The sequence below is a fragment of the Enhygromyxa salina genome (genome assembly GCF_002994615.1).
Lineage (GTDB): Bacteria > Myxococcota_A > Polyangia > Nannocystales > Nannocystaceae > Plesiocystis > Plesiocystis salina_A.
Map to the genome: position 1 here is coordinate 1 of NZ_PVNK01000186.1, position 41,917 is coordinate 41,917.

The 41,917-nt window shown below is 69.6% G+C and carries 43 protein-coding genes and 1 tRNA gene; 28 read left to right on the forward strand and 16 right to left on the reverse strand.

The genetic code is table 11. The features are described 5' to 3' along the window. Positions 1 to 7: 7 nt before the first annotated feature. A complete protein-coding gene (locus ENSA5_RS21465) occupies positions 8 to 1,651 on the reverse strand; it encodes a hypothetical protein (RefSeq protein ID WP_146155956.1) in 1,644 nt (547 codons plus the stop codon). Positions 1,652 to 1,833: 182 nt separating this feature from the next. Between ENSA5_RS21465 and ENSA5_RS21470 the strand changes: the two genes are divergently transcribed. Beyond that, on the forward strand, positions 1,834 to 2,490 hold the full coding sequence (locus tag ENSA5_RS21470) for an AgmX/PglI C-terminal domain-containing protein (RefSeq protein ID WP_258182958.1): 657 nt from the start codon (positions 1,834 to 1,836) through the stop codon (positions 2,488 to 2,490). Positions 2,491 to 2,558: 68 nt separating this feature from the next. Here ENSA5_RS21470 and ENSA5_RS21475 read toward each other — a convergent pair whose 3' ends face one another. Beyond that, a complete protein-coding gene (locus ENSA5_RS21475) occupies positions 2,559 to 2,861 on the reverse strand; it encodes a hypothetical protein (protein ID WP_146155958.1) in 303 nt (100 codons plus the stop codon). Positions 2,862 to 2,930: 69 nt separating this feature from the next. Here ENSA5_RS21475 and nth point away from each other — a divergent pair, with 69 nt between their 5' ends. From nth to ENSA5_RS21495, 4 genes are all read left to right on the forward strand, one after another. Next, entirely contained in the window at positions 2,931 to 3,794 is an 864-nt protein-coding gene (gene nth, locus ENSA5_RS21480; RefSeq protein ID WP_106393552.1) for an endonuclease III, read from the forward strand. Between the two features lie 142 nt (positions 3,795 to 3,936). After that, positions 3,937 to 4,857 carry a hypothetical protein gene (locus ENSA5_RS21485; RefSeq protein WP_106393553.1) on the forward strand — a complete coding sequence of 307 codons (921 nt, stop codon included), beginning with the start codon at positions 3,937 to 3,939 and terminating at the stop codon, positions 4,855 to 4,857. A gap of 428 nt (positions 4,858 to 5,285) precedes the next feature. Beyond that, a tRNA-Ala gene (locus ENSA5_RS21490) sits at positions 5,286 to 5,358 on the forward strand. A 257-nt stretch (positions 5,359 to 5,615) separates the two neighbouring features. Beyond that, complete coding sequence (locus tag ENSA5_RS21495) at positions 5,616 to 6,824, forward strand: transposase (protein ID WP_146155959.1); 1,209 nt, start codon at positions 5,616 to 5,618, stop codon at positions 6,822 to 6,824. Positions 6,825 to 6,882: 58 nt separating this feature from the next. Here the strand turns inward: ENSA5_RS21495 and ENSA5_RS21500 are convergent, their stop codons facing one another. The 5 genes from ENSA5_RS21500 to ENSA5_RS21525 all read right to left on the reverse strand — a co-directional run bounded on the left by ENSA5_RS21500 (position 6,883) and on the right by ENSA5_RS21525 (position 8,825). After that, positions 6,883 to 7,089 (reverse strand): hypothetical protein, encoded by a 207-nt coding sequence (locus ENSA5_RS21500; protein WP_106393555.1) that lies wholly within the window; start codon positions 7,087 to 7,089, stop codon positions 6,883 to 6,885. A gap of 92 nt (positions 7,090 to 7,181) precedes the next feature. Continuing rightward, on the reverse strand, positions 7,182 to 7,382 hold the full coding sequence (locus ENSA5_RS21505) for a hypothetical protein (protein ID WP_106393556.1): 201 nt from the start codon (positions 7,380 to 7,382) through the stop codon (positions 7,182 to 7,184). Between the two features lie 45 nt (positions 7,383 to 7,427). Beyond that, complete coding sequence (locus ENSA5_RS21510; RefSeq protein WP_146155960.1) at positions 7,428 to 7,691, reverse strand: hypothetical protein; 264 nt, start codon at positions 7,689 to 7,691, stop codon at positions 7,428 to 7,430. 296 nt (positions 7,692 to 7,987) lie between these two features. After that, the gene (locus tag ENSA5_RS21520; protein ID WP_181198014.1) at positions 7,988 to 8,467 is read right to left on the reverse strand and encodes a hypothetical protein; all 480 of its coding nucleotides are present in this window, start codon (positions 8,465 to 8,467) and stop codon (positions 7,988 to 7,990) included. Then, the gene (locus tag ENSA5_RS21525) at positions 8,454 to 8,825 is read right to left on the reverse strand and encodes a helix-turn-helix domain-containing protein (RefSeq protein ID WP_106393560.1); all 372 of its coding nucleotides are present in this window, start codon (positions 8,823 to 8,825) and stop codon (positions 8,454 to 8,456) included. Before ENSA5_RS21525 ends, ENSA5_RS21520 begins: the two co-directional genes overlap by 14 nt. 233 nt (positions 8,826 to 9,058) lie before the next feature. Here ENSA5_RS21525 and ENSA5_RS21530 point away from each other — a divergent pair, with 233 nt between their 5' ends. The 3 genes from ENSA5_RS21530 (at position 9,059) to ENSA5_RS21540 (ending at position 11,642) form a co-directional block, all read left to right on the forward strand. Beyond that, positions 9,059 to 9,631 carry an RNA polymerase sigma factor gene (locus tag ENSA5_RS21530; RefSeq protein WP_106393561.1) on the forward strand — a complete coding sequence of 191 codons (573 nt, stop codon included), beginning with the start codon at positions 9,059 to 9,061 and terminating at the stop codon, positions 9,629 to 9,631. Beyond that, positions 9,628 to 10,488: a hypothetical protein gene (locus tag ENSA5_RS21535; protein WP_106393562.1), complete on the forward strand. Its 861-nt coding sequence runs from the start codon at positions 9,628 to 9,630 to the stop codon at positions 10,486 to 10,488. The genes ENSA5_RS21530 and ENSA5_RS21535 overlap by 4 nt, the downstream gene beginning before the upstream one ends. A gap of 131 nt (positions 10,489 to 10,619) precedes the next feature. After that, positions 10,620 to 11,642, forward strand: coding sequence for a choice-of-anchor L domain-containing protein (locus ENSA5_RS21540; protein WP_106393563.1), 1,023 nt, complete (start codon positions 10,620 to 10,622; stop codon positions 11,640 to 11,642). A gap of 93 nt (positions 11,643 to 11,735) precedes the next feature. Here ENSA5_RS21540 and ENSA5_RS21545 read toward each other — a convergent pair whose 3' ends face one another. Further along, entirely contained in the window at positions 11,736 to 12,035 is a 300-nt protein-coding gene (locus tag ENSA5_RS21545; protein ID WP_106393564.1) for a hypothetical protein, read from the reverse strand. A 254-nt stretch (positions 12,036 to 12,289) separates the two neighbouring features. Between ENSA5_RS21545 and dusA the strand changes: the two genes are divergently transcribed. Further along, positions 12,290 to 13,369, forward strand: coding sequence for a tRNA dihydrouridine(20/20a) synthase DusA (gene dusA, locus ENSA5_RS21550; RefSeq protein WP_106393592.1), 1,080 nt, complete (start codon positions 12,290 to 12,292; stop codon positions 13,367 to 13,369). Here the strand turns inward: dusA and ENSA5_RS21555 are convergent. Beyond that, the gene (locus tag ENSA5_RS21555; protein ID WP_106393565.1) at positions 13,340 to 13,918 is read right to left on the reverse strand and encodes a hypothetical protein; all 579 of its coding nucleotides are present in this window, start codon (positions 13,916 to 13,918) and stop codon (positions 13,340 to 13,342) included. The two genes, dusA and ENSA5_RS21555, sit on opposite strands and share 30 nt — an antisense overlap. A 191-nt stretch (positions 13,919 to 14,109) precedes the next feature. On the opposite strand from ENSA5_RS21555, the gene ENSA5_RS21560 reads away from it, so the two are divergent. Together ENSA5_RS21560 and ENSA5_RS21565 are read left to right on the forward strand one after the other, a co-directional pair. Beyond that, positions 14,110 to 15,300, forward strand: a complete 1,191-nt coding sequence (locus ENSA5_RS21560; protein ID WP_106393566.1) for a thiolase family protein — start codon at positions 14,110 to 14,112, stop codon at positions 15,298 to 15,300. A 576-nt stretch (positions 15,301 to 15,876) separates the two neighbouring features. Next, the gene (locus ENSA5_RS21565) at positions 15,877 to 17,010 is read left to right on the forward strand and encodes an STAS domain-containing protein (RefSeq protein ID WP_106393567.1); all 1,134 of its coding nucleotides are present in this window, start codon (positions 15,877 to 15,879) and stop codon (positions 17,008 to 17,010) included. A 114-nt stretch (positions 17,011 to 17,124) separates the two neighbouring features. Here ENSA5_RS21565 and ENSA5_RS21570 read toward each other — a convergent pair whose 3' ends face one another. Then, complete coding sequence (locus ENSA5_RS21570) at positions 17,125 to 17,469, reverse strand: hypothetical protein (RefSeq protein WP_106393568.1); 345 nt, start codon at positions 17,467 to 17,469, stop codon at positions 17,125 to 17,127. A 196-nt stretch (positions 17,470 to 17,665) separates the two neighbouring features. Between ENSA5_RS21570 and ENSA5_RS21575 the strand changes: the two genes are divergently transcribed. The 7 genes from ENSA5_RS21575 to ENSA5_RS21605 are packed head-to-tail and all read left to right on the forward strand — an operon-like array spanning position 17,666 to position 26,359. Next, entirely contained in the window at positions 17,666 to 19,906 is a 2,241-nt protein-coding gene (locus ENSA5_RS21575; protein ID WP_258182956.1) for an aldehyde dehydrogenase family protein, read from the forward strand. Beyond that, entirely contained in the window at positions 19,903 to 20,649 is a 747-nt protein-coding gene (locus ENSA5_RS21580; protein ID WP_106393570.1) for an SDR family NAD(P)-dependent oxidoreductase, read from the forward strand. The genes ENSA5_RS21575 and ENSA5_RS21580 overlap by 4 nt, the downstream gene beginning before the upstream one ends. Before the next feature lie 9 nt (positions 20,650 to 20,658). Then, complete coding sequence (locus ENSA5_RS21585) at positions 20,659 to 22,194, forward strand: amino acid adenylation domain-containing protein (protein WP_106393571.1); 1,536 nt, start codon at positions 20,659 to 20,661, stop codon at positions 22,192 to 22,194. Then, on the forward strand, positions 22,181 to 22,450 hold the full coding sequence (locus ENSA5_RS21590; RefSeq protein ID WP_181198015.1) for an acyl carrier protein: 270 nt from the start codon (positions 22,181 to 22,183) through the stop codon (positions 22,448 to 22,450). The genes ENSA5_RS21585 and ENSA5_RS21590 overlap by 14 nt, the downstream gene beginning before the upstream one ends. Beyond that, positions 22,443 to 23,987: an NAD(P)/FAD-dependent oxidoreductase gene (locus tag ENSA5_RS21595; RefSeq protein ID WP_106393573.1), complete on the forward strand. Its 1,545-nt coding sequence runs from the start codon at positions 22,443 to 22,445 to the stop codon at positions 23,985 to 23,987. The genes ENSA5_RS21590 and ENSA5_RS21595 overlap by 8 nt, the downstream gene beginning before the upstream one ends. Continuing rightward, positions 23,984 to 25,048, forward strand: a complete 1,065-nt coding sequence (locus ENSA5_RS21600; protein ID WP_106393574.1) for a hypothetical protein — start codon at positions 23,984 to 23,986, stop codon at positions 25,046 to 25,048. The genes ENSA5_RS21595 and ENSA5_RS21600 overlap by 4 nt, the downstream gene beginning before the upstream one ends. Positions 25,049 to 25,051: 3 nt before the next feature. After that, positions 25,052 to 26,359 (forward strand): NAD(P)/FAD-dependent oxidoreductase, encoded by a 1,308-nt coding sequence (locus ENSA5_RS21605; protein ID WP_106393575.1) that lies wholly within the window; start codon positions 25,052 to 25,054, stop codon positions 26,357 to 26,359. A 25-nt stretch (positions 26,360 to 26,384) separates the two neighbouring features. Here the strand turns inward: ENSA5_RS21605 and ENSA5_RS21610 are convergent, their stop codons facing one another. Beyond that, complete coding sequence (locus ENSA5_RS21610; protein WP_146155961.1) at positions 26,385 to 27,011, reverse strand: hypothetical protein; 627 nt, start codon at positions 27,009 to 27,011, stop codon at positions 26,385 to 26,387. A 99-nt stretch (positions 27,012 to 27,110) separates the two neighbouring features. Here ENSA5_RS21610 and ENSA5_RS21615 point away from each other — a divergent pair, with 99 nt between their 5' ends. Genes ENSA5_RS21615 through ENSA5_RS21635 form a run of 5 tightly spaced genes read left to right on the forward strand, consistent with a single transcriptional unit; the run spans position 27,111 to position 31,067 of the window. Then, positions 27,111 to 27,656, forward strand: a complete 546-nt coding sequence (locus ENSA5_RS21615) for a FixH family protein (protein ID WP_146155962.1) — start codon at positions 27,111 to 27,113, stop codon at positions 27,654 to 27,656. Then, positions 27,646 to 28,140, forward strand: coding sequence for a c-type cytochrome domain-containing protein (locus tag ENSA5_RS21620; RefSeq protein WP_106393578.1), 495 nt, complete (start codon positions 27,646 to 27,648; stop codon positions 28,138 to 28,140). The genes ENSA5_RS21615 and ENSA5_RS21620 overlap by 11 nt, the downstream gene beginning before the upstream one ends. Beyond that, a complete protein-coding gene (locus tag ENSA5_RS21625; protein WP_146155963.1) occupies positions 28,110 to 29,528 on the forward strand; it encodes an ATP-binding protein in 1,419 nt (472 codons plus the stop codon). The genes ENSA5_RS21620 and ENSA5_RS21625 overlap by 31 nt, the downstream gene beginning before the upstream one ends. Before the next feature lie 36 nt (positions 29,529 to 29,564). Beyond that, positions 29,565 to 30,131: a response regulator transcription factor gene (locus tag ENSA5_RS21630; protein WP_106393580.1), complete on the forward strand. Its 567-nt coding sequence runs from the start codon at positions 29,565 to 29,567 to the stop codon at positions 30,129 to 30,131. A gap of 18 nt (positions 30,132 to 30,149) precedes the next feature. Then, entirely contained in the window at positions 30,150 to 31,067 is a 918-nt protein-coding gene (locus tag ENSA5_RS21635) for a M90 family metallopeptidase (protein ID WP_106393581.1), read from the forward strand. Positions 31,068 to 31,162: 95 nt separating this feature from the next. On the opposite strand, the gene ENSA5_RS21640 is transcribed toward ENSA5_RS21635, so the two are convergent. After that, the gene (locus ENSA5_RS21640) at positions 31,163 to 32,365 is read right to left on the reverse strand and encodes a glycosyltransferase family protein (RefSeq protein ID WP_106393582.1); all 1,203 of its coding nucleotides are present in this window, start codon (positions 32,363 to 32,365) and stop codon (positions 31,163 to 31,165) included. Then, complete coding sequence (locus ENSA5_RS21645; RefSeq protein ID WP_106393583.1) at positions 32,362 to 34,146, reverse strand: WD40/YVTN/BNR-like repeat-containing protein; 1,785 nt, start codon at positions 34,144 to 34,146, stop codon at positions 32,362 to 32,364. The genes ENSA5_RS21640 and ENSA5_RS21645 overlap by 4 nt, the downstream gene beginning before the upstream one ends. Before the next feature lie 380 nt (positions 34,147 to 34,526). Here ENSA5_RS21645 and ENSA5_RS21650 point away from each other — a divergent pair, with 380 nt between their 5' ends. Together ENSA5_RS21650 and ENSA5_RS21655 are read left to right on the forward strand one after the other, a co-directional pair. Further along, positions 34,527 to 35,219, forward strand: coding sequence for a hypothetical protein (locus ENSA5_RS21650; RefSeq protein ID WP_146155964.1), 693 nt, complete (start codon positions 34,527 to 34,529; stop codon positions 35,217 to 35,219). A 19-nt stretch (positions 35,220 to 35,238) separates the two neighbouring features. After that, a complete protein-coding gene (locus ENSA5_RS21655) occupies positions 35,239 to 35,877 on the forward strand; it encodes a hypothetical protein (RefSeq protein WP_106393585.1) in 639 nt (212 codons plus the stop codon). A 5-nt stretch (positions 35,878 to 35,882) separates the two neighbouring features. On the opposite strand, the gene ENSA5_RS21660 is transcribed toward ENSA5_RS21655, so the two are convergent. The 3 genes from ENSA5_RS21660 to ENSA5_RS21670 form a co-directional block, all read right to left on the reverse strand. Next, complete coding sequence (locus ENSA5_RS21660) at positions 35,883 to 37,325, reverse strand: SPFH domain-containing protein (protein WP_106393586.1); 1,443 nt, start codon at positions 37,323 to 37,325, stop codon at positions 35,883 to 35,885. A gap of 10 nt (positions 37,326 to 37,335) precedes the next feature. Then, positions 37,336 to 38,415, reverse strand: a complete 1,080-nt coding sequence (locus ENSA5_RS21665; protein ID WP_106393587.1) for an SPFH domain-containing protein — start codon at positions 38,413 to 38,415, stop codon at positions 37,336 to 37,338. A 183-nt stretch (positions 38,416 to 38,598) separates the two neighbouring features. Beyond that, a complete protein-coding gene (locus ENSA5_RS21670) occupies positions 38,599 to 39,555 on the reverse strand; it encodes a prepilin peptidase (protein ID WP_146155965.1) in 957 nt (318 codons plus the stop codon). Positions 39,556 to 39,724: 169 nt separating this feature from the next. Between ENSA5_RS21670 and ENSA5_RS21675 the strand changes: the two genes are divergently transcribed. From ENSA5_RS21675 to ENSA5_RS21685, 3 genes are read left to right on the forward strand one after another with little or no spacing between them, the layout of a single operon-like run. Then, positions 39,725 to 40,696, forward strand: coding sequence for a hypothetical protein (locus ENSA5_RS21675; RefSeq protein ID WP_106393589.1), 972 nt, complete (start codon positions 39,725 to 39,727; stop codon positions 40,694 to 40,696). A 22-nt stretch (positions 40,697 to 40,718) separates the two neighbouring features. Continuing rightward, positions 40,719 to 41,339, forward strand: a complete 621-nt coding sequence (locus ENSA5_RS21680; protein WP_106393590.1) for an RsfS/YbeB/iojap family protein — start codon at positions 40,719 to 40,721, stop codon at positions 41,337 to 41,339. Between the two features lie 14 nt (positions 41,340 to 41,353). Beyond that, positions 41,354 to 41,785 (forward strand): 23S rRNA (pseudouridine(1915)-N(3))-methyltransferase RlmH, encoded by a 432-nt coding sequence (locus ENSA5_RS21685; protein ID WP_106393591.1) that lies wholly within the window; start codon positions 41,354 to 41,356, stop codon positions 41,783 to 41,785. Positions 41,786 to 41,917 lie beyond the last annotated feature (132 nt).

Below are 41,917 nucleotides of genomic sequence, written 5' to 3' on the forward strand. Positions count from 1 at the left end.
CGGGCTGCTAGAGCACCTCGACAAAGCCCGCGGCCGATGGCGACTCATCGTCTCCGATGTTGTCGACGTTCCCGTAGCCGAGGCGCCCGGCAGCGCCGTTGCCCCAGCACACAACCGAGTAGTCAGCGAGGACCGCACAGGTGTGGTCGCCCCCGGCCGAGATCGAGATCGCCAGCCCCCCGAGGTCGACGGCCTCGGCGTCGGCCGGGGCCTCATCGTCTCCGATGTTGTCGAGATGACCGAGCCCGAGCTGGCCGAAGTCGTTCTTGCCCCAGCAGCGCACGGAGCCGTCGTCGAGCAGGGCGCAGGTGTGCTCCTCGCCCGCGCTGATCGCCGTGGCCACGCCGCCGAGATCGATGAGCGGCAAGGCCGAGGGCAGCTCGTCGTTGTCGTCGCCCCAGTCGTCGGTGTGGCCCTGGCCGAGCTCGCCGTCTTCGTTGCCCCCCCAGCACAGCACCTCGCCGGTCGAGAACAGCACGCAGCTGTGCCCGCCGCCGAGCGCGACCGCGCTGATCGACGCGTCGTTCGGCAGCGCGCCCGGGCGCACGTCGACCGGGCCGGCGTCGGACGGCGGCTCATCGTCGCCGAGGCTCTGGCTGTTGCCGTAGCCGAGCTGGCCGCTGATGTTCCTGCCCCAACAGATCAGCTCGTCGCTGACCGTGAGCGCGCAGTTGTGCCACACGCCCGCGGCGACGCGCTCGATGCCGTCGGTCCCGTCGAAGACCAGCTCGCCCGCGCTGGGGGGCTCGTTGTCGCCGATCGTCGTGGTGTCTCCGACGCCGAGCTGGCCGACGGCATTGGCGCCCCAGCAGCGCGCGTCGCCAGTAACGAGGCGCGCGCAGTTGTGGAAGCTCCCGCTCTCGAATTGGCTGACGGCCTCGACGATCGCAATACCCGGCAACATCTCCAGGGTCTCGTCGTCACCGAGGTCGCTGTCCGCGGCGTTGCCGAGCTGGCCGTAGATATTGGATCCCCAGCACCGCAACCAGTCGTCGTCAAACTGAGCGCAATTGTGAACCCCCCCAGCCGCGAGCGAGACCACGCTGCCCGGCAGCGCGACGTCGCCCGCGCTGGCCGGGGTCTCATCGTCGCCGATGTCTTCGGTGTTGCCGTGGCCGAGGGTCCCGAACATGCCCTCGCCCCAGCATCGCACGCGACCGCCCTCGATCAGCGCGCAGGTGTGCAGGCCCCCGCCGAACACCTCCAAGGTGGTGAAGGTGCAGTCGGTGTCGCAGCCGTCGCCGTCGACCTCGTTGCCGTCGTCGCAGGCCTCGCCGTCGTCGGCGACCGCGTTGCCGCACAGGTTGGGCGAGCAGATCCCCTCGTCGCACACGAGCTCGGGGTCGCAGCTCCCCGGCGAGCCGTCGCACATGCAGCCGTTTTCGGTGCAGGCCGGGTCGCCGTCGCCCGTGTCCCCGTCGCTCTCGCCCGTGTCGTCATCAGCCTCGCCCCCCTCGGGCACGCACATCTCGGCCTCGCAGACGAGCCCAGGATCGCAGCCGCCCCCCGGCGTGCACGCGCAGTCGGCTTGGCCAACGCACTCTCCCTCATCGGACTCGGTACCCTCGTCACCACCGGCACCGCCGGTCGCAGGTGCGCACGCGAGCAGGAGGAACAAACCTGGAACGCTGAGACAACTAACGCGGCTCATGCCATTGTCTACCACCATTTTCGACCTCCGGCGCTCAATCGCGAAGTCGGGCTACCCTCGGTCCTGTGTCCAACGCCTCTCGCCGTCTGGGAGCTCCGAGCCACGCTGCGCTGGCGCTCGCGCTCGCGCTCGCCGCTTGCCGGACCAACGATCAGGTCCGGCCCCCGGGACCGCACGAGCAGGTGGCCGCAAAGAGTACGCACATCGAGTCCGATCACGAGCCCGACTCCGGGGCTGAATCGGGTGCCGCCCCCTTGACTCGCGAAGAGATTCGCGTGGTGGTACGCGCAAAAATGGCCGTAGTTCGCGCCTGCTACGAAACCGGGCTCGCGCGCTCCCCAGGCCTCGGAGGCCGCGTGCTGCTGCGCTTCACGATCGGCGACGACGGTCACGCGGACGACGTGACGGTGGTCGAGGACGCGCTCACCGACCCCTCGGTCGCCGCGTGCCTGAGCGAGGCGATCCCCCGCTGGCAGTTTCCCCGGCCCCGCGGCGGCGCCCTCGTGACCCTCACCTACCCCTTCGTGTTCTCGTCCGAGGCCGAGCTGCGCGCGGCCGGGCTGCCCCGGGTCGAGGGCACGGTCAAGCCCGCGGCCGTCGGCGCGGTGTTCGAGGCCCGCCGTCACGAGCTCGACGGGTGCGTGCCCGAGGCGAGCGCAGGCACGGTCGGCCTCGCGTTCACGATCGGCGACGCCGGGGCGGTCACGCGGATCTCGACCTACGCGAACACCCTCGGCGATCACGCCCGCGCTTGCATCGTTCAGGCCGTGTCGAGCTGGGTGTTCCCTCCCGCGGCCAGCGGTGACGAGGCCCGGGTCAACCATGATCTGAGCTGGTGAGCTGCTGAGCTGCTGAGCTGCTGAGCTGCTGAGCGGGTGGGCGGGTCGAGGACGCCACCCGCCCCCGATCACAGGGTCTCGAGATACTCGAGCACCGCCGCGCGCTCGCCTGCGCTCAGGTCGTCGCCAAACACGTGCCCGGTGTTGTAGTGTCCGAGCTTGGTCGTGTCGTAGATGTCCCCGGGGAGCGGCTCCTGCTTGGGGAGGGCGTAGCCGGCGTCCCAGGGCCCCGGCAGCTCGGAGCAAGCAGCTGGCGCGCCGGTCTCGTCGCCGGTCTCGCCGTCCGCGGCGCCCGGCGGCCCATCGCCACACCGAGGCTGGGGACCGCGACAGCTGCCGTGAAGATCAACGAACGACCACGCATACGACAAGATCAACCTTCGCCTGGAACAACGCAAGGGATCGCGCTGAGACCGGCGTATCGGCGTATAACTGTGGCCATGCCCCTCCACCCCGATCCCGCGGCCCTGCTCGCCGAGGTCGACGATCGCCTGGCTGTCGCGCTGCCAGAGGCCGTCTGCGAGCTCGACCACGATGATCCCTGGCAGCTGCTGATCGTCACGATCTTGAGCGCGCAGGCCAGGGACTCGGTCATCAACGAGATCCGCCCGGCCCTGTTCGAGCGCTGGCCGACCCCCGCCGAGCTCGCGGCCGCGAGCCAGGAAGAGGTCGAGCTCGTCGTCAAGCGCAGCGGCTACTATCGCAACAAGGCCAAGGCGATCCGCACCTGCGCCCAGGCGATCGTCGAGCGCCACGGCGGCGAGGTCCCGCGGACCCACGAGGAGCTCGTCGCCCTGCCCGGGGCCTCGCACAAGACCGCCAACCTGGTCCTGGGCATCGCGTTTGGGGTCGCCAGCGGGATCGTCGTCGACACCCACGTCGCGCGGGTCTCGGCCCGCCTCGGCGTGGTCAAGGCCGGCAAGAAACCCGACAAGGTCGAGGCTGTGCTGACCAAGCTCGTGCCTCGTGAGCGCTGGATCGACATCAGCCACCGGCTGATCCTCCACGGCCGCCACCTGTGCAAGTCCAAGGGGCCCGACTGCGAGAACTGTGCGATCAACGAGCTGTGCGACGCGCGAGAGCGCGAGCCGAGCGGGAGCTGGCGCGAGCGAGCCGAGCGCGAGGGGCAGCTGTTCGCGGTCCGCGGCGATCGTTCGGCGATCGCCTGGCCCTCGAGCGGCGCGCCCTCGTCGGCCAAGGCCCGGCCGAAGCCCGCAGCCGCCGAGGTCGTCGGCTTTGCGAGTGAGCCCTCGATCAGCTTCAGCGCGGCCCCCACCCCCAAGGAGGAAGAAGACGACTTTTGAGCCCGAGCTCGGTCCCCGCGCGGGCCGTCATTGCCAGGCGCTCGGCCAGCTGGCGATCGCTGCGCTCGCGTGGCTGCTCGCGTTCGCGAGCGCGAGCGCCCGGGCATCGCCGCCCGAGCCCGGTGACACGCGCGCGCCAAAGATGTCCGCCGTCCGGACCCTCGACGACGCGCTGGCCGTCGAGCCCGGCCTGACCTGCCTCGACCGCGCCACGCTGCTCGCCAATCTGCTCAGCTGGCGCGACGCCGCCGAGGTCGATCCGCGCGTGTCGATCCGGGTCCGCGGCTCCTCGGACAGCCCCCGCGCGCTGAGCTTCGTGGTCCGGGTCCGCGACGAGGTCGCCGTCGAGCGCCGCTTCGAGCCGGCCCCAGACAGCTGCGCAGATCTCCACGCGGTCGTCGCGCTCGCGATTGCGATCGCCCTCGACGACACCCTCGCGACCGAGCTCGGCCTCGTCGACGAGGCTGCGCGAGTCGAGCAGGCGCGGCCGGGCGAGGGAGACCTCCCGAGCCAGGCGCGACGGACCCCGCCCCCGCCTCGTCGCCGCGGCCCCGCGCTCGCGCTGACGGCCGCCGCCGGAGCCTTCGCCGGCCTGACCCCGGGCCTCAGCGGCGGCGGCGAGCTGTCGCTGGACCTTCGCCCCCTCGATCACTTCGACCTGCGCTTCGGGGCCCTCGCCACCCACCTGCCCGGCTTCAAGCTCGACGAGGGCCGGGTCGGCGTCACCCTCGCGGCCGGACGCCTGGATCTGTGCTGGGGGACCGCGCCTCGGGTTGTACGACTGCGCACCTGTGGGGGGGTGGCCGCGGGCGCGAGCGTGTCGGTCGGGCGCGGGTACACCGACAATTTTCGACGCGCGATCCCGTGGCTGGGCGGGATCGCGGCGGTCGACCTCGCCGTCCACCTCGTCGGCCCGCTCGCCCTCGAGCTGCGCGTCGAGGGCGTGTTCCCCTTCCATCGCACCCGTATCGACGTCCGCAGCACCGGAGGGCAGCTCCTGGCGAGCGAGCGCTTCCCCGTCGCCGGCCTCGTCGTCGCCGTCGGCCCGCGCTTCGAGTTCTGAGGCTTTGCTCAGCAACTCCCCTCCGCTCAGAAAAGCCGACGCCTGATCGCGGCTGCTCAGAAAATCGAGAGTCCGACCCATGAGGCAGACAGCCACCGCGGCAGGACGCCGAAGCGAGACGCGGGTGCGCAGGTGGCGAACTGCGAGATGACAGCATGAGACCGAGGTGACTCAAAACAGGTTTAACGTGTCCGCTCGAAATCGATCTGCCCGTAGATCGCACCCTAGAGCGCGTCAGCAGCGTCCTAGGGCGGTTGTGCTGGTTCGACGAAAGCACCAGCGACTCGGCTGGGTAGCGGTGGTTGTGACCGATACAGCAGCCCCGCTCCGACGCGGCCGACCTCGCGGCCGTTCTCCTCCCACCAAAACCAAAGGTGACCGCCGCGGCCAATCCACTTGCAGGTGACGATCGAACGCGGCGGTCTGTTGTGCCCGTAGCTCAGAGGATAGAGCTGCTCTTTTGCGTAGGGCCGGTCAGGGGTTCGAGTCCCCTCGGGCACGCTCCCGTTCTAGCATGAACGGTCGTGACGGACGTTGCCTTCGCTCGCGCGGCGGCTCCGTTGCGGTCGAAGCATCCACACCGACGAGCGGTGTGGATGCTTCCGGCGATCTGGATTTTTCTTTCCGGTCGCGCATGCGGAGACGTGCCAAGTACACGCCCGCTCGTTGTCTATCCCAGATAATGATTCTCAGTAAATGCGAAGCATTGTAGAAGGGTAGTGGAGACGACGTCGCATAGCCCCCGGTTCCTCCGCGGTGTGGCCATCGCCCGACTCGGGCGGGTTCGCCAACTTCGAGATGGCGTGTGGTCGGTCCCGTCGCAGACGCACAAGGGTGCGTACCTGGTCGACACCGCCGGCGATCGCCCCGCGTGCGTGTGCCCCGACTTCGAGGACAACGGCAACGCCGAGGGCTTCGACTGCAAGCACATCACCGCCGTGCGGATCACGGCCGGTGAGATCGAGGCCCCCGCTCAAGTGAAGGATGAGAAGCCCGGCAAGCGCCCCACCTACAAGCAGGACTGGGGCGCCTACTACCTCGCGCAGACGCGCGAGCGCGAGCACGTCGAGACGATGCTGCGCGACCTGTGCCGTGGCATCCAGCAGCCCGTGAGCAAGCGGGGCCATCCCCGCAAGCCGCTCGCCGACGTGGTCTTCGCCGCGGTCATGCGGGCCTACTCGGGGCTCTCGTCGCGGCGCTGTGCCTCGGACGTGCGCGCGGCCAAGGAGGCGGGGCACACCTCGTCGATGATCGCGCCCTCGACCCTGGTCACCTACCTGGACGATCCCAAGCTCACCGATCTGCTCCGCGTGCTGATCCGCGAGAGCGCGGCCCCACTCGCGGAGGTCGAGACCACCGTGGCGATCGACTCGTCGGGTTTCTCGACGAACACCTACAGCCGCTGGTTCGATCACAAGTGGGGCAAGGAACGGAAGCGCCAGAAGTGGGTCACCTGCCACATCATGTGCGGGACCACGACCCACGTGATCACCGACGCGCTCGTGACCACGGGCAACGCTGGGGACGCGCCGCAACTCCCCGAGCTGCTCACGAACACCGCTGAGCGCTTCGACGTCGCCAACGTCTGCGCGGACAAGGCGTACCTGAGCCATCGCAACTTCGACGAGATCGAGGCCGTGGGCGCGGTGCCTTACATCCCCTTCAAGGTCGGCTCGATCGGCGAGGGGTCGGAGATGTGGCGCAAGATGTACGGGCTGTTCGTCTACAAGAACGACGAATTCCGTAAGGTCTACCACGCGCGTAGCAACGTCGAGACCGCGTTCTCGATGATCAAACGCAAGTTCGGCGCGAGCGTCCGCGCCAAGAAGTTCACCGCCCAGCGCAACGAGGTGCTCTGCAAGGTGCTCGCGCACAACCTGTGCGTGCTGACCATGGCCACCTACGAGCTGGGGATCGCGGTCGAGTTCTGGGGCTCGACCCACGAGGAGAGCCAGCATGTCCATTGACCAACACGACGACGAGCGTACACTCGACCCCGAGCATGGGGGTCAAGCGCGAGCGGGTCTACGTGACCGTGTACACGTGCGAGCGGTGCGGCCATCGCTGGACCCCGCGCAAGCCGCTGGAGACGAGCGAGGCGCCGCTGCCCTCGTCCTGCGCGAGCTGCCGGTCGAAGTACTGGAACATCCCGCCGGGCACGGTGAAGCCGGGTCCGAAACCGGCCGAGGAGTAGCCCGCCGCGACGATCACCGCCGGGTGACCTGTCGCCACTGCGGACGCCGGACCCTCACCCGCAGGTCTGGCGCGATGTGGGGGCACCGCTTGCCCGACGGCTCCGACTGCCCGGGGTCCAAGACCTGGGACTACTGACCGATCTGCTCTCGGCGGAAGATCTTCGGATCGCCGCCGCCCTCGGGCGCAGCGATGACGCCCGCGCGTCGGTTGGTGAAGTCGGGAGGCGACTGCGGCGACTGTATTCCGCCATAGTGACCGACAACGGTCCACGTCTCGCCGTCCACTGTGATCTTCGTGCCATTCGGGTAGTCCTGTCGGATGTCTGCCATGGCCGCGATGCTAGATCCCCGCTGGCGTAGTTGTCGAGCGGTTGGTCAGGACTTGCCGTCGTCTAGCGGCAGGAGCCCCGGATGCTTGGCTCGAAGGCCCTCGGCGCGGCTAAACGCAACCTGAGCCCGGCCCGTCTCCAGGCGACCGCCGGGATACGACGGCATGCGCGTGGCGTGGGTCAGGGCGCGATCGCACTCGCTGATCAGATCGTCCAGGTCCGCGCGCTGGTCGTCGGTCGCCTCACGGCGTGCGTCCATCGCCCGCTTACGCAGACGCTCGACAGTATCCTTCATGATGCAGAGGGCCATGGCGCCGAGTGTATCCGACGCGCCGGGGGTGACGCTGAGCTTGATCGAGGGTACGCGCGCTGGATACCCTACTCTCATGGAAGCGGACGAAGCGGGGAGGCGTCGGGAGAGCTGGGCGGCGGCGGGCAACAAGCCGTGTGCTCATGAGAGCGTCACTAGCGAGCGATTCGGCGGGATGAGCTCCGGCGACTACGTGTGCCTGCGATGCGGCAAGGAGTTCACCTCTCGGGCGGAGCTCCCGCGTGGGTGCTCGATCCTGTAGGAGCACCCGTCCCTGTAGGAGCACCCCTCGGGGTCTAGTCACCATCGGGCCACGTGCCCCGCTCACAGTGACGGTTGACACGGGCGCCGAGCGTCGAGCGAGGTAGGTCGATGGCGATCGCGGCGCGGCGGATGCTGCCCGCGTCCTCGATGATCTGCGCGAGCAACTGCGCCTCCATGTGATCCCAGGTGTCGAGCCGGATCACGTACTCGTCTTGGACCCCGGGCGCGTCGACCCACGCCCGCGTGCGCCACACCTCGCGCAGCCGCCGTTGCTTGAGCTGCCGCTGGTAGCGCTCGTCCACGGTGAGCGCCATGCGGTAGACGACCCAGGCCCCGCGACACGCCTGCTCGCGCGAGCTGTAGCCGGGCCGGATGAACCGCCGGGGACCGATGGCGCCGCGGTAGAGCCAGTGCGTGGCGCGGCCCTGCTCGGGGTCGAGGTCGGCCTCGCGCATGACGGCGAAGCCCTCCGGGGGCTCCTTGCCGCGCTGGTCCGTCTCACTGGCCATCATCGGCCTCGACCGCGGCCTCGAAGAGCGCGGCGATGGTCCGTAGGACGCGAGGCGCCAGCGCGCGCTCGGCTGGCGTGAGCGGGCGAGCGGCTCGGACGATCTCTCGCTCGACATCCAGCTCGGCGAGGTCGAGCGCCTCGAACATGGTGGAGATCGGCAGGCCCAGACCGCGCGCGATCATGGCCAGCGTGGCGAGGCGCGGCGAGACGTCGTGGATCTCGATCCGGCGGATCGTGTCCGAGGCCAGGCCGCTCGCCTCGCCTAGATCTTCCTGGGTCATCCGGCGAGCGCGGCGCAGCCGTTTGAGCGTGCGGCCGAACATCAGCGTGGTCGGGTCAGTGGTTTTGGTCTTACCCATAACCTCGGTCTGGACTGCTCAAAACGCTGTCGCGACCTGGAATTTCGCGCGTTGTCTGGGGTGGACTATCTGCTCGCGCTGCTCAGCAAAGTAGCCCACTGCTCAGTAAAGACGCGATGTGAACGGGTTTCTGAGCAAAGCCGAGTTCTGAGCTAAGCTGGACCGACCCGTCGCGTTCCGCGCCCGCCAAATCAACCTGAAGGATCCGCGCGCGCCGTCCATGGAGACCCTGGATGTCTATCCGCGCCCCCAGGCATCACGACGCAGCCTCGCTCTTCCGCGAGCACGCCGGCTTCGTGGCCAGCTTCCTCCACCGCCTAGGGGCCGGACCCGCCGAGGTCGACGACCTCGTCCAGGAGGTGTTCCTCGTCGCCCACCGGCGCGGGGGCTTCATCGAAGACGGCCGCGCCCGGCCGACGACCTGGCTGGCCGAAATAGCGATCCGCGTGGCCTCGGTCTCACGCCGCAGCCGTCGGCGCTCCCGCGAACAGCCCGACCACGACACCGTCGCAGACGCCCACAGCCACGAGGTCGACCCGGCCCGCGCGGCCGAGACCCAGGAGGCCCTCGACCGCGTCCAGGCCGCGCTCGACAGCCTCGACCCCGAGCGGCGGGCGATCTTCATCCTGTTCGAGCTCGAGGGCGAGCCCTGCCAGTCGATCGCCGGCGCCTTCGACATCCCGGTCGGGACCGTCTACTCGCGCCTCCACAAGGCCCGCAAACAATTCAAAGAAGCGCACGCCCGCATGATCGAGCGCGAGCGCCGGCCAGTTCGACCCTCCAACCGCGTCCCGGTGATGTCATGAGCGATGCCAACTCCCCCCCCACCCGGCTCCTCGACGACCCTCAGCTCGCCTCGTCGCTGCGCGGCGACCTCGAGCTCGCGAGCAGCCACGCGCCCGTCGTCTACGACACGAGCGCGGGTCTGGCCCGCTTCGAGCGAGCCATCCTCTCCCCGGCAGCGGCCGCGGGCTCGGCCGAGGGCTCGGGCGCGGCGCTGCGCGTGCTCGGGTGGTGCGTCGGCGCGGCCGTGCTGATCGGCGGCAGCGTCGGCGCGACCTGGATGCTCGGCGCCGACGAGGTCGAGCCCGAGACCCACGGGCTCGTCGCCGACGCCAGCCCGGACCAAGCTCGAGCCGAGGGCGAGCCCGTCGCCGGACCCGAGACCTCAGACCCAGCCGAGCTCCCCGCGGCGTCTCGGACCCGCGAGCCCCTCGCAGAGGCGCCCGCGGAAGCGCCCGCGGAAGCGCCCTCGGAAGCACCCTCGGAAGCCGGGGCCGATGACCTCGGCGCTGACGGGGACCCCGGGTCCGCACAGCAGGCCGCGGGGGGCAGCCCCGCCCCGCACGCGACCGCGCCTGTGCGACCGGCCTCGGCGCCCCCAGCCCAGCCCGACGCGCCCTCGCTCGCCGACGAGGCCGCCCAGATCAACGCCGCCCGCAAGGCCCTGACCAAGGATCCGGCCAAGACCCTGGCCCTGATGGAGGCCGCCGAGCAGCAGTTCCCCGACGGCGCGATGATCCAGGAGCGCCGCGGCTACGCGATCCTGGCCCTGGTCGCCCTCGATCGCGTCGCCGAGGCCGAGCAGCGCGCCAACACGTACCTCCAGCGCTGGCCGAAGGGGCCGCTGTCTCACCGAATCCGCGACGCCCTCGGCCGCTAGCAGCCCGGAGTGCAATGCATCGTGTCGCCTCGCGCCGGAATCTTCGCCGAGGGTTTTGGCGACAAAGCCCTCGGCGAAAAGGCCAAGCGAGGCGGCGCGAGGCATTGCTAGCTGGCGCTGAGCTCTGGCCTGTGGCTCGTCGACTCAGCCTGGTCGGTCTCGCGCTGCTCACGGGCTGCGAGCTCTCGACCGTCGTCGGTGTACGCGACCTCGCGACCGAAGGCGGTGGCGCGAGCGAGGTCGGCGACAGCGACGACCAACCGGTCCTCGATCTGCCCCCGGACGACTGCGCGCCGCCGGCCCCGGTCAGCTGCGACGCGTCGAGCGACGACCCCCTGCAGGTCGTCGGCCTCGACTGCGTCGGCGGCATCCCGGCCGCCGGTGGCGTGAGCGCGCCCGCGGGCGCCGTCGCGCCGCACCTCGGCCCCCTCGGCCCCTACGAGGTCCGCGAGGGCGAGAAATTCCTGATCTTGTCGACGGGCCTCGCCGGACACCTCGGCCTGAGCCTGGCCGAGCTCGCCGCCGTCTGCGATCCCGACGACTGGCCGGAGTTTTGCCCCAACACCCAGCACGGCGCGGGCCCGACCACCTTGCCCGCGCCGATGACCGTCGAGCCCGTCGACGACACCCTGACCTGCGCCGACGATCCCAGCCTGATCGGCGCGGGCGACTGCTCGAACAGCCTCTACGACCAGTGGGCCGCGTGCGAGGGCGGCTGCGAGGTCTGGGACTACGCCGAGCTCCGGGTCGGGCTCACGGTCCCGGACCACGCCCAGGGGCTCGCCTTCGACTTCGCGTTCATGTCGGTCGAGTGGCCCTCGTTCGCGGGCGGCGGGTTCAACGACATGTTCGTGGCCTGGCTCGAGTCCGAGAGCTGGACCGGCAACGTGTCCTTTGACACTGCTGGCAACCCGATCACCGTCAACGCCGGGTTCACCGACTACACCGGCGACGAGCTCGACGGCTTTGCGATGGAGGGTCACGCCGGCACCCGCTGGCTGACGACCGGCTTCGGCCTCGAGCCCGGCGAGAGCGTCGAGCTGGTCCTCGCCGTGTTCGACCTGACCGACGACGACCACGACTCGGTCGTGCTGCTCGACGCCTTCCGCTGGACCTGCGACGGGGCCCGGCCGCTGACCGAGCCCGTGCCCTGAGCCCGTGCCCTGAGACCATCGGAGGCTCCAACGACGAGAGGGCCCGACTCGGACCCTCTGCGGTGGCGTGACCGCCAAAGAGCAGACCAGAGCCTACTTCTTTTCGTCTTCCTCGCAGGTCTTGAGGTCATCGAGGGACTCGGCCGCCATCACGCACTTCGCCTGCTTCTTGTACTCGAGGGCGCCCTTCATCTCCTTCTCCTTCTCGGCCTCCTTGACGCAGTTGTCCTTGATCTTGGTGATCTCGTCCTCGGGCATCGCGTCAACTTGCTCGCCGAGCTCCTTCTTCATGAGGTCGACGACGTGCTGGCAGACGTCCTCCGGAGCGGGCGCGCACGCGGCGAGCATGGGGGCGAGGGCAGCGAGAGCGATGAGGGTGCGGAACTTTTTCATTGTCGGGAACCTCGGGTCTGTGGTCGGTCGGGTTCAAATCGTACCGAACCGAACGCGAGTCTATCGACCACGGATGTCGGATCCAAGCCCCAAGACGAGACCTCCAGCGCGCCCGCCCCCGGCGCCATAACCTTTTGATTTCATTTATTTATGTATGCGGGCTCCGGCAGCAGGATGGATCTGGCGACGAGCGGGGGTCCAAGAGATCGGTGCTGGCCGTGCCCCCGGTCCTGCCCTACCCTGCCTGGCCGTCGATGTCCGTACGTACACAGCGAGCGCGCGAGCCCGCGCGCGGCGTGACCCCGCCGCTGAGCGTGGCCCCGATGATGGACCGCAGCGACCGGCACTTTCGCCGGCTGATGCGGCTGATCAGCCGCCACACGCTGCTCTACACCGAGATGATCACCTGCCCGGCGATCGAAAACGGCGACCGCGATTACCTGCTCGGCTACGACGACGACGAGCACCCCCTCGCCCTCCAGCTCGGCGGCGACGATCCGAGCGCCCTCGCCCGCTGCGCCGCGATCGCCGTCGAGCGCGGCTACGACGAGATCAACCTCAACGTCGGCTGCCCGTCGAGTCGGGTCCAGACCGGCAATTTCGGGGCCTGCCTGATGCGCGAGCCCGAGCGGGTCGCCGCCTGCGTCGCGGCCATGCGCGCGGCGGTCCCGGTCCCGGTCACCGTCAAACATCGGATCGGCGTCGACGAGCTCGATCGCTACGAAGACATGGTGAAGTTCGTCGAGCTCGTGGCGGCCGCGGGCTGTGACCGGTTCACCGTCCACGCGCGCAAGGCCTGGCTGCAGGGGCTCTCACCCAAGCAAAACCGCAACGTCCCGCCGCTGCGCTACGCCGACGTCCATCGCCTCGCGCGCGAGCTCCCGGACCTCGCGATCGAGATCAACGGTGGGATCCGGAGCGTGGCCGAGATCCGTGAGCAGCTCGTTCACGTCGACGCCGTGATGATCGGACGCGCGGCCTGGGACGACCCGTGGATGTTCGCGACGGTCGACCGCGCGGTGTTTGGCTCGACCGCCCCGGCGCCGACTCGGGTCGCGGTCGTCCACGCGTACCTCGAGTCCATCGGGCCGTGGCTGGCCGCCCGGGCCGAGCCCCGGCGCTTTCGCGGGCCGAGTCCGACGGTCCTCCTGCGACCGCTGATGAACCTGTTCGCGGGCTGGCCCGGGGCCCGCCGCTGGAAGCGGGCGCTCAACGCCAAATGCCAGGCGCCGACGCAGCTCGGGGAGCTGGTCGAGCTCGCCGCCGAGCTCGAGCGCCGGGGCGGGGCTCCCCGACAACCGAGCTCAGAGCCCGCAGGCCTCGACGTCTTTTAGGGTCTGGGCCGCGAGGATGCAGTCGGCGTCACGTTGGAACTTCTCGACGCCCTTGACCTCGATCTGGGCCTCGGCCTCGGACACGCACTTGTCGCGGAGCTGCTGCATCTCCTCGGCCGACATCGAGCTGGCCATCTCGCCGAGCTCGGTCTTGACCAGGCCGAGCATGTGGTCACACAGGAGCTCGAGCTTGGCCGTGGGCGAGGCCGCGGCGATCAGCGAGCGCGGCTTGGCCAGGGGCTCTTCACACTGGGCCACGGCCGCCGCGTTGCCGGCCAGGTCGAGGCAGGTCGTGAAGGTCTGGTAGCGCGTCCGCATCTTGCCGAGGGTCTCGACGCACTCGCGCTGGACCTGGTCGAGGATCTGGGCGTCGTCGGTGTCCTTGGCCGCGATGTCGCGCACGTGCTTGCACACGACCTCGGGCTTGGCCTCGGTCTCCTCCTCCGTCTGCGCAGCTTGGGCGCCGGGCGCGGGGGTGCACGCGGCGAGGGTCCAGCCCAGCAGCGAGAGCGAGCAGAACGCGAAAGAGGCGCGACCTTCAGTGACCATCGCGCGAGTATATATGCCGCCGACAGCGGCATATCCGCAGCAGATGTCGAGCCCCGCTCAGGGGACCACGCAGACCGGCGCGAAGCTCATGCCAGCCCACCGAGCGACGAACGGGGGACCCGACGCGCAGCGGCCGTGCGTGGCAAAGTCCAAGGTGGCTGCGGGGGTCGAGAATCCTCCATACTCGCGGCATGCGTTTCGACAAGGCGTTCTTGCCCGCGGGCGGCTACTGGTCCACTCCCTTCTCCAAGTGGGGCGGCAGCTTCGCCAACCTCCATCCCCTGAAGTTCGCGGCCGAGATCGCCCGCAAGGCGCTCGCCGAGCGAGCGGTCGACGCCAAGGAGCTCGCCGAGCTCGTCGTCGGCTGGACGGTGCCCTCGCCGAACTGCTTCTACGCCGCCCCGTGGGTCGCGGGCATGATCGGCGCCGACTCCGTGACCGGCGCGATCGTCTCGCAAGCCTGCGCGACCTCGGCCGCCGCCTTGGCCCACGCGGCCGCCAAGATCGAGTCCGACGACAACGAGGCCACCTTGGTGGTCCTGGCCGACAAGACCTCCAACGGACCCCACATGGTCTACCCCAACCCGCTCGGCCCCGGCGGCAAGCCCGACGCCGAAGACTGGGTCTGGGACTCGTTCTCCCGCGACCCCTGGGCCAAGAACTCGATGCTCGAGACCGCCGAGAACGTCGCCCGCGAGGCCGGCGTCACCCGCGAGCAGCAAGACGCCCTGACCCTCCATCGCCACCAGCAGTACGAGCAGGCCAGGTCCGAGGGCTTCTACAAGCGCTACATGGTCACGCCGGTCGAGGTCAACCCGAGCGGGCGCCGGGTCGTCGGGACCGTCGACTACGACGAGGGCGTGTTTGCGACCACCGCCGAGGGCCTCGCCAAGCTCCGCCCGGTCATGCGCGAGGGCGGGACCGTGACCTTCGGCAGCCAGACGCACCCGGCCGACGGCAACGCGGGCTTGCTCGTGTGCAGCCGCGAGCGGGCCACGGCCTGGAGCCGGGACGGCGCGCCGGTCCGGCTGCTCAGCTACGGCCAGGCCCGAGTCGAGAAGGGCTACATGGCCAAGGCCGTGGTCCCGGCCGCGCGCAAGGCCCTCGCCGACGCCGGCCTCGGCATCGGCGACATGAAGGTCATCAAGACCCACAACCCCTTCGCGGTCAACGACCTGTTCTTCGCCCGCCAGATGGAGATCGAGGCCGAGTCGTTCAACAACTACGGCAGCTCGCTGATCTTCGGCCACCCCCAGGGGCCGACCGGGGCCCGGTTGATCGCCGAGGGCATCGAAGAGGCGCGCCTGCTCGGGGGCGGCCACGTGCTGTTCGCGGGCTGTGCCGCGGGCGACACCGCGGCCGCGGTCGTGCTCGAGGTTTAGGTTTAGGTTTAGCGAGGGACGAATCGCCCGTTGGACCCTGGTAGCAGGGTCCAACGGGCCCATGGCTGATTCTCACCTCGCGACCGAGCACCGCGTGGCGCCCGCTCCTCACCCAGGTCGCGCGCATGGGTCCCGAGGGCGGCGAATGAGCTCCGCACCCATCTGCGTGCCCCCCCAAAGGGCGCTCCTAAACCCAAACCAAAGCGCTAAATTGAACAAGCTGAATGTTTGGGGTGAGCGTATGCGGTTTCGCCGCAGCGAGAGGCTTTTTCGAAAGTCCCCTTGAAGACTAGCAGCCCGGGGTGCAATGCCTCGCGCCGCCTCGCTTGGCCTCTTCGCCGAGGGCTTTGTCGCCAAAACTTGCAGTACGCCCGGTACAGCGGCGTTTTGGCTTCGCGCCCTCGGCGAAAATTCCGGCGCGAGGCGACACGATGCATTGCACCCCGGGCTGCTAGAGCGCGGTCGAAATCGCTTAGCAGACCGCGCGTTCACCACCATTTGGATAAGGTGGTATTGCATGCGCGATATCGCCAGCCTCAACCAGCTCATTCGGATACCATTGGCGCTCGACCAGCCATGAGTGCCGACGCATCGAATGATTTCTTTGAATTCTGTCCCTCGCTGTTGTTCGTCGCCGACGAGCGCGGGACTCTGCTTCACTGGAGCAAGGCTCTCACGGAGCGCTTCCGATCCCGACTCACGCACAACCCCACGCTCGCCTCGCTAGCGGCACCCGATGACAGCGAGGCCGTGACCGGGTTCTTGCGCACGCTGGCCGAGAGCGAGCTCCCGGTCAGCTGTAGGTTTCGCGTGCCCGACGAGGGCGAGGGTCACACCCAGGTACGCTGCGAGGCACGCCGGGCGCCGAACGGCTCGATCCACGGCGTCATCGAGGTCGTCCCGCCCGCTGACGCCGACGACGACGCCGACGACGACGGCGATCTCCTCGCGGCCCGGGTCGAACGCAAGCTCTTGCGGACGATCATGGACACGCTCGACATCGTGCTGTGGGCCATCGACACCACCGGCAAGTTCATCTACCACGACGGCAAGGCGGTCACGACCGCCGGCGTGACCCCCGGTCAGTATCTCGGCAAGAAGGTCTTCGATCTCTACCCGCTCGATCTCCACGCGCCGATCGCCGACGCCCTCGCGGGGAAGCCGTCCCACGACACGTCCAAGGCCCACGACATCTGTTGGGAGACCTGGTTCATCCCGCTGGCCAACACCGCCGGCGAGACCGAGTACTGCGTGGGCTTGTCCCTCGACGTCACCAACGTGGTCCGCACCGAGCTCGAGCTCAAGCGCCAGCTCGCCACCATTCAAGACCAGCAACGCGCGATCCTCGAGCTGTCCGCGCCGCTGATCGAAGTCTGGGACAAAGTCCTGACCGTGCCCCTCGTCGGCACCATCGACAACGAGCGCGCCAACGATCTCATCGAGCGCCTGCTCGTCGAGGTCGGCCGCGCGAACGTTCGCTTCGCAATCGTCGACCTGACCGGCGTCGACGCCCTCGACACCGCGACCGCGAGTCACATCTTGCGCCTGCTCGACAGCCTCCGGCTGCTCGGCGTCGAGGGCCTGATCACGGGCATCAGCCCCAGGGTTGCCCAGACCATGGCCGGGCTCGGCATCGACCTCGGTGTCGTCACGACCCGCCGCACCCTCCGCAACGGCCTTCGCTACTGCATGGAGGCGCTGCGCGCCTGAGCCCGCCAACCTCGCTCACGCCCGGAGGCAGTCGAGGGCAGCGCGCAGCGGATCCCGGGGCCTCGCCCCCGACGAGTCATCCACATATCTGGCCCGCTGGCCGGTTCTCGGGGTTCAGGCCGCCAGCTGCCCGGCGCGCAGAGCGGCGAGACGCTCGAGCGACGCAAAGGTCATTCGCTGCCACGACACCGACCGGTCGTAGCGAACATCGATGCCCCGCCCGAGCGCGGCGAGGCGCTTCACGAACTTCATCACGACGACCATCGTCGAGCTGGAGATGTGCTCGAGGCGCGAAAGATCGAAAACGATGTTTCGATCGAGTTCGATGAGCTTCTCGAACACCGGGTTGAGCGCCGCGGCGGGCCTGCGCTCGGCGGCACGGCCGCTCCACCTCACGTGAACGAGGTCGCCAGAGATAATCTCGAGGCCGAGTTCGATGCGAGCGCTCATGGCGATCATGTACCAGAAGAATTCCGCTCTGCATAGAATATTTTTCACAAATACTGGATTTGATGGCCGATATACACATTAATACTGGAAAACCTAGGCGGTCACACAGTTCCAAATTCTACAAATACTGGATTTCAAGATCGGGCCCTTCCTCGACGATGTCCCAAAACGCCACAGAACAAGCTCCTCGGCCGGTTTTTCGAGTTTGACCCAAAACAGCGCATTCCACGCGTACACTCCAGGTGTATGGTCTGCACATGTCCAACGTGGGCCCGAGGCCCCCAAAGACGCGCCTGAACTGGCGCAGCTACCGCAGTCTATGGAGGGCGAGATGCTCGAAGATGTGGCGCGGAGTGTCGAAGCAGCCGCTGGCTGCTGGCGGGCGGTCCCGATTCGGGACCGGCTAAAGGTGCTGCGCAGGGCGGGCGCGACTCTGCGCAAAAACCGCGAAGCCTTGCTCGACTGCCTCCGCGCCGACGGCTTATCCACAGCTCTGGCCGAGTACTACGGCGCCTGGATCTTGCGCCAGGGCGAGGCCGATCTGCTCGAGCACACCGCGACCGAGCTGCTTCGCTCCACGCCCTCGAGCTCGGAGGTCCTGGTCCGCAGGCCCGATGGCGTCGTCGCGCTGATCACGCCGGGCAACTCACCGACGATCAACTCCGCGCCGCTGTTCTCCATGCTCCTCGCTGGCAACGGCGTGATCATGCGGGCGCCCGGGCACGACGGTGGCGTCCGCCTGATCGCCTCCGAGTGCATCGGGACCGCGCTCGAGGATGCGGGCTACTCGGCCAAGCTCGTCCAGGTCGTGACCGGCCGATCGAGGCCGCTGCTCGAAGCCATCTACAGCAGCGACGTGGTCGACACCATCGTGTTCTTCGGCAACGCGATCGCGGGCCAGTCGGTCGCCGAGCGGGGCCACGCGGTTGGCAAGAAAGTGGTGCTCGAGCTCGAGGGCAGCGACTGCATGGTGGTCTGGTCCGACGCCGACCTCGAGGGCGCGCTCGACAGCGCGATCCGAGGCTTCGACTTCTCCACCCAGCCCTGCCCGATCCCCAAGCACTTCCTCGTCCACCCGGCGATCGCCTCGGACTTCGTTCGTGGCCTGTGCCAGCGCGCCAGCGCGCTGCAGACGGTGGAGGCCGACCCCGAGCGCGGCTCACTCGTGCCCTTGTTTCGGCCGGAGAAGTTCGACCTGCTCCTCGCCGAGGCCAGGCGTCGGGGCGAGATCGCTACCGGTGGGCATCGCGTCGACGCGAGCGGTCAGCCGTCCGAGACCGGCAGCTACGGCGCGCCGACCGTGGTCATGCTCGACCATCATCTCGCCGGGCACGACACCGGGCACGATGACCTGCTCGAGAGCCCGCTGTTCTGCGAAGAGATCAACGTGCCGATCCTCCCCGTCGTCAGCTACGCCGGGGACGACGCCGCGATCCTCGACGCGATGCTGCGGACGATCAACGGCATCCCCTTCGGCCTTCGGACCTCGCTGTGGACCCGCGACGACGCGGTCGCAACCACCTTCGTGCGCGCGGCCAAGGACGTCGGCCTGATCATGATCAACCGCGATCACGCCCACCACCCGAGCTACCTGTCGCCGTGGGGGGGGCCCAAGCGCTCCGGGGGGCCCCACGGCGAGAGCCACCTGTTTTGGCAAAAGACCTCGCACCTCCAGGGCGTGGTCGCGTCGCCAGCGATCGTCCGCGCGGCGCTGCTCGGCGCCGGCGACAAGGTCGAGCTCGAGATCGTCGATGAGGTCGCGTGGCTGACCCTCAACCGACCCGAGCGCCACAACGCGGTCGATCGGGGCCTCGCCGAGGAGCTCTCGGAGGCCGTCGATCAGCTCGTCGTCGACGCCGCTCAGATCCGCGCGCTCGTGCTCCGGGGCGCCGGGCCATCCTTTTGTAGCGGCGCCGATCTAAAGATGCTGCGCCACCTCGACGCCAAGGCGGCGCGACGCTTCATGCAGGACGTGACCTGGACCCTCCGCCAGCTCGAGCGGCTCCCGGTCCCGAGCCTGGCCCTGGTCCGGGGCTTTTGCGTCGGCGGTGGGTTCGAGTTCGCGCTCCACTGCGACGCGATCCTCGCCAGCGAGAGCGCCGAGTTTGGCCTGCCCGAGGTCCGCCACGGGCTGACCACGACCGCGGGCGCCGTCGGCCGCCTCGCCCGCGCCGTCGGCAAACACCGCGCGACCGAGTGGCTGCTCTCGGGCGAGCGCTTCGACGCGGCCACGGCCCACGCGGCCGGGCTGCTCACGGCGGTCGTCCCTGATGACGAGCTCGACGCCGCGGCGACGCGCTGGTCCGCCCGCGCCCGGGCCCTGCCGCGCGCGGGCGTGACCGCGACCAAGCGCCTGCTCGCCGGGCTCGGCCACCCCGACACCTGGCTGCCCGAGCTCGAGGCCTTCGCCGCGCTCAAGACCGACCTCGATGGAGAAAGCACATGATTGATCTCGATGGACAGGTGGCGCTCGTGTCTGGCGGCTCGCGCGGGATCGGAGCGGCGATCTGCCGCGCGCTCGCGGGCGCCGGGGCCAAGGTCGCCGTCAACTACCGCACCAGCGAGGCCGCGGCCCGCGAGCTGTGCGAGGCGATCGAAGCTCGCGGGGGCCAGGCGCGCGCGTTCGCGGCCGACGTCAGCGAGGCCGCGCAGGTCGAGGCCCTCGTCGAGTCGGTCACCGAAGCCTGGGGCCCCGTCAACGTGTTGGTCCACAACGCCGGCCTCCAGCACTCGGCCATGGCGCACCGCATGCGCGACGAGCAGTGGCACGCCGCCCTCGGCGTCAACCTTCACGCGGCCTTCTACCTGGCCCGCGCGGTCCTGCCCGCGATGCGCACGGCCGAGTCGGGCTCGATCGTGTTCATCGCCTCGGCTTCGGGCTCGATCGCCCAGGCCGGCGCGGCCGGCTACGTCGCGGCCAAGCACGGGCTGATCGGCCTGACCAAGGCCCTGGCCCTCGAGTCGGCCCGCAAGGGGATCCGCGTCAACGCCGTGTCGCCCGGTCTGACCGACACCGACCTCGTCGCCGAGCTCAGCCCCGAGCAGCGCGCCGGGTTGCTCGGGATGGTCCCGCTCGGGCGCATGGCCACGCCCGACGAGGTCGCCGCGACCGTCGAGTGGGTGGTCCGCGGCGCGAGCTACTCGACCGGCAACGTGTTTCATGTCGGCGGCGGCGTAGCGATGGGCTGAGCGAGGCACATGAGCAGCAACGCACGAGACTCAAACCTCGCCAATTTGGTCATTCGCGCGGCACGCGAGACGCCCCACGCGATCGCGGTCGACGCTCCCGATGGCCAACTCAGCTACGCCGAGCTCGATGACCAGGCCGCGCGACTCGCCGGCGCGCTGTCGGCAGCCGGCGTCGAGGTTGGCGATCGCGTGGCGCTGTGGCTGGCCAAGTCGACTCGGGCCGTCGTCGCGATGCAGGCCGCGCTGCGCCTCGGCGCGGTCTACGTGCCGATCGATCCCGACAGCCCGGGGGCGCGCGCGCGCAAGATCATCGTCGACTGTGACGCCCGCTGCCTGGTCACGGACCCGGGCCGATCGAGCCCCCTGAGGGCTGAGGACCCTGCGATCACCTCGATCGGCTCCGACGATCCCGGGGCGATCGCCTACGAAGACGCGCTGGCCACAGACCCGCTGAACGAGCCGCGCGCGCTCGATCCCGAGCGCCTCGCCTACATCCTCTACACCTCGGGCTCGACCGGCACGCCCAAGGGCGTCTCGCTCAGCCATCGCGCGGCGCTGGCCTTCGTTCATTGGGCCCACGAGACCCTCGCCGCGAGCCCCGACGATCACTTCTCCTCGCACGCGCCCTTTCACTTCGATCTGTCGATCCTCGATCTCTACGTCGCGTTCTCGGCTCGCGCGCGGGTCTGCCTGATCCCCGAGGGCCTCGCCTACGCGCCCAGGCAGCTGGTCGAGTTCATCCGCAAGCACGGCATCACTGTCTGGTACTCCGTGCCCTCGGCGCTGATCATGATGATGGAGCACGGTGGCCTGCTCGAGCTCGACGAGCCGCCCTCGCGCGTGGTCTTCGCCGGCGAGCCCTTCCCGATCAAGCATCTGCGCAGGCTCCGAGCTCGGTTCTCGTCCGTGCGCCTGCTCAACTTCTACGGCCCGACCGAGACCAACGTGTGCACCTTTCACGAGGTGCTCGATATCGACCCGAGCCGCGTGAGCCCGGTCCCGATCGGGCGGGCGTGCTGCGGCGACGAGGCGTGGGCCGTGACCGCCGAAGGCGCGCGGGCGCGGGTCGGCGAGTCGGGCGAGCTGATGGTCCGCGGCCCGACGACGATGACGGGCTACTGGGGCCACCCTCCCCTGGGCGACCGAGCCCACGCGACGGGAGACATCGTGCGCGTGGTCGAGGACGGCGTCTACGAGTACCTCGGCCGCCGTGACCATATGGTCAAGGTGCGGGGCATGCGGATCGAGATCGGTGAGATCGAGTCCGCGCTGCTCGAGCACCCTGCGCTGCGCCACGTCGCGGTCGTCGTCGTCGGGACCGGGCTCGCGGCCCGGCTGGTCGCCTTCGTCTGCGCGGACACGCGCGTGTCTCTGATCGGCGTCAAAGGCCATTGCGCACAGCGCCTCCCTCGGTACATGGTCATCGACGAGGTCAGGACGGTCGATGCGCTGCCGCGAACCGGCAACGGCAAGATCGATCGGCGGCTCCTGACGCAGCTGGCAACCAAACATGAAGACGAGCACGACACGGATGAACGCGACTGAAGTCAACCAGGCACTCGAAGGTTTCATCACCGAGAAGCTGCTCCATGGCGACGGCGCCGACTTGACCCTCCAGACCCCGCTGCTCGAGTACGGCATCGTCGACTCGCTGGCGATGGTCTCGCTTTTGACCTTCGTCCAAAACAGCTTCGGCGTGACGATCCCCGACGGCGAGGTCTCGCCGCGCAACTTCAAGACCATCGAGGCGCTCTCGGCTCTGATCATGCGCGTCCACGGAGAAGCCTCGAACGGTGCGTGATCGCTACGACGTGATCGTGATCGGCGGGGGCCCAGCGGGCTCGTCGTCAGCGATGTTGTTGGCCCAGCGCGGGCTCTCGGTCCTCGTGGTCGAGAAGGACCCCTTCCCCCGCTACCACGTCGGCGAGAGCCTGACCGGAACCGGCGGTGACTTCATCGCCCGGGTCGGCCTCGCCGACCAGATGGCCGCGTTCGACTTCCCGGCCAAGCCCGGGGTCAAGGTCGTCGGCCGCGAGGGGGCCAAGTACTTCGTCCCGGTCCTGCGGCCGACGTGGCAGGTCCGCCGGGCCGAGTTCGACAATTTGCTGCTCGAGCACGCGATGGCCAAGGGCGCCGAGCACGTCCTCGGCACCGTCACCGACGTGATCCTCGACGGCGAGCGGGTCGTCGGCCTGACCCTGAGCACGGCCGCGGGCGACGAGCAGTCCCTGCGCTGCTCGATGGTGATCGACGCCTCGGGTCAGGGCGTGTTCATGTCGCGCAAGGAGATCGCGGGTCCCCGTCGGGTCGCGGCCTTCAGCCGCCAGATCGCGCTCTACTCCCAGTTCAAGGGGGTCGAGCCCGACGTCGGCGAGCAGTTCAACTCGACGGTCATCTTCTACCGCGACACCTACCACTGGGCGTGGTTGATCCCGATCAGCTCCGACACCGTCTCGATCGGGATCGTCCTGCCCACGACCAGCTACAAGCTCCGCGGCGGCACGGCCAAGGCGGCGATGGCCTGGGGCCTCGGCCACCTCAACGCCGAGCTGACCGAGCGCACACGCGAGGCCGAGCAGGTCGAGGACATGCACGTCTCGCGCAACTACTCCTACCGCGTCGATCCCTTCGTCGGCCCCGGGTGGCTGTGCGTCGGCGACTCGCACTGCTTCACCGATCCGATCTTCTCGTTCGGCGCGTCCCTGGCCATGACCGAGGCCGAGGCCGCGGCCGACACGGTCGCCGCCGCGATCGCCGACCCCAGCGCCGAGCCCGAGCTGCTCGCGTCCTACGCCCACTACTGCAACACGGGCCAGGGGCGGGCGAGCGAGCTGATCCGCTACTTCTGGAAATTCCCGGCCTTCTTCAAGTTCCTGACCCAGGGCCAGTACCGCGACGACCTCATCCGCCTCCTGGCCGGCGACTGCTTCACGCCCGAGCCGCTCCCCGCGACCCTCGAGATGCGCGCCAACCTCGACGACTCGCCGGTCCTCCAGCGGATCCCCGCGGGCCGGGCCCGGGACATCGCCGCGCGGATCTATCGCCGCTTCGACTTCTTCCAGGGCGTCGACGCGGCCTTCCTCGAGCTGTGCGAGGACGCCGTCATGATCTCGTTCATCCTCAGCGAGGATGACATCGACCTCTACGACTCGCTGCGCGACTTCGAAGAGCAGCTCGTCGCCGACTTTGGCCGCGACGACCTCGCGATCTTCAGCTTCACGCCCGACATCATCGACGCGATGCCCTCGGTCGCCAACGCCTTCCCGATCGTCGATCGCCGGCCCGCGGCGCAGCGGGCCATGCCCCAGGCCGAGGGCGACGGCGGGGGTATGCTGTGAGCGGCCGTCGCCACCTCGAGCTGCCGGTCGTCGAGCCCGGTCGTCACACCTACACCCAGTCCGAGCTCGCCGACCGGTTTCGCCGACGCCTCGCCCGGATCGAGGGCGCCGACGCGATGCGCCAGATGGTGACCTTCGTCTACGAGCGCTCGAGCATCGACGCGCGCCACCTCGAAGAAGACATCGAGACCGTCGAGGCCCAGACCGGCTGGTACCGACTGGTCAACGCCGCGACCCTCTCGCTGGCCCAACGGACCCTCGAGCGCCTGCTTCGTCCGGATCTGCCGGCCGACAGCTTCGACGCGCTGGTCGTGGTCAGCGCCAGCTACGCGGGCTTCCCCTCGCTCAGCCGCCGACTCCAGAGCGCGCTCGGGATGCGGCTCGACGCGCAGTGCTACGACCTCACGGGTCTCGGCTGCGCCGGGCCAACCCACGGTCTGCACCTCGCCGACATGCTGATCACCAGCGGCGCGTGCCAGCGCGTGTGCGTGGTCTGTGCCGACGTGATGGGCACCCACGGCGAGAGCCGGGTCCACAACGAGCCCCCGGACATGTCGCAGCTCGTCGCCCACTGCCTCGCGTCGGACGGCGCGGCCGCGCTCGTGGTCAGCGCCGAGCCGACCCGCGACGACTGCATCTCCTGGGAGGGCTGCCGCCTCGACTCGCGCCTGTGGCCCAACAGCCTGGCCGAGAACGACTTCACCGCGTCCGAGGACAACCAGCCGCTGATCTCCGTCGGCAAGGAGATCCGCACCCGCCTGCTCGACGAGCTCCGACCGGCGGTCGAGCAGGCCAACCCGGACACGACCTACTTTCACCCGGGCGGCGCCTCGCTGATGCGCCAGCTCGGGGCGGCCTTCCCGGCCCTCGTGCCCTCGCTCGACATCTCGAGCGAGGTCTTGCGCGCCCACGGGAACATCGGCTCGGCCTCGGTCCTGTGGGTGCTCCACGACGCGTGGAAGGCCGGCCGCGCGTTCGGGCCCGACCTGCGCCTGGTCGCGCTCGGGCCGGGGATCGTCTCGACCCAGCTTCACTTCACAGGCGTGCGCCACTCGAACTAGCCCATGCAAGACGTCCTCATCATCGGTGGCGGCCCCGGCGGCTCGGCGCTCGGCAGCTACCTGGCCAAGGCCGGGATCTCGAACACGATCTTCGAGTCCGCGATCCACCCCCGAGCCCACGTCGGCGAGTCCCTCGTGACCTCGACAACCCGGATCTTCCAGGACATCGGCTTCCTCGACACGATGGAGCGCGAGGGCTTCGTGCGCAAGTACGGCGCGTCGTGGCACCCGATCAAGCGCAACGCCGAGCTGACGATCGAGTTCGCCGAATTCCCCCAAGCTGGGATCGAGCAGGACTACACCTACCACGTCGACCGCGCTCGCTTTGACGCCTTGATGCTCAAGCACGCCAGCGAGCTCGGCTCGAAGGTCTACCAGGGCACCGAGGTCAACGAGGTCCTGTTCGACGGCGATCGGGCCCGGGGCGTGCGCGTGACCGTGGCCGGCCAGACCCTCGACGTCGAGGCCAGGTACGTCGTCGACGCGAGCGGCCGCCGGGCGCTGCTCGGCCGCCAGCTCAAGCTGCTCGAGAAGGACTCACAGTTCGATCAATTCGCGACCCACGCGTGGTTCGAAGACGTGACCCGCAGCGCCACCGGGCGGACCCACGACATCCACATCTACTTCCTCCCGGTCGAGCGCGGCTGGGTCTGGCAGATCCCGATCACCGAGACCATCACCTCGGTCGGCGTGGTCGTCGAGAAGCGCGACTTCCTCAAGCAGAGGGGCTCGGACGAGATCGAGGCCTGGTTCAACGAGATGGTCGCCTCGACCCCCGACGGCGCCATCGCGATGCAGCACGCCCGCCGCGTCAACGAGTTCAAGCGCGAGGGCGACTACAGCTACAGCATGTCGCGCTTCACCGGCCCCGGCTACATGATGATCGGCGACGCGGCCCGCTTCGTCGATCCGATCTTCTCGTCGGGGGTCAGCGTCGCAACCTACTCGGCCAAGTACGCCGCCGAGGCGATCCGCCGCGTGCTCCAAGGCGGGGCCGACGAGCGCGAGGCCTTCGATCACTACGAGACCACCCTGCGCGCGGGCTGCAACATCTGGTACGAGTTCATCTGCCTGTACTACCGCTTGCTGCCCCTGTTCACCCTGTTCATCCAAAACGACGACTATCGGATGCAGATCCTGCGACTGCTCCAAGGTGAGGTGTTCGACCGCGGCGAGGTCACGGTCCTCGACGCGATGCGCAAGTTCATCAACGCCGTCGAGAGCAACGATGAGCACCTCATGCGGCCCTACCTCGGCGACGTCGACCTGAGCGTCGTCGACGAGCTCCGGGCGCCCCAGCGCGCGCGCTGAGGGCCGAGCCCCCTCGCGGCCAGGATCAAAACTCCGGGCAGGGGATCGGCATCCGGGCGTCGGCCATCGCCGGGAACGCGCCGTCTTCAATGGTCGAGAGGGCCTCGGGCAGCCACCACCCGGCGATGTCCGCCAGCGGGTTGCCGGCCACGTCCACGACTCGCGGGTGCGCAGCCTGGGCGTAGTGCAGATGGATGCCCCCGGGGATGTCGAGGGCCGCGGCCTCGGCGAGGGTCTCGCAGGTGTAGGGGTTGAGCGGATAGGACAAGCTCAGCCGCAGCTCGGCCGGATCCTCGCCGGGCTCGATCGTGGCCACGATCGTGAGCCCGTGGCGCTCCCACACGTCCGCGGCGTCGCCCTGGCCCGGCACGCTGTAGAGGTGCCGGGACAGATCGTAGTAGACGGTGTACCCGAACTCGTCGAGCGCGAACGCGACGCCGAGGCGGAAGTGTGAGGAAGGATCGACCTCGTCGACCGGGGCGAGGGGCTCGGAGAAGCGCAGCACGACGGTGCTCGCGTCCTCGAAGCGCGCGCTCTCGAGCTCGGGCGGCGTCTCGTCGCCGGCCCCGCAGCTCGCCAGGACCGGCGCGAGCGCGCACACCCCCAGGCCGACCCCGCGGACTGCCGGACCTCGTTCGAGACGGTCGCCCATGGCCACACGATACCGCGTCGACTTGTCCCTGCGGCAGGATGTCTCACCCCGGGCGCAGATTGTTTTGCCAGCACCACGGGCTGCTAGGGTGCCAGAATCATGACCCTGTCTGCTCGCATGCGCACCCTCCTCGCCGCATCTCCCCTCGTTGTCTGCCTCGGCGTCCTCGGCTGCGACGGCGACGGCGACGGTGACGACCACGACGACCACGCTCACGACACCGGCGAGAGCCACGGGGACACCCACGGCGAGACCCACGGCGAGACCCACGGCGAGTCCGACTGCGCCAGCGAGGATCGCGACGACGAGTTCATGGTCGGCCTGAGCAAGTCCGGCGAGAAGGCGAGCGTGACCTTCGTCTCCGCCGACCCGGCCCCGCCTGCCCTCGACGACAACACCTGGGTCGTCTCGGTCACCGATCTCGGCGGCGCCCCGCTGAATGTCGGCATCACCGCGACCCCGATGATGCCCGACCACGGCCACGGAACGCCGGTCGAGGCCGTCGTGACCCCGAGCGCGACGACCCCCGGCGAGTACGAGATCAGCCCGGTCAACCTGTTCATGGCCGGCCTGTGGGAGGTCACTCTCGACCTCGACCTCGGCGGCGAGACCGATTCGGTGGTATTCGCCTTTTGTGTCGAGTGAGGCCGAAGCTCCTCCGATCCGCTTTACGCTCGCGTTTACGCTCGCGCGGGCGCTGATCGCCTGCGTCTCCTGTCTCGGCGCGCTCGCGTGCGCCGACGACAACGACGGCGGCGGCGAAGGCGACGACGAGCAGGAGCTCAGCTGCGTCGAGATCGACTACGCCGGCTGCTCGCAGCTCTACCCTCCGACCTGGGACCAGGTCTGGCAGCAGACCCTCGAGCCGAGCTGCGGCGGCGGCGGCTCGTCCTGTCACCCGAGCGGCGGCCCGGCCGGCAGCCTCACCTTCATGGCCCCGACCACCACCTACATGGAGCTGATCAGCGGCGCCCACGTCATCGCCGGCGATCCTGGGTGCAGCCCGCTGATCATCCGACTCGAGAGCGATGACCCGGGCGTGCGCATGCCGCCGGGCCAGACGCCGATCCCCGCGGGGGCGCGCTGCAGCATCGCAACTTGGATCGCCGACGGGGCCGTCGAAAATTGACCCACCCCGCGACCAGCAGCAGCCACCCGACGAGCGCCCACATCACGCTGCGCAACCTCGTCGCGGCGCGCTGGGTGTTGCTCTCGCTGGTCGCCGCGGCCTCGATCCTCGAGCTGACCGGCGGCGCGGCCGACTCCCTCGCAACCTGGCTCCCGGCGACCGAGCACCCCTGGGCCACCTTCACGATCATCGCCGTGTGGGCCGGACACAACGGCCTGAGCGCGTGGCTGCTCGCGCGCGACCGAGCCCGCGAGAGCATCGCGGGTGTCCAGCTGCTGATCGACGCCAGCGCCTTGACCGTGCTGCTCGGGCTCGCGGGCGGGTCGGCCAACCCCTTCACGATCCTCTATTTCTTGCCGATCACCCTCGCCACCCAGGTCTCACCGCGCTGGACCTGGGCCCTGGCCGCGTGGAGCCTGGCCTGCTTTGCGAGCCTGTTCGTGCTGGTGCCTGCGGTCGGCGAGGGCCCGATGCCCGAGATGGGCGCGATGCCCGAGATGAGCGCGATGCCCGACATGGGCGCCGCGGGCATGGGCCACGGACACTTCGAGGGTCACCTGCGCGGGATGTGGATCGCGTTTGGGCTGACCGGGGTGCTCATGACCTTCTTCGTCCACCGCATCGCCCTCGCGATCGCGCGCCAGCGGGCCGAGCTCGTCCAGCTGCGCCAGGACGCCCTCGAAGACCGCCACCTCGCCGCGATCGGGACCCTCGCAGCCGGCGCGGCCCACGAGCTCGGGACGCCGCTCGGGACGATGAAGCTCCTCGCTGACGAGTTCCCGCTGATGGACGCCGACGAGCGCAAAGACGCGCTGGCGACGATCCGCGAGCAGCTCGCGCGCTGCAAGCTCATCGTCTCGCGGATGGCCAGCCCGGAGCTGCGTGTCGAGAGCCTCGGCGTCGATCCGCGGGCGTGGCGGCTGCGCGAGCTCGCGCAGGCCCTCCGCGCCCTCGAGCCTGGCGTGCCCCTCGAGATCCAGCTCGACCCCGGGGTCGCCGAGCTCGCCACCCGCCAGCCCTTCGAGGTCCTCGCGCAGCTCTTGCGCGAGCTCGTGGCCAACGCCGCCGAGGCCTGCCGCCGCGCAGACGACCCCGAAGCCGGTATCGAGGTCCGGCTCATGGCCAACCTCGACGCCCGCGATCTCCTGCGCGTCGAGGTCCGCGATCGCGGCGTCGGGATGAGCCCGGAGCTGCTCGCGTCGGCCTTCGATCCCTTCTTCTCGACCCGGCCCGAGGGCTCGGGGATGGGCCTGGGCCTGTACCTCGCCCGCGCCCACCTGCGGCAGCTCGGGGGCTCGATCGCCCTCGACTCGACCGAGGGCGTCGGGACGACCGTGCGCGTCCAGCTGCCGCTGACTGCGACATACGAGCGCAGGTCAGGCGCTTAGGCGCCTGGATCAGACAGGCTATTCTCCCCCGCGCCCATGAGCGGTGAAACCAGCGGCCAGACGATCATGATCGTCGACGACGATCGGGCCTTTTGCGCGGCGCTCGCCGGCGCCCTGCGTCGTCGCGGCCACGCCTGCATCGTCGCTCACGACTACGACGAGGCCCTCGCCGAGGCCCTCGCGTGGCGTCCGGATCGCGCCGTCATCGATCTGCGCATGCCCGGTCGCGGCGGGCTCGAGCTCGTCGCGAGCTTGCGCGACCAGCTCCCGCAGCTGCGCATGGTCGTGTTGACCGGCTACGGCTCGATCGCTAGCGCGGTCGAGGCGATCAAGCTCGGCGCCGTCCACTACCTGACCAAGCCGGCCGAGATCGAAGAGGTCCTCGCGGCCTTCGAGCGGACCGAGCCGGTCCTGATCGACGCCCCGCCCCCGACCAAGGCCACGCCCCTCGACGAGCTCGAGTGGGAGCACCTCCAGCGGGTCCTGACCGACTGCGAGGGCAACGTGTCCGAGGCCGCCCGGCGGCTCGGGATGCATCGCCGCAGCCTCCAGCGCAAGCTCGCCCGCGGCCGCAAGGCCCACGGCGAAGACGAACCGGAGTAGCCCCGCTATCCTGTTCGGGTGCAGGTCTGGCCGAGCGCGAAGATCCGCGCCCACCTTGGCGTCGCCCTCGGCCTCGCCCTCGCGGGGCTCGCGGGCGCGGCCTTCGGCGCGTGGCCGTGGACGGCGGCCGCGCTCGGCCTCGGCCTCGGGGCGGGGTGGTACCTGTGGATGGCCGGCCGCTACCATCGCCGCCGCTCGCTCGTCGCCGAGCCCTTTCCCGAGCCGTGGCGCAAGATCCTCAACCGCCGGGTCGACTTTTACCGCTCGCTCGACAGCGACGACGCCCGGCGCCGCTTCGAAGACGACGTCCGCATCTTCCTGGCCGAGCAGCAGGTCTACGGCGCGGGCGAGGGCGACGCTCGGCTCGAGATCGACGACGAGACCCGCCTGCTGATCGCCGCGTCGGCGGCGATCCTCGGCCACGGCATGCCCGACCTCGAGTGGCCGCGGATGCGCGACATCGTCGTCCACCCCCGCGCCTTCGACGAGAACTACTCGGGCGAGGGCGACGCCCACATCTCTGGCATGGTCCACTACCAGGGGCCGATCCTCTACTCGGAGCGCGACCTCAAGCTCGGCTTTCGCCGCCACGACGGCCACAACGTCGGGCTCCACGAGCTCGCCCACGTCCTCGACCTCGCCGACGGCGCGGCCGACGGCGTGCCCGCCGGGGCCGCCTGGGTCAGCAGCGCGCCGTGGCTCGAGATCGTCAGCGATCGCCTCCGCAAGCTTCGCCAGCACCGCTACCCCCACGTGCTGCGCGACTACGCCGGGACCAACGAGGCCGAGTTCTTCGCGGTCGCGGTCGAGAGCTTCTTCGAGCGGCCCCGGAAGCTGCGCGACAAGGATCCGGAGCTCTACACGATGCTGAGCGAGTACTTTGGTCAGGATCCGGCCAAGACCCCGCAGCGTCGCAGCCCCCGCAAATTTCGCTGAGCCGAGCTCCGCGCGAGCGGGTCGGTCACGCGCGGTCCGGGGTCAGACGCCCCGACGCGGGTCACCCGCGCCCGCCGACCCCAGACGAGAGCCGCTCAGGCGGTGCTCGCGGCGGTGCGCTCGTTGATGCGCCCGAGCACCCGCTCGATGCACGCGACCGCGTCGTCGTTGCCGCAGCTGAGCATCTCGGGCCTGCGGCCGCCGTGACGCTCGACCCGGCGCAGGAAGCCGCGCAGATCCTCGGGCCCGGGGATCCGATGCATGATCGCCTCGCCGAGGTTCTCGCGCCGCAGATAGAGCGCGTTGAGGGTCTGCTCGAAGATGCCGCCGTTGGGCATGACCAGCAGCGGCTTGCCGAGGTACAGGGCCTCGGAGATCAGCGTGAAGCCAGCGGTCGAGACCACGGCCTTGGCGCTGGCCAGATCGACCAGGAAGCCGTCGATGTTCGGATCTTTGAACTCGATGTTGGGCATCGTGTTCGCGGCGTCGGGCGGCCGCTCGAAATTGTAGGCGATGAAGCGCTGCTCGGGCATCGCCTGCATGGCCTCGATCAGCCCGACGATCCCGGTTGGATCGTTGTGATAGACGAGCACGTGCTCGCCGGCGCTCGGCTCGATCTCGCGGACGGCCGCGCGGAGGATCGGCGGGACCAGGGTCGCCTGGCCGGGGTAGCGCAGCGGCGGATAGAAGAACGAGCTGACCACGACGTGCTCGGGCTGCCGGGGCATGACCGTGTTGATGACCAGGCGCGCGACCCAGGCGTCCCAGGCGTAGCGGCGCGGGACCTCGTAGCGGGTGTGGGTCAGGATCTGCTGATGGTTGAAGCACATCAGCGGCAGGCCCATGCGCTGGGCCGCGCGGACCGAGTAGCTCTCGAAGTCGGTGATCAGGAGATCGGGCTGGAAGGTCTCGAAGCGCTCGATCAGCCCGTCGACGACCCCGCGGGTCTCGATCGCCTTCTTGCCGACCTGCAGGAGGCTGGTCCACAGGCGGATGTGGTTGTTGTGCATCAGGTGACGCAGGACCGGGACCTCGATCACCTCGCGGCCCTGATCGGCCAGCAGGCGTCCCGCGCCACCGCCGGCGCAAAACAGCAGCTCGTGGCCTCGAGCCTCGAGCGCCTCGGCCATGGCCGTGACCCGCGAGCTGTGGCCGCGACCTTGTGAGGTCAGCGCGTAGACGATGCGCGCGCTCGGGACGCGGCGGTCGCTGACCGTCGCAGGGCGCTCCGCACTCTCCTCGTGCGACTCGAAGTGGGGAAGTAGTGCAGCGGAGGTCACGGCGATTGGCAATTTCACGCGAGCGCGCGCTCGCTGGTGCTCACCAACATACGGTGAGCGAGGGGCGCGACCATCTCTGCGAACACCCGGCGCTGGATGGCGGCGCGTTCGTAGCTGGACAGACGACCGTAGTCACTGCCCGGCGAAGGTCCTGGCACAGGTCCCAGATCTTGGCCCGAGGAATTGAAGGTGACGCGAGAAGCGTGGGTCGCCAGCCTTCGGCGCAACGCGGGCGCGACCTCCGGAGCGTGGCGTTCGAGCAGCCAGCGCAGCGTCCGCCAGGCCAGCGCAGCGTGGCGCGCCTCGTCGGCGGCGATCTGGTTGAGGACAGACGCGTGCATGGCCTCCGAGTCGCGGCACGCCTGGGCCGCGACCGCAGCCTCGGCCGCGGCCATGCTCTCGTTGATGCAGCCCTCCTCGAACACGGCGATCGCTATCGCTGCGGGATCTCCGACCCGCGAGTCCGACACAGTACCGGAGATATCGCCGAGTGGAAGTGGAAGCGGAAGTGGAAGCGGACCGGCCCGCAGCGGCACTCCCGCGTGGCGCGAGGCCAGCTCGAAGCAGGCCCGAGCGTGCTCGAGCTCGTCGCTGCTGGCCTCCAAAGCCGCGCGGATCAGCCCTGCGGGCGCACCTATCGACATCAGGTCCCGGGCCGCGCGCGCGAACGAGGCGACCGAAGCGTGCTCGTAGAGGGCGTCCTGGGCCCAGGCGGCCGCGAGCTCCGGACTCCCAGGTGCGCCGCCGCCTTGCGGGATCTCTCCGACCAGCGCGGCCGTCGTGAGCTCACCGTCGACGACCCACGGGCGCCCGCCGACGCACTCCTGGACGTAGGCCCGGGCCGCGTTGCCGCCCTCCCCTGCGACGACGAAGCCGTCCCAGTTGCCCGTGATCGCCAGCGGGACCAGGCCGACCGTGGTCACGCGGGAGACGCTGCCAGACTCGTCGATGTCGTAGATCGTGCCGTTGGTCGTGACCGCGAAGCCACCGTTGTAGGCGGCGATGTCGCCGTCGAGATCGGCGTCGAGCACGGTCCAGGTGCTGGCGTCGGCGTCGCGGAACAGCAGCTGGTCGACGCTCGCCAGCGCGAGTGAGGACGCGTAGGAGCTGCCGCTGTCCCCCGACACCCGACCGCCGGCGATCAGATCTGCGCTGGTGCCCAGCTCCTGGCGCAGCCACACGCCGCTTGGATCGGTGGCCGCCCACGCGCTGCCGCCGTCTCCGATCACCCAGATCTCGTCGTGGGTCGCAAACACCGCTCGCAGCCCGCCCCAACCCTCGGCTGGCGCGACGACCTCGGTCCAGCTCACCCCGTCGTCGGTCGAGACCAGCACCCGCTCGGCCGCGATCGCAACGAGAAAAGTCCCGGCCTCGAAGCTTCCCCGGGCGACACCGAGGAGGTCGTCGGTCACGGTGGACTCGTGTGCCTGCCAGGTTAGACCGGAGTCCGGCGAGCTCAGGATCGTACCGCCGTCGCCGACGACCAGGGTCGTGCCAAACGAGACAACACCGCGCAGCGCCACGTTCACGGGGGTGCTGAGCGAGGCTGAGTCACCGTTGACGCTGGTACCCTGATGGACCACCGCGCCCCCGGCCCCGACAGCGACGAGGGTGTCGTAGTCTCCTCCGCGGGTCAGCGCGAAGATGTCGGCGCTCGTTCCCAACTCGACGGCCTGGACCTCGGACCAGGGTTCAGGGCACGAGAAAAAGAACGGGCAGCCCGTCATCGTCCCGAGCGCGGCCGCGGCACAAGCCGTGGTCAGCAGGCGGACCGCGAGAGTCAGGGCGCGAGAGTTCATCGGCGGGGCTCTGCCGACATGGTCGACCGTGTCCGCGATCGTGGCAAGCGTAGGACCCGGATTTGCGCCTGGCGCGGCTTCAAAACGGCCTCAGATCCCCAGATCTCGACTCCGACGTTCTAGAGCATGCTTGCACGGACTGGGTCCAGCCCGGAGCCTGGGCCCGTTTTGGTCCAGGGGGCAGCGGGGCTAGCAGCCCGGGCTGCTAGCAGCCCGGGCTGCAATGCATCGTGTCGCCTCGCGCCGGAATTTTCGCTGAGGGCGCGAAGCCAAAACGCCGCTGTACCGGGCGTACTGCAAGTTTGGGCGACAAAGCCCTCGGCGAAAAGGCCAAGCGAGGTGGCGCGAGGCATTGCACCCCGGGCTGCTAGACTCCGCCGGTGAAACCCGGCCACGCCCTCGCCGCTTCGAGCCTGATGCTCGTCCTCGGCTGTCACCGCGTCGAGAGCGGGGTCGAGCCCGAGCCCCTCGGGTACGGCGCCGGGCCCCACCTGACGCCCGCCTCGGGCTACGAGCCCGATCCGGTCCCCCGCGCTTCGCCCACGCCCTGGACGCCGCCCGAGCGCGAGGCGCGGCCGAGCCTGGCCGCCGTGAGCCCCGCGCCGACCGAGCCCCTCGGGTACGCCCGAGACGTCGTCCGCGTGTGCGAGCACATCACGGCCCTCGACGAGACCCAGGACACCGCCAAGTGCCTCGGGCGCTACCGCATCGCCCAGGTCTTTCGGCCGATCGGACAGTGGAAGACCCTCGCCGCGTGCATCGAGGCGGCGACCGAGCTTCGCGCGATCGCGGCTTGTGAGCAGGCGACCCCGCCCACCTTCGCCATGGTCGACGCCTACCCCCACGAGTCGTCGGTCTGCATGCACGTGTTCGCCCTGACGATCGTCGAGCAGCTCGGCCCCGACCCGATGCTCGCCACCGAGCGGATTTTGGAGTTCGAGCCCCTCCTGCGCCAGTGCGTGAACTCGCTGGTGACCGAGGAGCGAGACCAGCGCAACCCCAGCGACTACATGAAGTTGCTCGAGTGCATCGAGGGCGCGCAGACCACCGAGGGCGCCGACGCCTGCTCGTGAGGCCGTGTAGACTGCTCGGATGCGCGCTCGCTTCGTCTGGGTCCTGCCCGCCGCCATGCTCGGGCTCATGGCCTGCAAGCCCAAGCCGCCGAAGGTCCCCGACGACGAGCCCAAAGCCACGGGCGCGAGCGGCTACGGCGACGCCGCCTACTCCACCGGCATCGCGCCGATCCAGGTCTGCGAGCACCTCGCGGCGATGGTCGCCGCCGAAGCCGGGATCCCCGACCCCCAGATCGATCCGAGCATGATGGCCGAGTGCGAGCGAGAGCTGAGCATCGAGGCGGCGACCCGCGGAACCTCCAACTGGAACGAGGTCGCCGGCTGCGTGCTCGAGGCCCAGACCGAGGCCGACATCAACTACTGCGACCGGACCTACCCGCTCCCGGGCTCGGGCAGCGCGGCCTCGCCAGCGCCGAGCGGCGACGACAGCCGCGAGCGCCGCGTCTGCGAGCACATGTTCGAGATCGTCATGATCGAGGCCACCGCCGAGCTCGGCGAGGCGCCCCAGATCACGGCCTCGGAGCGCCGACAGCTCAGCGACGAGTGCGTCGCAACCTTGGTCCAGGAGGAGCGCCCGAACCGCGACGCCGCCAGCTACGATCAGCTGCTCAGCTGCATCGGCGCCGCCAATTCCGGCGCCGAAATGGAGCGGTGCTGACTCGCTCAGTCGCCCATGAAGGCGCGGGCGAAGTCGCGTAGGCGCAGGACCGAGGGGATCCCGTCGCGGCTTTGGAAGGTGAGCTCCTCGGCGAAGTTGACGTTGGCCGCCGCCTGCCAGGCGACGAAGGCCCGGCCGCCGGGTGAGTCGAGCAGCTGGTTGACGCGGGACTCGTAGTTGCCGACCACGGCCGCGACCAGGGCCTGGCCGTCGGCGTTGAGGCGGGCGGCGACGCCGTCGGCCTCGGCCCGGACGCGCTGGTCGTAGGCGAGGGTCTCGGCCTGGATGTTCTTGATCCCGAGCAGGTACTTGTCGCCGTACTCCTCGGGCGCGCCGCCGATCGCCTTGGCCGCGACGGCCAGCAGCGCGGCCTTTTGACCCGGGGTCAGCTCCTCGAGCCTGCGCCGGGCGGCGCCGGGCTCGAGGTCGACGCTCTGCTCGGCGAGCTCCGCGAGCTCGGCGAGCTCCTCGGAGGTCAGCCCGGCGAGGGCCTCACCGGGGTCGGGGGTCTCGCCCTCGGGCGTCTCGCCTTCGGACGTCTCGCCTTCGGGCGTCTCGCCTTCGGCGGTCTCGCCTTCGGCGGTCTCGCCCTCGGGCGTCTCACCTTCGGCGGTCTCGCCTTCGGCGGTCTCGCCCTCGGGCGCCTCTCCCTCACCGAGGCGCATCGCGCTCGGCTCGACGGCCAAGAACCCGACCTGGTAGGCCCGGTCGAGGCGCGCGAGTCGGGCGGCCCAGTCCTGCTCGCGCGCGGACGCCAGCGCGAAGGTCTTTTGCTGGTAGTTGTCGAGATCCTGCTGGATGTCGGCGACCTCCTTGCGGGCGCCGTCGAGCAGCTTGTTCTGGGCGTTGAGCTGGATCTGGAGCAGCTGCTGCTCGTACTCGGGCCGGAAGAACACCGCGCGCATCAAGATCGCGTCCGCTTCGACGTGGAGCGCCGCGAGCTCCTCGTTGAGCACCGCGAGGGCCCTGGCCGTGACCTCGTTGCGCCGATCGGTGTCGTAGAAGTCGCTGCTCTGGAGATCGGCGAGGTGCTGGCGCAGGACGCCGACGGTCGTCTCGCGCGTCAGGCGTTGAAAGCGAAAATTGCCCTGGCCGTCCTCGACATGGTTGCCGGCCGTGACGATCTCCCAGCCCGCGCCCGGCGTGATCCGGTAGGGCACCGAGATGTCGAGGGTCACGATGTTGTTGTCCTTGGTCCGGATCTCGAGCGCGTCGTTACCGAGGAAATCCAGGAACTGGTAGGTGCTCGGCAGCTCGATGATCTTGTGAAGACCGACGACCTCGAGCCGCCAGCCGGGATCGAGGTCCTTCTCGATCACGCCGCCGACGTTGCTGCGGCGAACCCCGACCTGCCCGAGCTCGACGTTGTCGACCATCATCCCGCGCAGCGCCAAGATCGCGAAGAAGGCGATCACGAACCATTTGCATGCAGTGGTGAGCTTTTCCATGGTCCGTCTCCTATTGGTCGAGGACCACGCGTGAAGGGTTGGCGTCGTTGGCCCACGGCTCGATGTTGATCGTCACGTCCTCGAGGCTCTCGCCGAGGCGCTCCATCACGCGCTCGACGGGCTGGGTCCGAAACGCCTCGACCTCGGCCTTCTTGGCCCGGTAGTCGGCCTCGAGCTGGCCCTGGAGCTCCTCGGCCTTGCGCCGGGCCGCGGCGAGCTTGGCCTGGCCGACGCCGATCGTCTCGATTCGGTAGGTGTCGGCCGCGCGGATGGCGTTCTCGCGATCTGCGACCGCGGTCGCGAGCTCAGACTCGAGCTCGGCGCGGCGCTCCTGGATCTTCTTGTTCTCGTCGCGGTCGACCTCGGACAGCGTGCGCTGGCGGTCGGTCTCGGCCCGCTCGAGGTTGGACTTGATGACCTCGAGCTCGTTGCGGAGGCGGTTGCGCTCCTCGATCAGGTGCTCGTAGTCGGCGTTGAATTTGGGTCGCGGCGTGACCATCTGGGTCACGACGACGCCGTGGGGCCGGAGCGCCTCGTTGAGGCGATCTTGGGCCCGGGTCGCCGCGGCGCCGTAGTTCGACGGATCCGACACGGTGATCGTCGACTCGCGCCCGAACTCGTCGCGCAGGATCGCGCGGGCGTAGGGCTTGATCCAGGCCCGGAACATGTACTCGACGCCCGCGTCGCGGGCCACGGTCACGGCCTCGTCACCGACGACCTGAAAGATCAGCGTGGTATCCGAGAAGTGGAAGTTGGCCCCGTCGCTGGCCCGGACCGTCAGCTTCTCGACCTGGAGGTCGTCGACGCTCTGCTCGCCCTTCATCAAAAAGGTCTGGGGGCTGACGTCGAGCACGTGGAGCGAGTGGACGCCGAAGGGCATGCGGAACACCCACCCGGGCTGGGTGATCGCCTTGGCCGAGCCGCTGATGTTGTTGACCCGGACCGCGACCTCGCCCGGCTCGAGGGTGGTGAAGGACATGAACATCATGACCACCACGATCAGCGCGGACGCGCCGACCCAGATCCACTGGGTCGCGCCGCCAGCCTGCTCGCGTAGCTGTTTGAATTTCTCGAGGTCGATCTCGGCCATCGCGCATACTCTAACTTCTTTAACGTCTCCAAGACTCGGGCCTCCGGCCCGACAACCTCGCTCCGCTCGGCCCCAAGGTCCAAGGAGACTGTCTTTAACGTCTCCAAGACTCGGGCCTCCGGCCCGACAACCTCGCTGCGCTCGGCCCCAGGGTCCAAGGAGACTGTGATCACGAGACTGTGATCACGAGACCGCGCCCGTGAGCCAGGCAAACAGCGCTTCGATCTGGCCGCGCAGCAAGACCCACTCGAGGCCGGCGAGGGCCAGGAAGGGGCCAAAGGGGACGCGGCGGCCCATGACCCCCGCGTCGGGGTCTTCCTCGCCGAGCTCCGGGTCGTCGCCGTGGACCTCGGTGAGCTCGGTGTTGGCTGGGTTGCTACCGGCCAGGAGCATGGGGATGCTGACCAGCAAGCCCTGGATGGCGCCCGCGCCGAGGGTCCAGGCGACGGCCATCGGGCCGCCGAAGATCCCGATCATCAAGAGCAGCTTGCCGTCGCCGAGCCCGATCGCCTCGATGTCGCGAAAGGTCATGTACAGCCAGCGAATCGCCGCAATCAACGCCAAGCCGCCGACGCCCGCCGCGAGCGCCGGGAGGGTCTCGACGCCGAGCAATTCGGGCTTCCAGATGACGAGCACGGCGCCGATCGCCGACATCCCGAGCACGACCTCGTTTGGGATGATCCACAGGTCGAGGTCCGTGAAGGTGATGACGACCAGGGCCAGGCAAAAGAAGAACCAGATCTGCCAGACGATCAGGCCCTCGATGCCCCCGCCCTCGAGCAGCGGCGTGATCACGTGGAGCATGAACAGCGCGAAGCTCAGCAGCCCGCCGAGGAGCTCGACGAGCAGGTAGCGCAGGGCCACGGGCTCCTCACACTTGCGGCAGCGACCGCGCAGGAGCAGATACGAGAGGATCGGGATGTTGTCGTACCAGGCGATCGGCGTCTCGCAGCCGGGGCAGCGCGAGCGCGGGCGGGCGACCGACAGGCCCGCTGGCAAGCGATGGATGACGACGTTGGCGAACGACCCCCACAGCGTCCCCCAGACGAAGGCCGCCAGGCGCAGCCACGGGCTCATGAGGATCTCGATCAGCGTCGGATCGACGGAGACCGGCAAGGTGGCGGGTGCGGCTCCGAACACGGGTTGGCCAGACTAGCAGGCTGCTGAAGAACCCACCACGGCCCAAAGCACCCCGGGCTGCTAGCCCGGCGCGAGAACCACGCGCGGGGGGCTGAGCTCGGCTCAGGCTTGGAGACCTGGGGCGCGGGCCCGAGTCTTGGAGACGATAAAGACTGCTATCCTCCCGCGGGTGCGCCCGGCCTGGCAGACCTCCACATGCCGCTGCCAGCTCGCGCTCGCCCTCGCCCTCGGCCTCGGCTGCGGCGACGAGCGGGAGGCGCCCGACGCCAAGCCCCCGGTCGTCGAGCGCGATCGAGCGGCGGAGGCCAGCGGCCGGGCCGAGCGCTTCGCCGCGGCGCCCGACTGGGACACCCTGATCGAGCTGCTCGGTCAGCGCCACAATCTCGCGCGCGAGCTGCTCGGGCCGCACCGCATGCACTACGTCGCGTCGCTGCGCACGGGCCCCGTGGGCGTCGAGGCCGACGCGCCGCTGCCGAGCGTCGAGCTCGACCAGCCGATCTACGAGCGCTTCGCCGTGACCGACGAGCTCGAGCTGCGCTGGGGATCCGCGCCCGGTGAGCCGATCCGGCTCCTCCTCGAGCAACACAACGAGCACGAGCACGGCCGCGCGCTGATCGTGCTCGGCGAGCAGGTCTGGTCGCAGCTCGACGGGCGCGAGTGGCTCGCGCGCCCGCTCGAGAGCGATCTGTGGCAGGTCTGGGCCGACGATGCCCAGCACGCGGTCCTCGACCTCGTCGAGCTCGCCGGGCCCTACGCCGATCTCGGCGAGGTCGAGACCACCGAGCTCGACGGCCGCCCCGCCCTGCGTGTGAGCCTGCGCGCCAGTGAGCAGCAACACCCCGATCGCTTCGTCGAGCCCCCGAGCCCGTGGCGGCGCTGGGCGAGGGTCGAGATCGGGGCCGCCACGATCGTGGTCGACCGCGCGACCGGCCTGTGGCTGAGCGCCCAGATCGAGCTGAGCTGGTCGTTCGAGGACCGCGCTGGCCGCGAGCTCCGCGGCGAGGCGCGCTTTGACGGCCGCGTCGAGGTCCCCGACGCGCCCCCCCTGATCCGCCCGCCAGCGGACGCCAGCCCCGTGCCGGAGCGCGAGCGGCCCGAGCTCCTGCGTCAGCGCATGCTCGACGGGCTTGCCGGCCCGTGATCCGCCGCGCTATAGCGCTGCGATGTCTGAGCAGCGGACATGGACTCGCGACGCGCTGCCGTCAGCCCTCGACCGGGCTCTGACGGCGGCGGTGGATCGTGGAGCCCGCGCGCCGGTCGTCCTGCGTCTGACCGAGGTCGCGGGCTACACCGACTGGGGCCTGCTCCTGTCCGCCCGATCCGAGCGCCAGGTTCGGGGCATCGTCGACGGAGTCTTTGAAGCCCTCGCGGGCGGCGACGGCAAGGCCCCGGCCACAGCCAAGCTGATCGGCAGCGACGGCCTCGACCTCTACCTCTGGGCGCTGCTCGACTACGACGACTTCCTCATCCACGTCTTCTATCACCCGGTCCGGCGCCACTACGATCTCGAGAGCATGTGGAGCGACGCCCCGCGGGTCGAGCTCGGGCTCCCGGCCGCGGTCATGGACGACAGCGACCTCGACGGCCTCGTGGCCCCCGATCCGATGCCCAGCTACCGCGGCGACCTCGCGTTCGGCGGCTTCGAGGACGAGTTCGGGGACGACGAAGACGACGAAGACCCCGAGTTCGCGGACGACGAGCTGTTCGACGACGCGGACGCGGACGCGGGCGGGGCCGACCCGGCCGCCCAGCCCAGCGCCGACGACGACCTGTTCGAGAACTAGCAGGGAGCTCGGACATGCGCCTCCGGATCCTCGCCGTCGGCAAGCTCAAGCAAGCCGGGCTCGAGGCGCTGGTCAGCGACTACTCCAAGCGCTCACGCTCGCTGCTGCCGATCGAGCTCGTTCACCTGCGCGAGCTCGCGATCGTGCGCCAGCGCGCCCAGCCGAGCACCGAGGGGCCGCGCGTGGTCCTCGACGAGCGCGGCGAGCAGATCACGACCGAGACCCTGGCCGCGTGGCTCGGCGACTGGCGCGAGCGCGGAACCCGGCAGGTCGACTTTTTAATCGGCGACGCCCACGGCTTCGACGAGCGCGACCGCGAGGCCGCCCAGCGCGTGATGGCGCTCTCGCGCCTGACCCTGCCCCATCGCCTGGCCCAGGTCCTGCTCGTCGAGCAACTCTACCGCGCGGGCACGATCCTCGCGGGCCACCCCTACCACCACCGCTGAGGATCGCTAGCAGCCCGGGGTGCAATCCATCGTGTCGCCTCGCGCCGGAATTTTCGCCGAGGGCGCGAAGCCAAAACGCCGCTGTACCGGGCGTACTGCAAGTTTTGGCGACAAAGCCCTCGGCGAAAAGGC

Coding starts and splice junctions, on each gene's coding strand:
- ENSA5_RS21465 (WP_146155956.1), bottom strand. CDS start 1,651: ATGAGCCGCGTTAGTTGTCTCAGCGTTCCAGGTTTGTTCCTCCTGCTC.
- nth (WP_106393552.1), top strand. CDS start 2,931: ATGCCCCTCCACCCCGATCCCGCGGCCCTGCTCGCCGAGGTCGACGAT.
- ENSA5_RS21485 (WP_106393553.1), top strand. CDS start 3,937: ATGTCCGCCGTCCGGACCCTCGACGACGCGCTGGCCGTCGAGCCCGGC.
- ENSA5_RS21505 (WP_106393556.1), bottom strand. CDS start 7,382: ATGGCAGACATCCGACAGGACTACCCGAATGGCACGAAGATCACAGTG.
- ENSA5_RS21510 (WP_146155960.1), bottom strand. CDS start 7,691: ATGGCCCTCTGCATCATGAAGGATACTGTCGAGCGTCTGCGTAAGCGG.
- ENSA5_RS21520 (WP_181198014.1), bottom strand. CDS start 8,467: ATGATGGCCAGTGAGACGGACCAGCGCGGCAAGGAGCCCCCGGAGGGC.
- ENSA5_RS21525 (WP_106393560.1), bottom strand. CDS start 8,825: ATGGGTAAGACCAAAACCACTGACCCGACCACGCTGATGTTCGGCCGC.
- ENSA5_RS21530 (WP_106393561.1), top strand. CDS start 9,059: ATGTCTATCCGCGCCCCCAGGCATCACGACGCAGCCTCGCTCTTCCGC.
- ENSA5_RS21535 (WP_106393562.1), top strand. CDS start 9,628: ATGAGCGATGCCAACTCCCCCCCCACCCGGCTCCTCGACGACCCTCAG.
- ENSA5_RS21545 (WP_106393564.1), bottom strand. CDS start 12,035: ATGAAAAAGTTCCGCACCCTCATCGCTCTCGCTGCCCTCGCCCCCATG.
- dusA (WP_106393592.1), top strand. CDS start 12,290: ATGTCCGTACGTACACAGCGAGCGCGCGAGCCCGCGCGCGGCGTGACC.
- ENSA5_RS21555 (WP_106393565.1), bottom strand. CDS start 13,918: ATGGTCACTGAAGGTCGCGCCTCTTTCGCGTTCTGCTCGCTCTCGCTG.
- ENSA5_RS21560 (WP_106393566.1), top strand. CDS start 14,110: ATGCGTTTCGACAAGGCGTTCTTGCCCGCGGGCGGCTACTGGTCCACT.
- ENSA5_RS21565 (WP_106393567.1), top strand. CDS start 15,877: ATGAGTGCCGACGCATCGAATGATTTCTTTGAATTCTGTCCCTCGCTG.
- ENSA5_RS21570 (WP_106393568.1), bottom strand. CDS start 17,469: ATGATCGCCATGAGCGCTCGCATCGAACTCGGCCTCGAGATTATCTCT.
- ENSA5_RS21580 (WP_106393570.1), top strand. CDS start 19,903: ATGATTGATCTCGATGGACAGGTGGCGCTCGTGTCTGGCGGCTCGCGC.
- ENSA5_RS21585 (WP_106393571.1), top strand. CDS start 20,659: ATGAGCAGCAACGCACGAGACTCAAACCTCGCCAATTTGGTCATTCGC.
- ENSA5_RS21590 (WP_181198015.1), top strand. CDS start 22,181: ATGAACGCGACTGAAGTCAACCAGGCACTCGAAGGTTTCATCACCGAG.
- ENSA5_RS21605 (WP_106393575.1), top strand. CDS start 25,052: ATGCAAGACGTCCTCATCATCGGTGGCGGCCCCGGCGGCTCGGCGCTC.
- ENSA5_RS21610 (WP_146155961.1), bottom strand. CDS start 27,011: ATGGGCGACCGTCTCGAACGAGGTCCGGCAGTCCGCGGGGTCGGCCTG.
- ENSA5_RS21615 (WP_146155962.1), top strand. CDS start 27,111: ATGACCCTGTCTGCTCGCATGCGCACCCTCCTCGCCGCATCTCCCCTC.
- ENSA5_RS21630 (WP_106393580.1), top strand. CDS start 29,565: ATGAGCGGTGAAACCAGCGGCCAGACGATCATGATCGTCGACGACGAT.
- ENSA5_RS21645 (WP_106393583.1), bottom strand. CDS start 34,146: ATGAACTCTCGCGCCCTGACTCTCGCGGTCCGCCTGCTGACCACGGCT.
- ENSA5_RS21655 (WP_106393585.1), top strand. CDS start 35,239: ATGCGCGCTCGCTTCGTCTGGGTCCTGCCCGCCGCCATGCTCGGGCTC.
- ENSA5_RS21660 (WP_106393586.1), bottom strand. CDS start 37,325: ATGGAAAAGCTCACCACTGCATGCAAATGGTTCGTGATCGCCTTCTTC.
- ENSA5_RS21665 (WP_106393587.1), bottom strand. CDS start 38,415: ATGGCCGAGATCGACCTCGAGAAATTCAAACAGCTACGCGAGCAGGCT.
- ENSA5_RS21680 (WP_106393590.1), top strand. CDS start 40,719: ATGTCTGAGCAGCGGACATGGACTCGCGACGCGCTGCCGTCAGCCCTC.
- ENSA5_RS21685 (WP_106393591.1), top strand. CDS start 41,354: ATGCGCCTCCGGATCCTCGCCGTCGGCAAGCTCAAGCAAGCCGGGCTC.